The sequence below is a fragment of the Paenibacillus sp. CF095 genome, assembly GCF_900101225.1.
Classification (GTDB): domain Bacteria; phylum Bacillota; class Bacilli; order Paenibacillales; family Paenibacillaceae; genus Paenibacillus.
The window spans coordinates 1-57,671 of the sequence record NZ_FMZN01000010.1 but is presented as its reverse complement, the minus strand read 5'-3'; the positions used below and the strand labels follow the sequence as shown (position 1 = coordinate 57,671).

The 57,671-nt window shown below is 47.1% G+C and carries 57 protein-coding genes, 1 rRNA gene and 1 riboswitch (1 of these 59 running past the window's edge); of the genes, 3 read left to right on the top strand and 55 right to left on the bottom strand.

Going from position 1 to position 57,671, the window contains the following annotated elements; translation table 11 throughout:
• From BLS69_RS30780 to pth, 27 genes are all read right to left on the bottom strand, one after another.
• A protein-coding gene (locus tag BLS69_RS30780) for an anthranilate synthase component I family protein (protein ID WP_091039129.1) crosses the window boundary here: on the bottom strand, positions 1-698 show its 5' portion. Its footprint begins 916 nt before the window's first position; 698 of the gene's 1,614 nt are visible here — the first part of the coding sequence; it begins with the start codon at positions 696-698; its stop codon lies off the left edge, out of view.
• A gap of 140 nt (positions 699-838) precedes the next feature.
• Positions 839-1,777, bottom strand: coding sequence for a cysteine synthase A (gene cysK, locus BLS69_RS30775; RefSeq protein WP_036668448.1), 939 nt, complete (start codon positions 1,775-1,777; stop codon positions 839-841).
• Between the two features lie 345 nt (positions 1,778-2,122).
• A complete protein-coding gene (locus tag BLS69_RS30770; RefSeq protein WP_091039127.1) occupies positions 2,123-3,073 on the bottom strand; it encodes a peptidyl-prolyl cis-trans isomerase in 951 nt (316 codons plus the stop codon).
• Between the two features lie 23 nt (positions 3,074-3,096).
• The gene (gene hslO / locus BLS69_RS30765; RefSeq protein ID WP_091039125.1) at positions 3,097-4,017 is read right to left on the bottom strand and encodes an Hsp33 family molecular chaperone HslO; all 921 of its coding nucleotides are present in this window, start codon (positions 4,015-4,017) and stop codon (positions 3,097-3,099) included.
• A 73-nt stretch (positions 4,018-4,090) separates the two neighbouring features.
• Complete coding sequence (locus tag BLS69_RS30760) at positions 4,091-4,861, bottom strand: type III pantothenate kinase (RefSeq protein WP_026081372.1); 771 nt, start codon at positions 4,859-4,861, stop codon at positions 4,091-4,093.
• A gap of 6 nt (positions 4,862-4,867) precedes the next feature.
• Complete coding sequence (gene nadC / locus BLS69_RS30755; RefSeq protein ID WP_091039124.1) at positions 4,868-5,734, bottom strand: carboxylating nicotinate-nucleotide diphosphorylase; 867 nt, start codon at positions 5,732-5,734, stop codon at positions 4,868-4,870.
• Positions 5,731-7,365: an L-aspartate oxidase gene (gene nadB / locus BLS69_RS30750; protein ID WP_091039122.1), complete on the bottom strand. Its 1,635-nt coding sequence runs from the start codon at positions 7,363-7,365 to the stop codon at positions 5,731-5,733. The genes nadC and nadB overlap by 4 nt, the downstream gene beginning before the upstream one ends.
• Positions 7,366-7,400: 35 nt before the next feature.
• Positions 7,401-8,339, bottom strand: a complete 939-nt coding sequence (nadA, locus tag BLS69_RS30745; protein WP_091039121.1) for a quinolinate synthase NadA — start codon at positions 8,337-8,339, stop codon at positions 7,401-7,403.
• A gap of 299 nt (positions 8,340-8,638) precedes the next feature.
• The gene (gene ftsH / locus BLS69_RS30740; protein WP_091039119.1) at positions 8,639-10,684 is read right to left on the bottom strand and encodes an ATP-dependent zinc metalloprotease FtsH; all 2,046 of its coding nucleotides are present in this window, start codon (positions 10,682-10,684) and stop codon (positions 8,639-8,641) included.
• Positions 10,685-10,784: 100 nt separating this feature from the next.
• Positions 10,785-11,324: a hypoxanthine phosphoribosyltransferase gene (gene hpt, locus BLS69_RS30735; RefSeq protein WP_017691352.1), complete on the bottom strand. Its 540-nt coding sequence runs from the start codon at positions 11,322-11,324 to the stop codon at positions 10,785-10,787.
• A gap of 52 nt (positions 11,325-11,376) precedes the next feature.
• Positions 11,377-12,816 (bottom strand): tRNA lysidine(34) synthetase TilS, encoded by a 1,440-nt coding sequence (gene tilS, locus BLS69_RS30730; RefSeq protein ID WP_091039118.1) that lies wholly within the window; start codon positions 12,814-12,816, stop codon positions 11,377-11,379.
• 44 nt (positions 12,817-12,860) lie between these two features.
• The gene (locus BLS69_RS30725) at positions 12,861-13,808 is read right to left on the bottom strand and encodes a serine/threonine protein kinase (protein WP_091018319.1); all 948 of its coding nucleotides are present in this window, start codon (positions 13,806-13,808) and stop codon (positions 12,861-12,863) included.
• Positions 13,792-14,544: a VWA domain-containing protein gene (locus tag BLS69_RS30720; RefSeq protein ID WP_091039116.1), complete on the bottom strand. Its 753-nt coding sequence runs from the start codon at positions 14,542-14,544 to the stop codon at positions 13,792-13,794. Before BLS69_RS30720 ends, BLS69_RS30725 begins: the two co-directional genes overlap by 17 nt.
• Before the next feature lie 85 nt (positions 14,545-14,629).
• Positions 14,630-17,137: a stage II sporulation protein E gene (gene spoIIE / locus BLS69_RS30715; protein WP_176873190.1), complete on the bottom strand. Its 2,508-nt coding sequence runs from the start codon at positions 17,135-17,137 to the stop codon at positions 14,630-14,632.
• A gap of 473 nt (positions 17,138-17,610) precedes the next feature.
• Positions 17,611-18,141 carry a S1 domain-containing RNA-binding protein gene (locus BLS69_RS30710; protein ID WP_017691357.1) on the bottom strand — a complete coding sequence of 177 codons (531 nt, stop codon included), beginning with the start codon at positions 18,139-18,141 and terminating at the stop codon, positions 17,611-17,613.
• A 198-nt stretch (positions 18,142-18,339) separates the two neighbouring features.
• On the bottom strand, positions 18,340-18,675 hold the full coding sequence (locus BLS69_RS30705; protein ID WP_017691358.1) for an FtsB family cell division protein: 336 nt from the start codon (positions 18,673-18,675) through the stop codon (positions 18,340-18,342).
• Positions 18,676-18,686: 11 nt separating this feature from the next.
• A complete protein-coding gene (yabQ, locus tag BLS69_RS30700) occupies positions 18,687-19,256 on the bottom strand; it encodes a spore cortex biosynthesis protein YabQ (protein WP_091039114.1) in 570 nt (189 codons plus the stop codon).
• A complete protein-coding gene (yabP, locus tag BLS69_RS30695; RefSeq protein ID WP_036606119.1) occupies positions 19,253-19,537 on the bottom strand; it encodes a sporulation protein YabP in 285 nt (94 codons plus the stop codon). The genes yabQ and yabP overlap by 4 nt, the downstream gene beginning before the upstream one ends.
• 173 nt (positions 19,538-19,710) lie before the next feature.
• Complete coding sequence (locus tag BLS69_RS30690; RefSeq protein ID WP_017691361.1) at positions 19,711-19,989, bottom strand: RNA-binding S4 domain-containing protein; 279 nt, start codon at positions 19,987-19,989, stop codon at positions 19,711-19,713.
• A complete protein-coding gene (locus tag BLS69_RS30685; protein ID WP_017691362.1) occupies positions 19,989-20,261 on the bottom strand; it encodes an HU family DNA-binding protein in 273 nt (90 codons plus the stop codon). Before BLS69_RS30685 ends, BLS69_RS30690 begins: the two co-directional genes overlap by 1 nt.
• A gap of 308 nt (positions 20,262-20,569) precedes the next feature.
• On the bottom strand, positions 20,570-22,063 hold the full coding sequence (gene mazG / locus BLS69_RS30680; RefSeq protein WP_091039112.1) for a bifunctional methyltransferase/pyrophosphohydrolase YabN: 1,494 nt from the start codon (positions 22,061-22,063) through the stop codon (positions 20,570-20,572).
• Between the two features lie 150 nt (positions 22,064-22,213).
• Positions 22,214-23,971, bottom strand: coding sequence for a putative polysaccharide biosynthesis protein (locus BLS69_RS30675; RefSeq protein ID WP_091039110.1), 1,758 nt, complete (start codon positions 23,969-23,971; stop codon positions 22,214-22,216).
• A 166-nt stretch (positions 23,972-24,137) separates the two neighbouring features.
• Positions 24,138-24,680, bottom strand: a complete 543-nt coding sequence (gene spoVT / locus BLS69_RS30670; RefSeq protein WP_036606123.1) for a stage V sporulation protein T — start codon at positions 24,678-24,680, stop codon at positions 24,138-24,140.
• Positions 24,681-25,010: 330 nt separating this feature from the next.
• Positions 25,011-26,159, bottom strand: coding sequence for a peptidylprolyl isomerase (locus BLS69_RS30665; protein WP_091039108.1), 1,149 nt, complete (start codon positions 26,157-26,159; stop codon positions 25,011-25,013).
• Positions 26,143-29,670, bottom strand: coding sequence for a transcription-repair coupling factor (mfd, locus tag BLS69_RS30660; protein ID WP_091039106.1), 3,528 nt, complete (start codon positions 29,668-29,670; stop codon positions 26,143-26,145). Before mfd ends, BLS69_RS30665 begins: the two co-directional genes overlap by 17 nt.
• Positions 29,671-29,942: 272 nt before the next feature.
• Complete coding sequence (locus BLS69_RS30655) at positions 29,943-30,173, bottom strand: anti-sigma-F factor Fin (RefSeq protein ID WP_017691368.1); 231 nt, start codon at positions 30,171-30,173, stop codon at positions 29,943-29,945.
• Between the two features lie 98 nt (positions 30,174-30,271).
• Positions 30,272-30,832: an aminoacyl-tRNA hydrolase gene (gene pth, locus BLS69_RS30650; RefSeq protein ID WP_091039104.1), complete on the bottom strand. Its 561-nt coding sequence runs from the start codon at positions 30,830-30,832 to the stop codon at positions 30,272-30,274.
• Positions 30,833-30,971: 139 nt separating this feature from the next.
• On the opposite strand from pth, the gene BLS69_RS30645 reads away from it, so the two are divergent.
• Positions 30,972-31,172 carry a hypothetical protein gene (locus tag BLS69_RS30645; RefSeq protein ID WP_024633712.1) on the top strand — a complete coding sequence of 67 codons (201 nt, stop codon included), beginning with the start codon at positions 30,972-30,974 and terminating at the stop codon, positions 31,170-31,172.
• A 300-nt stretch (positions 31,173-31,472) separates the two neighbouring features.
• Here the strand turns inward: BLS69_RS30645 and BLS69_RS30640 are convergent, their stop codons facing one another.
• The 14 genes from BLS69_RS30640 to BLS69_RS30575 all read right to left on the bottom strand — a co-directional run bounded on the left by BLS69_RS30640 (position 31,473) and on the right by BLS69_RS30575 (position 44,428).
• Entirely contained in the window at positions 31,473-32,426 is a 954-nt protein-coding gene (locus tag BLS69_RS30640) for a ribose-phosphate diphosphokinase (RefSeq protein ID WP_017691370.1), read from the bottom strand.
• Positions 32,427-32,527: 101 nt separating this feature from the next.
• A complete protein-coding gene (gene glmU, locus BLS69_RS30635) occupies positions 32,528-33,919 on the bottom strand; it encodes a bifunctional UDP-N-acetylglucosamine diphosphorylase/glucosamine-1-phosphate N-acetyltransferase GlmU (protein ID WP_371129110.1) in 1,392 nt (463 codons plus the stop codon).
• A 77-nt stretch (positions 33,920-33,996) separates the two neighbouring features.
• A complete protein-coding gene (locus BLS69_RS30630; protein ID WP_133387509.1) occupies positions 33,997-34,191 on the bottom strand; it encodes a hypothetical protein in 195 nt (64 codons plus the stop codon).
• 83 nt (positions 34,192-34,274) lie between these two features.
• The gene (gene spoVG / locus BLS69_RS30625) at positions 34,275-34,559 is read right to left on the bottom strand and encodes a septation regulator SpoVG (RefSeq protein WP_017691372.1); all 285 of its coding nucleotides are present in this window, start codon (positions 34,557-34,559) and stop codon (positions 34,275-34,277) included.
• Between the two features lie 188 nt (positions 34,560-34,747).
• On the bottom strand, positions 34,748-35,575 hold the full coding sequence (gene purR, locus BLS69_RS30620; protein ID WP_017691373.1) for a pur operon repressor: 828 nt from the start codon (positions 35,573-35,575) through the stop codon (positions 34,748-34,750).
• A gap of 97 nt (positions 35,576-35,672) precedes the next feature.
• On the bottom strand, positions 35,673-36,527 hold the full coding sequence (ispE, locus tag BLS69_RS30615; RefSeq protein ID WP_091039149.1) for a 4-(cytidine 5'-diphospho)-2-C-methyl-D-erythritol kinase: 855 nt from the start codon (positions 36,525-36,527) through the stop codon (positions 35,673-35,675).
• 149 nt (positions 36,528-36,676) lie between these two features.
• The gene (locus BLS69_RS30610) at positions 36,677-36,853 is read right to left on the bottom strand and encodes a small, acid-soluble spore protein, alpha/beta type (protein ID WP_017691375.1); all 177 of its coding nucleotides are present in this window, start codon (positions 36,851-36,853) and stop codon (positions 36,677-36,679) included.
• A gap of 248 nt (positions 36,854-37,101) precedes the next feature.
• Positions 37,102-37,377 (bottom strand): biofilm formation stimulator Veg, encoded by a 276-nt coding sequence (gene veg / locus BLS69_RS30605; RefSeq protein WP_017691376.1) that lies wholly within the window; start codon positions 37,375-37,377, stop codon positions 37,102-37,104.
• A gap of 153 nt (positions 37,378-37,530) precedes the next feature.
• Entirely contained in the window at positions 37,531-38,427 is an 897-nt protein-coding gene (gene yabG, locus BLS69_RS30600; RefSeq protein WP_017691377.1) for a sporulation peptidase YabG, read from the bottom strand.
• Positions 38,428-38,486: 59 nt separating this feature from the next.
• Complete coding sequence (gene rsmA / locus BLS69_RS30595; RefSeq protein WP_305367894.1) at positions 38,487-39,389, bottom strand: 16S rRNA (adenine(1518)-N(6)/adenine(1519)-N(6))-dimethyltransferase RsmA; 903 nt, start codon at positions 39,387-39,389, stop codon at positions 38,487-38,489.
• 4 nt (positions 39,390-39,393) lie between these two features.
• Positions 39,394-39,939 (bottom strand): ribonuclease M5, encoded by a 546-nt coding sequence (rnmV, locus tag BLS69_RS30590; RefSeq protein WP_017691379.1) that lies wholly within the window; start codon positions 39,937-39,939, stop codon positions 39,394-39,396.
• Between the two features lie 155 nt (positions 39,940-40,094).
• A complete protein-coding gene (locus BLS69_RS30585) occupies positions 40,095-41,279 on the bottom strand; it encodes a 3D domain-containing protein (RefSeq protein ID WP_091039099.1) in 1,185 nt (394 codons plus the stop codon).
• Positions 41,280-41,552: 273 nt separating this feature from the next.
• Positions 41,553-41,806: riboswitch (cyclic di-AMP (ydaO/yuaA leader) on the bottom strand.
• A 241-nt stretch (positions 41,807-42,047) separates the two neighbouring features.
• Positions 42,048-42,818 (bottom strand): TatD family hydrolase, encoded by a 771-nt coding sequence (locus tag BLS69_RS30580; protein ID WP_174806491.1) that lies wholly within the window; start codon positions 42,816-42,818, stop codon positions 42,048-42,050.
• A gap of 332 nt (positions 42,819-43,150) precedes the next feature.
• Positions 43,151-44,428: an HD domain-containing protein gene (locus BLS69_RS30575; RefSeq protein ID WP_091039097.1), complete on the bottom strand. Its 1,278-nt coding sequence runs from the start codon at positions 44,426-44,428 to the stop codon at positions 43,151-43,153.
• A gap of 317 nt (positions 44,429-44,745) precedes the next feature.
• On the opposite strand from BLS69_RS30575, the gene BLS69_RS30570 reads away from it, so the two are divergent.
• A complete protein-coding gene (locus tag BLS69_RS30570; protein WP_024633700.1) occupies positions 44,746-45,000 on the top strand; it encodes an AbrB/MazE/SpoVT family DNA-binding domain-containing protein in 255 nt (84 codons plus the stop codon).
• A gap of 281 nt (positions 45,001-45,281) precedes the next feature.
• Here the strand turns inward: BLS69_RS30570 and rsmI are convergent, their stop codons facing one another.
• From rsmI to BLS69_RS30510, 12 genes are all read right to left on the bottom strand, one after another.
• Positions 45,282-46,169 (bottom strand): 16S rRNA (cytidine(1402)-2'-O)-methyltransferase, encoded by an 888-nt coding sequence (rsmI, locus tag BLS69_RS30565; RefSeq protein ID WP_091039095.1) that lies wholly within the window; start codon positions 46,167-46,169, stop codon positions 45,282-45,284.
• Positions 46,170-46,949 (bottom strand): tRNA1(Val) (adenine(37)-N6)-methyltransferase, encoded by a 780-nt coding sequence (locus BLS69_RS30560; protein ID WP_091039093.1) that lies wholly within the window; start codon positions 46,947-46,949, stop codon positions 46,170-46,172.
• 95 nt (positions 46,950-47,044) lie between these two features.
• A complete protein-coding gene (gene yabA, locus BLS69_RS30555) occupies positions 47,045-47,413 on the bottom strand; it encodes a DNA replication initiation control protein YabA (RefSeq protein WP_017691386.1) in 369 nt (122 codons plus the stop codon).
• Positions 47,414-47,441: 28 nt separating this feature from the next.
• On the bottom strand, positions 47,442-48,242 hold the full coding sequence (locus BLS69_RS30550) for a PSP1 domain-containing protein (RefSeq protein ID WP_053778939.1): 801 nt from the start codon (positions 48,240-48,242) through the stop codon (positions 47,442-47,444).
• Between the two features lie 117 nt (positions 48,243-48,359).
• Positions 48,360-49,331 (bottom strand): DNA polymerase III subunit delta', encoded by a 972-nt coding sequence (gene holB, locus BLS69_RS30545; RefSeq protein WP_076216771.1) that lies wholly within the window; start codon positions 49,329-49,331, stop codon positions 48,360-48,362.
• Positions 49,332-49,340: 9 nt separating this feature from the next.
• Positions 49,341-49,784 (bottom strand): YaaR family protein, encoded by a 444-nt coding sequence (locus BLS69_RS30540; RefSeq protein WP_017691389.1) that lies wholly within the window; start codon positions 49,782-49,784, stop codon positions 49,341-49,343.
• Between the two features lie 342 nt (positions 49,785-50,126).
• Positions 50,127-50,456: a cyclic-di-AMP receptor gene (locus BLS69_RS30535; RefSeq protein ID WP_017691391.1), complete on the bottom strand. Its 330-nt coding sequence runs from the start codon at positions 50,454-50,456 to the stop codon at positions 50,127-50,129.
• Between the two features lie 61 nt (positions 50,457-50,517).
• On the bottom strand, positions 50,518-51,165 hold the full coding sequence (tmk, locus tag BLS69_RS30530) for a dTMP kinase (RefSeq protein WP_017691392.1): 648 nt from the start codon (positions 51,163-51,165) through the stop codon (positions 50,518-50,520).
• A 217-nt stretch (positions 51,166-51,382) separates the two neighbouring features.
• Positions 51,383-52,075: an LrgB family protein gene (locus BLS69_RS30525; RefSeq protein ID WP_083657392.1), complete on the bottom strand. Its 693-nt coding sequence runs from the start codon at positions 52,073-52,075 to the stop codon at positions 51,383-51,385.
• Positions 52,045-52,473: a CidA/LrgA family protein gene (locus tag BLS69_RS30520; protein WP_091039091.1), complete on the bottom strand. Its 429-nt coding sequence runs from the start codon at positions 52,471-52,473 to the stop codon at positions 52,045-52,047. Before BLS69_RS30520 ends, BLS69_RS30525 begins: the two co-directional genes overlap by 31 nt.
• A 530-nt stretch (positions 52,474-53,003) precedes the next feature.
• Positions 53,004-54,812 (bottom strand): aminotransferase class I/II-fold pyridoxal phosphate-dependent enzyme, encoded by a 1,809-nt coding sequence (locus tag BLS69_RS30515; RefSeq protein WP_091039089.1) that lies wholly within the window; start codon positions 54,810-54,812, stop codon positions 53,004-53,006.
• A gap of 260 nt (positions 54,813-55,072) precedes the next feature.
• Entirely contained in the window at positions 55,073-55,258 is a 186-nt protein-coding gene (locus tag BLS69_RS30510) for a sigma factor G inhibitor Gin (protein WP_017691396.1), read from the bottom strand.
• Between the two features lie 500 nt (positions 55,259-55,758).
• Between BLS69_RS30510 and BLS69_RS30500 the strand changes: the two genes are divergently transcribed.
• Positions 55,759-56,283: a hypothetical protein gene (locus tag BLS69_RS30500; RefSeq protein WP_036606136.1), complete on the top strand. Its 525-nt coding sequence runs from the start codon at positions 55,759-55,761 to the stop codon at positions 56,281-56,283.
• Positions 56,284-56,925: 642 nt separating this feature from the next.
• Here BLS69_RS30500 and BLS69_RS30495 read toward each other — a convergent pair.
• Together BLS69_RS30495 and rrf are read right to left on the bottom strand one after the other, a co-directional pair.
• Entirely contained in the window at positions 56,926-57,366 is a 441-nt protein-coding gene (locus tag BLS69_RS30495; RefSeq protein ID WP_017691399.1) for a hypothetical protein, read from the bottom strand.
• Positions 57,367-57,578: 212 nt separating this feature from the next.
• Positions 57,579-57,671: ribosomal RNA gene (gene rrf, locus BLS69_RS30490) — 5S ribosomal RNA — on the bottom strand; the annotation flags it as partial.

Sequence of the window (57,671 nt, the reverse complement as noted above, 5' to 3'; positions counted from 1 at the left end):
TGCGGGGTACGATTGACCTGCTTGTTGCGGCGTTCCAGTGCCTGTTGTTGTTCCTCAGCCTGTGCAGCCCCCATAATATGAAGCCAACGTTTCTGCATCGCTGTCGCTCGTGCTTCTGCCGCTGAATATAGACTACGGATATCCGTTTCGTTCCGGTTAGGCTCTATAGCCAGATGAACTATGCAGAAAAGTGCCTGCTGCTCATGGTCATACGCCCATATTTCTTCAAAGCGCATCCACCAATAATCCGGCAGAGCCGGGTTATCCTCAGCCAAAGCTGGAAGCTTCTCCAATGATCTTGCTACATCGTAGCTGAGATAACCTGCGTATCCACCCCCAAAGTCTGGAGCCCCAATAACCTTGGGTGCACGATACGGGGCAGTCCATCTCTTCAATACATCAAGCGGCTTGCCGCTGTCCGTCGAGGTGGTTCCTTGCGTCACATCATGAATAACCGCTTCTTGACCCTTGCCGGAAATAACGGATACGGGGTCTAACCCCAGAAATGTATATCTCCCGCCTTTGCCATTCTCCAGCACAATTGCGTAGGGTGACGCCTGCTGCCAGGCTGCCTCCCACGATAACGGTAACCCGCCATGATACGGTCCCTCATCCGACTTCGTGATATAGGGCATCATGGTCCAGCCTTGTTCAGCCCACTCCATCCAGTCGGCGTATGTTGTCATCAGGTGTGTCATTGCGGTGTGCCGCCCTCCATCTGTCGCTAGTTCTATTGTCTGATAGTATACTAAAGCGCCGCCCCTTTTAAAAGCATTACGCCAAAAATCCTCCATACCCGTCATACGGGCAAGGAGGATTGGTTTGGTTATTTGTAGACTTAGCCTTCGAAGTTGTAAAGAGGTGTGCTGAGGTAACGTTCGCCGTTACTTGGCACAATTACGACAACGCGCTTGCCTTCACCCAACTGTTTCGCAACCTGAAGACCTGCACGGATCGCAGCACCGGAAGAAATACCGGACAGAATGCCCTCTTCCTTCGCTACCTGACGAGCCGTCTCGAATGCATCATCATTCTCAATGTGAATGATCTCATCATAGATTTCCTGATCCAGAATCTCAGGGATAAAGTTGGCACCAATCCCCTGGATCTTATGTGGTCCTGGTTTGCCGCCCGCCAGAATTGGCGAAGCTGCTGGCTCAACCGCAACAATTTTAATACCAGCGAAAGCTTCTTTCAGCACTTCGCCTGTACCTGTAATTGTTCCGCCTGTACCAATTCCCGCAACGAAAGCATCCAACGTACCACCCACAGATTGAATTGCTTCAACAATCTCAGGGCCAGTCGTTTCACGGTGGATCTTCACGTTGGCTTTATTTTTAAATTGCTCAGCCATGAAATAAGATGGATTTTCCTTGAGCAGTTCTTCGGCTTTTTTAACAGCACCATTCATACCTTCAGCTCCAGGGGTAAGCACAAGCTCGGCACCATACGCACGAAGCAAGTTACGACGCTCCAAGCTCATCGTCTCAGGCATTACAATAACGGACTTGTAGCCTTTGGCTGCAGCCACCATCGCGAGTCCAATTCCCGTGTTACCACTTGTTGCTTCGATAATGGTATCACCCGGTTTCAGCTTGCCTTCTTTTTCCGCTTCTTCCACAATGCTAATTGCGATACGGTCTTTCACGCTTGAACCTGGATTCTGGTACTCCAGCTTCACGAATACTTCAGCACTGCCTTCTGGTACGATACGGTTCAGACGAACAAGCGGAGTACCTCCGATGAGTTCTGTTACGTTATTAACTACTTTAGCCATATGAATGCCCTCCTTAGTGGATGAATAAAACTTGAGTCCTGTTAACCTATACTGTGCGGCCGGTAGCCTCTAGCTGTTATAGAAGAACTGCGGAAATCCTGTTGATCCTATCCCTTACTGCTAAGATTTCTAGACAGGGCGGAGGTTTCCGAAAGTTTCTTTGTTCATAAGTTAATCATTTATATCCGAGTAAACGAGTAGGTATTTATTATTTTCATCTTATCAACGTTAACCCTTATTGTCAATATGAGTACTCAAAAAAAATACTCTGCCTTTGGCCCTAAGACCGCAGACAGAGTATTTTTATCAAGATGCAGCAGTACGAGACAATCTTCTCCATTGAATTCAGGAGGCAGGAATCTCGGACAGGATTACGGCTTCATACTTGTTACGCAGCATTTGCTCTACCTGCGGCAACGGATCAGCCTGACTCAGAGCCAGTTGCATTCGAATCTCCTCACGGACCTCTTCGGCCGACTGCACCTGGCGTTCTTCTTTATCATTAAGTCTGATAATAACATAGCCTTCTTCCACTCGAACCGGTCCGGCAATATCGCCTACATCCAGCCCGGCAGCAAGTTGAAGGACTTCTTCTGACTGGAATGGATCATTCCGCTCAATCCATCCCAGCCTCCCACCAGCATCACGAGAGAAGCTGTCTGTTGATTGTTTGCGAGCAGCTTCTTCAAAGTCTTCCCCCTTCTCCAACGCATCCAGTAAGGAATCGGCTTCCTCTTCTTCCTCCACTACGATGATGGACAAGTCATATTTCTCGGGGGAGACGTAATCCTCACGGTGTTCAGTCCAGTAATGCTCAATATCTGCATCCTTGATCTGTATGCCAATCGTTGCGATTTTCTCAAGCAGCAGCCTGTAGCCGGCTTCCAATTCAAGTTCCTGTTTGGACAGACCCAACTGGGACTTCATTTCGTCAAAATATGATTTCTCTGAATCGTACCCATCCATCGCGGCCGCTAGTTCTCTTGCAATCTCTTGGGGAGTGACGATCAGCTTGCGTTCAATTGCTTCGGCATATACCGCTTTGCGGTTTAACATCTGGAGTAATAACTCACTGCCATAACGTCTTTTCAGCGCATCGGTCCACTCTTTGTCCGTGATAACTTCTCCGTTGATCGTGGCTACGGTGCTTCCTTCTTCCGTATTGGCATCATGGGATGCATCTGCCTCGTCTTTGCCCTGTCTGAGACCATGCATAGCCATCACTGTACCCATGACCAGCATGCCTAGCGTCAAGACAATTACAGCCGTCCACAACCCTTTTTCCTGTCTTGTCATTCCGCATCCCGTCCCCGCATAGATCAGTTCTTGGCTTGCTCTAGGATGGTCTCAAGTTGTTCTTTGTTAAAGTCATAGGCTTCATTACAGAATTGGCAGACCACTTCAGCTCGGCCCTCTTCTTCAATTAATTGCTCCATCTCCGTTTGGCCCAGGCTGATTAGTGTCTTCTCTACCCGCTCACGTGAACACTCACAGCTAAAATGAATATCCAATCCTTCCATCACTTGTACATCTGGCAACAATCGGCGAAGCAACTCTTCCAATTCAAGCCCCTGCTCCAGCAACGTGGTCACTGGCGGCAACGTACTAATGGCGTTTTCGATCGCCGTGATCTCTGGATCTGTCAATCCCGGCAACAGCTGCATAATGAATCCGCCTGCGACAATAACGGAATTATCCGTGTCAACGAGCACACCAACGCCTACAGCAGAAGGTGTTTGCTCCGATTGAGCAAAGTAGTACGTAAAGTCTTCGCCCAGTTCTCCTGAAATAATAGGCACACTGCCACGATATGGTTCTTTCAGTCCCAGATCCTTCGTTATATTGATGAAACCTTCCGTTCCAACCGCGCCTGCAACGTCCAGTTTTCCCACACTATTGCTTGGCAAATGTACATGCGGATTAGAAACATATCCTCGTACTTCGCCTTTGGCATTGGCATCAGCTACAATCTGTCCAATAGGGCCATCACCGTTGACTTGTACCGTTAACTTCTCTTCACCTTTGAGCATTGCACCCATAATGGCTGCTGTTGTAACCGTACGCCCCATGGCAGCTGTAGCCGTGGGAAACGTATCGTGTCTTCTGCGTAGTTCCTCAACCAGTTCCGTAGTCTGGATAGCAAAGGCTCTTACCTTTCCATTCATTGCTGTACCACGAATTAACCGGTCATGCTTGTTGTTGTTTTCCAAGTCATTCAGCCTCCTTTGGCGTATCGCCATAATAGTAGTAACACAGAAAAAACGGCACAACACTTAAGCTGTAATCTCAGCCCGCTGTATGCCGTCTCTATGCTCACCTTTCCCGGTTCCGCTCATATATAATACGCAGCCCTTCAAGCGTAAGCAGCGGATCAACTTCCTCTATACTACGGGTTTCTTCTGCGATAAGTGTAGCGAGACCACCCGTCGCGATAACTCGGGGCTTCGCTCCCATCTCCTCGCGAATACGTTCTACAATACCATCAACCTGGCCTGCATAGCCAAATATAATACCCGCTTGCATGGCATGAATAGTATTACGGCCAATGACCTTTTTAGGTTTCTCCAACTCTATACGAGGCAACTTGGATGCCCGCTCATAGAGCGCTTCAGTGGCGATCTGAATGCCAGGTACAATAGCGCCCCCCAGGTAGTGGCCTTTCTCGTCAATACAGTCAAAGGTCGTTGCGGTACCAAAATCGACCACGACGAGAGGGCCGCCATACTTCTCAACGGCTGCCACTGCATTAACAATACGATCTGCACCCACTTCACGAGGGTTCTCATATCGCAGGTTCAAGCCAGTTTTGATACCAGGCCCGACAAGCAAAGCTTTTTTGCCTACATACTTCTCACACATCGCTTCGATTACATTCACCAGTGGCGGAACCACAGATGAGATGATGACACCTTCGATGTCACTTGCCCTGATGCCGGACATATGAAATAAATTATAAATCAATACGCCGTATTCATCCACTGTTGACTGACGTGATGTACTCAGACGAAAGTGGTGCAGCAATTCCCGGCCTTGATATACGCCGAGCACCATATTGCTGTTCCCCACGTCTACAACTAGAATCAAAGAGGTTCACCCCTCTTTCTTTTCATTTAAATCCAGACTAATATCCAGGCTCTCAAAGGAATAGGTTAACCTGCCAACCGAAATTACATCCACACCACTCTCTGCAATACCACGAATGGTCTGGAGGGACACGTTACCGGATGCTTCAACCTTCACATGAGGAGCCTGTTCACGAATAAGCTCAACTGCTTCACGCATCCGCTCTGGATGCATGTTATCCAGCATAATGATATCTGCCCCGGCTTGCAAGGCTTCTCTCACCTGCTCTAGATTTTCAGTCTCCACTTCAATCGTCATCGTATGTGGGATAACGGTTCGCGCACGCTGTACCGCCTCGGTGATTCCGCCTGCACCCTTGATGTGGTTATCCTTAATCATAACGGCATCGTACAGTCCAAATCGATGATTCGCTCCGCCACCCACGCGCACTGCATATTTCTCAAGTAATCGGTGGCCAGGCGTTGTCTTACGTGTATCCACAAGCCTGGTCTCAAGACCATCCAGCACATCCACGTAGGCACGCGTACGCGTAGCTATTCCGGACATACGTTGCAGCAAGTTAAGTGCCAATCGTTCCCCCGTAAGCAGAGAATGTGTACTTCCCTCTACCTCGGCCAAAATCGTGCCATGGGTAACCTTGTCTCCGTCTGTTACCTTCGGTGTAAATACAAGATCAGGATCAACGACCTGAAATACAAGTTCAGCTACGGTCATGCCTGCAATAACACCATTGTCTTTGGCGTGTATAATGGCCTTGGATTGGTTGCCTGCTGGGATCGTCACACTTGTTGTAACGTCACCTGCACCAACATCTTCACGAAGCCAGTTTTTGATTGATTCGATAAGCCCTTCATTATATCCATTCAGTATCATGACATCAATTCCTCCACAATCGCTTGTTCTCGCTGCTGCAGACTATGCTTCTGCCACACGATATCATCACGCGCCGGGAAATCCTCACGATAGTGAGCCCCCCGACTCTCCTCGCGGTGTAATGCTCCGCTGGTAACTAACCAGGCACAGGTCAGAAGGTTGGCATACTCCAGCTCTTCCTTATGGGTGAGAGTCTGATCAAAAAATTGCAATTCCTGTTGCAGCTTGTCCATGGCCTTCTGCAGATCCTCACCATTCCGGCGCAAGCCTACCTGACGAACCATCATTTTCTGTAGTCGTAAACGTCTTTCGGATACCGGCTTTTGCTCTTCCGTGATCTTATTGATCTTGTTATTCATCTCTACAGATGAAGGCGCAGCCCCTCTTACTTGTAATAAACCAAGCGGAGGAAGAGATTGAATACGATCAACAATTCTCCGCCCAAATACAATCGCTTCTGATAAAGAGTTACTTGCCAGGCGATTAGCTCCGTGCACTCCTGTAGAAGACACCTCACCACAAGCAAATAACCGGGAGATGCTGCTCTCTCCACTAAGATCCGTTTTCACTCCACCCATCATGTAATGGGCAGCAGGTGCAACGGGAATCCAGTCCGTTGTCATGTCCAATCCATAACGCATACAAGTCTCATATATGGTAGGGAACCGATGCTTGATCATCTCTGGTTGTTCATGCGTAATGTCCAAGTACACAAAGGTACTGTTGGTGGACTCCATCTCACTAACAATCGCTCGTGCCACGATATCGCGTGGGGCCAGTTCAAGCTGGGCATGATAACGATCCATAAAGCGCTCGCCCTTCACATTGCGCAAATATGCCCCTTCGCCGCGTACGGCTTCTGACACAAGGAAACGCGGGGCCCCCGGGTAACAAAGAGAGGTGGGGTGGAATTGGATAAATTCCATGTCACGAACAATAGCCCCAGCCCGATAGGCCATGGCTACACCATCGGCAGTAGCTACATCCGGATTCGTCGTGTATCGGTACAGTTGTCCTGCCCCACCAGAGCAGAGCACAGTGGCCTGTGCCTTCACGAACACTTGCGATCCGTCATCCTTCTGAACCAGAGCGCCAATGCATTCCCCTCGATCTGTAATCAGGTCAATAACAAAATGCTCATCCCATACTTCAATTCCGGGATGTTCATTCACTTCGACCGCAAGCGCACGTACAATCTCATATCCTGTTGCATCTCCGTTGGCATGCAAAATACGGCGGTGGCTATGCGCACCTTCCTGCGTCAACGCCAACTCGCCGTTCTCCAGATCAAATAAAGTACCCAAACGAATCAGTTCCTTCACTCCGTCCGGACCCTCATTCACCAATGCCTCTACCGCTTCGGAGCGGCATAAGCCCGCTCCTGCTACAAGTGTATCCTGCAAGTGGTAAGCAGGTGAATCATCCTCAGCAATAACCGCAGCGATGCCCCCCTGCGCATATCTGGTGTTACTTTCAAGTAATGACTTCTTCGTGATCATTAACACACGTTGTTGTTCACTTGCCTTAATGGCAGTAAACAAACCAGCAATCCCTGAGCCTATAACCAGTACATCCGTCTCTACCATGGGTAGCGCAGACAGATCAAAATCAACTAAATATTGCGGTATCATGTTATTCACCTGTCTTGGAGCAAGAGTAGCGCATCCTACTTTACCAACAACATGCGCTCTAGTGATTCTCTGGCTTTGTCGGCAACGGCCGGTGGCACGTAGATTTGCGGCTTCATCGTTTCCAGGCATTTCACCAGTTTCTTCAAGTTGTTCACCTTCATGTTGGGACATACGAGGAACTTGGTAGCAAAGTGAAACTGTTTATCCGGACTATCCAGACGAAGCTGATATCCTGTACCATCTTCGGTACCTACGATAAATTCCTTCGCTGATGAATTTTTGCAATACTCCAGAATAGCTGTTGTGCTGCCTACAAAATCACCCATTTCTACAACCTCAGGGCGACACTCTGGATGGACAACAAACTCTGCATTCGGATGCTTGGCTCTCATCTCCACCACATCTTTGACTGTAAGCATATCGTGAGTGTTGCAATAACCTTCCCAGATAATCATTTTCTTGTCTGTATGCTGCTGCACATAATGTCCCAGGTTTTTATCCGGTACCCAGATAATTTCGTCGGAATCCACCGATTGAATAACCCGGACTGCGTTCGCCGATGTACAACAGATGTCAGTCTCTGCTTTGATCTCAGCCGAGGAATTGATATACGTAACCACCTTGGCATTAGGATGTTGTGCTTTCAATTTGCGTAGTCCATCCACATTCACCATATCTGCCATTGGGCAGCCCGCACGTTCGTCCGGGATAATAACTGTTTTATTTGGCGCAAGAATTTTAGCGCTTTCACCCATAAAATGAACACCACAGAAAACAATCACATCCGCATCTGTTTGTGCTGCCTTCTGGGCTAAAAGAAACGAATCTCCACGGAAGTCAGCAACCTCCTGTACTTCGTCACGTTGATAATAATGGGCAAGAATAATGGCATTACGTTCCTTCTTCAACTCCATAAGCCGCGCACGCAACTCGCGGTTCATCTCAGCCTTGCGCTCTAAAGCCAGAGCTTCCACCTGTGATCCTCTCCTTTATCGGGACAGCGTCATGCGCTGTTTCGTGGGCTAACCTAAGTCGTTATCTTCGCTTGAGAAACGAATCACAAGCGGTTTAACAACTAATTTACACAACGTTCACGACTCTGTCAATAAATGAAAAAGGCCCGGAACAGTGCTGTAACCACCTGTTTGCTAACTGGTTCGCCATCTAACTCCCGTTTATCTTTATCTATCCTCTTTTAAAATAATGGATAAAAAAAGAGAGCCCCGAGGGCTCTCTTGATTTTACCTGCTATCCTAGCCAGATGTATTATGCATTAAGACGTTGGCTTAGTTCCGCCATCATCCGGGTTATTGTTATTACCCTTTTCCAGATTCGGAGCTTCGTTTGGAATATCTCCGGCTGGTGGCTCAGGCGTTTCATCTTTACCTTGAATACGGACACGCACATCTCCGATGTTGTCGATGATTGGCTCTCCGCCTTCAGTTGGTGTGCCTTCACCATCATTGTCATTCTCTGCTTTTGGAGTCAAAGAACCTGTTTCGATCAATTGCTTGATCTGATCCATTTCCAAAGTCTCTACCTCAAGCAAAGTTTGAGCGATCAGGTGCATCTCTTTTGAATGTTTAACAAGCAAGTCTTTACACTTCTCATAACAGTCATTGATAAAGCGTTGCATTTCCTGATCAATCTCGTAAGCAATGGAATCCGAGTAATTCTGTTCATGACCGATATCCCGACCAAGGAATACCTGTCCTTGTGAACTTCCGAATTGCATAGGTCCCAATTTCTCACTCATACCGTATTCCATAACCATGCTGCGAACAATACCTGTCGCTTGCTGGAAGTCACTGTATGCACCAGTACCAATTTCTCCGATGAACAATTCTTCAGCTACACGACCCCCGAGAAGTCCGGTTACTTTATCCAGCAATTCCTGCTTGGTAACCAGCATACGGTCTTCTTTTGGCAACATGATTACATATCCACCCGCACGTCCGCGCGGAATAATGGTCACTTTATGTACCATATCAGCATGTTCGAGGAAGTATCCTACAATGGTATGACCTGCTTCGTGATAAGCAACGATTCGTTTCTCGCGATCACTGATGACACGGCTTTTCTTCTCCGTACCAACGATAACACGGTCAATCGCTTCGTCAACTTCCTTCATGGAAATATCTTTACGATTACGACGCGCTGCAAGCAATGCCGCTTCGTTCAAGAGATTCTCCAAATCCGCACCAGAGAAACCTGTTGTACGCTTCGCGATAATATCCATCTTCACATCTTTGGTCAGTGGTTTATTACGGGAATGTACTTTCAGGACAGCTTCACGACCTCTTACATCAGGGCGGTCAACCGTAATTTGACGGTCAAAACGTCCTGGACGCAGCAAGGCAGGGTCCAAAATATCTGCACGGTTCGTTGCAGCTACGATGATAATACCTTCGTTAGCTCCGAAACCGTCCATTTCAACGAGCAACTGGTTGAGTGTTTGCTCACGCTCATCGTGACCACCACCAAGACCAGCACCACGCTGACGTCCTACAGCATCAATCTCATCGATAAAGATGATACATGGCGCATTTTTCTTCGCATTTTCAAACAAATCACGTACACGTGATGCACCGACACCGACAAACATCTCAACGAAGTCGGAACCTGAAATACTGAAGAATGGTACACCCGCTTCACCGGCTACGGCACGAGCGAGCAACGTTTTACCGGTACCTGGAGGACCTACGAGCAATACGCCCTTAGGAATCCGTGCACCTACTGCTGCGAATTTACGAGGGTCCTTGAGGAAGTCTACAACCTCAACAAGTTCCTGTTTCTCTTCGTCAGCACCCGCAACATCTTCAAATGTAACCCGCTTCTTCTCTTCATTGTAGAGACGAGCACGGCTTTTACCAAAGTTCATTACTTTACCGCCGCCGCCTTGAGCCTGATTAAACAGGAAGAAGAACAGCAGGAACATAATGATCAAAGGAATAAAGGAAGTCAGCAACGTCAACCAGATGCTGTCACCTTTCATTGGCTCCTGATGATATTGGAAATTGTTAGTTTCACTTGCAGCTACAAGCTCACTAATTGCCTCATCCGTAGGAGGAATATACGTTGAGAAATTTTCTGATTTGGCGCCATCAGGTGCCTTCTTGTATTGACCGGTCACGAGATACGTTTGACCGTTGAATTGAACCGTCAATTCAGAGACATTGTTGGCTTTGATCGCTGCACGCAACTGATCATATCTAGGATTATCGGTGGCTTCGCCGCCATTGCTGACGAACTGGACTATCCCCACCACAACTAAAAAAAGAATCAAATAAAAACCAGAATTCCGGATGAACCGATTCATCCCCTACCTCCTCTCGAGACACTTTAATTATTTTAACATAGCCCGACATGGCTTCTCAACAGAAGCCAAGAACAGCTCAAGGCTTGGGTCGGGCAGGATATTAGCTACTATAGACTTCCGGCTTCAAAATCCCGATATAGGGCAGGTTCCGGTACTTCTCCGCAAAATCCAAACCGTAACCAACGATGAACGCGTCAGGAATGTCAAAGCCTGTGTAATGAGCTTCCAACTCAACTTTACGACCTGAAGGCTTGTCGAACAGCGTAACCACACGCACCGACTCGGCACCGCGGTTTTCTAGCAGTTCAATCAGATAGCTGAGTGTAAGTCCGCTGTCGATAATATCTTCGACAATCAGAACTTCCCGTCCTTCAACGGATACATCCAGATCCTTAATGATTTTGACAACACCTGATGACTTGGTGGAAGCGCCGTAACTGGATACCGCCATAAAATCCATTTCAACAGGTACCGTTATGTTTTTAACCAAATCAGCCATAAATATAAACGCACCCTTGAGCACACAAATGACCAAAGGATTGCGATTTGCATATTCGGCACTTAGTGTTGCGCCTAATTCCTTGACTTTACTCTGAATTTCTTCTTCACTGATCAATACTTCCTGAATGTCGTTCTGCAACTGTGCGAACCTCCTAAGTTATACTATGAAAGCCTTACCTGAACCATAACCACTACCCCTGAATCGCTGAATCGCCTACAGTCATGTACAGGATTGCGGAAGTGCCCTCCCTGACAGGAGCCACATTGGACCGTCGAACACCCGGTAACCAGATGATATGACCTGCTCCATCACATACCACAGGAATACGTGGACGGACAGATGGGGGGATTTTCTCATCGATGAAAATATTTTTCACCTTTTTGCTTCCGTTTAATCCCATCACTTTCATGGTATCTCCAGGTAACCGTGAACGCACAACCAGCGGCATAAGCAGTTGATCCGCATCAAACGCGGCTTGATCCGCCGATTCCGGTACATGATAGTCCTCGGGACTCACCGTCATCAACCGAATATGCCGGTTAATTGGGGTGAGTGAAAGCTCATAAGTTCCACTCCATTGCGCAAGACGATACTCGTAAGATTGATCCTGTACGTCCGTCCGTATGCCAAAAGAAATCAGATTATACTCCCGAGTGCAGGCGAGTGTCTGTCCTATATCCAGGCTCCAGGTCGTCACATGGGTCTCCATGACCTTGCGTCGAATGGTTTCTATACGGGTAAAGTCGACAAAATCACTGTCCAAAGGCAGATAATTCAATATTAGTTTAATCAACCTTCGTTGTAAAGCGACATGTAACTTCAAGAAGGAAGGCACCTCAAAGGTTTGCCTTCCGCCGTTCACCTGCACTAGACACCTGTATGTGTCATATGCACTCTGCTCCATGAAATCGTCTTCATCACCCACAATTTCGGCAAGCCGATTCAATGACGGCGTGAGTTGTCCATTATACTGCCCCAAAAAAGGAAGCACATCCAAGCGAATGGCATTACGCCGATATTTACGCAGGGCGTTGCTCTCATCATTGAAATACATAAAACCCTGGGTATTACAAGCTTCTACAAGGTCTGTCTTGTTTATACGAAGGCATGGACGAATAAGTTCCACATTTTTTTCTCGTCTTTTAAACTTCATCCCTGAGAGTCCCGACAAGCCGGTTCCACGAAGCAAATGAAGCATGACCGTCTCCGCCTGATCATCCGCATGATGTGCCAAAGCGATGCTTGCCGCATTATATTTGGAAGCCACTTCGTGCAAAAAGGCATATCGCTTGTTGCGAGCTGCTTCCTGCGGTCCTTGACCCGTCAGCTCCATATATGAAGGTACATCGGCCTTGGTCCATTCAAATGTAATACCAAGCTGCTGTGCCAGTTCCATCATTTTCTCCGCTTCGTCATCAGATTCGGTCCGGAAACCATGATGTACATGGGCACAGATTAATTCAAGCGGGACATGCCGCATGCTGATCTCGTGCATGATATGCAAAAAAGCTACCGAGTCCGGCCCGCCCGATACTGCGACGACAATCCGATCCCCGGGAACCCATAACTGATGCTCTTCCGCTGCATCCAGCACGTTCTTCACCAGCATGTTCCAGCGTAAAGCCTCCATACCTGTTCCTCATTCCTTGCGTTATGTATATGCACTCTCACAGATCAAAAAAGTAGTGCATAGATGAGCACTCCAATAAGTAATATCACAGATACAGCAAATGCGTTCTTGAGCCAGCGCGGTGTTGTACTTTTGGAACGACGGCGGAGAGGCGTGGGGCGTGCCATCATTTCCTTCCACCCTTGTGCCGCATGACCTGCATCACGAAACTGACCTCGTAAAGCCTGATTCGTCCAATTGCGAAAAGGACCCAGTCGTTCACTGCGCTCCACCAGCGCTACGAGCTGATTCACACTTCGCAGTTGCGGTAATCCTTCGGCTGCCAGTGCCTTGAGCGCGTCTGCTTCAAGTACATGAATCAACAATAATGCAAATGCAAATACATCATAGGTACCATCTGCCGTACGGCTGCCTGCATTCCAGAAGCCCCGATCATACCATTCAGTGAACTGTTTGACGCTTCGACCAATAGACGTAACTCCGCCGTAGTCGATCAATTCCACCTGCCCATAGTCGGATACCAACACATTCTGAGGTTTGAGATCACCAAACACCCATCCCGCCTGATGTAATTGTGCCAGCTTCTGCAAGAGTCTAAGTCCCACCAGAAGTGTCCAGTCTGTCCCCTGACGCCGAATGAAGTGATGAAGTGCCTCACCTCTAACGTAACGCATCACATAAAAGGGAATATCCCGGCCACGAACGGCATAATCATCCACATCTTTAAGATAGGAAGGAATGCCGCTCTGCCGAAGGGCCTCATGATTACGCTGTAGTTGAAAAGATTTGAGCACATTGACTTCCGATTGCAGATCAACCGGATCAAATCCCATTTTTAGCGCGTAGTGTTTGCCATTTTCACCCCGTTGGACAAGAAAAACGATGCCATTAGCTCCTTTGCCCAGTAGCTTCCGAATCGTGTAACGACTGCGATTCCATTTCCCTGTAACCACTGTTCCTGGCGGGAAAGAGGCGTCAGACAACGTTGTCACCGAGCATCCCTTCTCTTTCAATGCGATAGTTCCCTTCTATTTCCTGCTGTTTCTCCAGTGTACCATAACGGTAAAAATCAATCACCTTCTGAATTGCAGGACCTGTCGGCGTTGCACCCTTCATCTGCAACCTTCCAAACAAGGACCGGACACGGCCCAGATCCGTTGTCCAGTCAATATCCATTACCGCATCTTCTCCACTGTGTCGTCCCGGAAAATGAAATACGGAAAGCTTGCTCTGACCTATACGCGCCTGCAAACTCAACATTAAATCACGAATGCCTTCTTCTACCGCAGCCAGTTTGGGCTTCATGCTGGCACTGACGTCTATTAGCAATATAACCTGTAAGGCTGTAGTTTCAGCCATATCATCCATCACTTCCACGACCCGGGCGCGTTGTGCAGGCTCCAGATCGGTTACCGTTTTGGGCTCCTTCTCTCCCAAAATTTGTGTTAACTCTCTATTAACCGCCTGCTGAATAGTCTGAACCACCGTTTTCCTTGTCATCATCTGCATGGTATGGGCAAGCTGCCGTGTACCTACAATTTGGCTGATTCCACCTCCGGCTCTGGCAATATCCTCAATCTCCCGACTACCCAACTCACCAATGGTTCCATAATCAATCACGCCAACCACATTTACCGTAATCCCCTCTTCCTGTGCTTCGGCCGCTGCCAGCACCGGACTTGGTCCTACATTGGAACAACCGTCGGTGATCAATAAGATTTGCTTCATCCGATATCCCTCCGTTATTCGTTACTCTCCAACTCTATGACTAGCATTGCCAGAATGAAGAGACTTCAAACAGAAGAATATGCAATTAGCTGACGGTCCGTGGACGCTCCATCCGGTTAATGCCAGGCACACGCAGTGTGGCCCATTCAGGGCGGAAATGCTCTACTTTTCCAACAACGACGGTCATATCATCCAAAATTTCATGCTGCTGATATCTTATGACACTTTCAAGCAGGCAATCGGCCAAATCTTGCGGGTCATCTGTATCAATCTCTTGAATGAGCCGTTTCATCCATAACTCTTTGTTCACAGCATACCCCGGTGCATCATAGATGCCATCTGTCATCATAATGAGGATATCACCCGGCTGAAGCTGTACCGTCACCAGATCCACTTCAATATCCTTAATAATACCGATTGGCAAATTGCTGGCTGAAACCTGAATAACCTCCTGTCCTCTTTTGATAAAACTTGGCGTTGAGCCAATTTTCATAAACGTTGTCTCTGCCGTATATTCATCAATCAGCGCCATATCTACTGTGGCATACATCTCTTCAGGGGAGCGCAGCATCAGAACGGAGTTCACAGATTTGATCGCCAGTTTCTCGTCCATGCCGGACTGTAGCAACTGTTCCAATATGTTCAGCGCCGCGCTGCTCTCCATCCGTGCCCGTTCTCCATTGCCCATTCCATCACTGAGCGCCACCGCGAATGTGCCGTTGCCTAACTCAACCGTACTGAAGCTGTCGCCTGACATCACATCTCCCCCTTTTGCGGCGGCAGCAACACCCGTGGTCACCTCGAAAGTTTTGGCCGAACCAAACGTGACGGTTGCCAGTCCCTGACGAGGATCGGTCATGGTCTCATGCAAGACGGCAATATGCTCGTCCAGTACATCCGAGATCAGCGGAGCTATCATTTTTCGGCACTCATCGAATCCACGTGTATATGCATGTACAATCTCAATCTCTACGTTGCCCGCTTCCAGATTGATGATCTCAATGGAGTGAATGGACAAGCCCAGTGACTCCAATGCGTCCCGAATCTGCTCCTCCTGCTGTACCATCTCCTCACTTTCCCGCTGAATTTCTTTGGCCAGGTCCTCCATGACCTGAGATACACCGGACAATTGCTCTGCAACCAGCTGCCGGCTATCGATAATTTGGCGCTTCCATTGCATGTTATGTTGATGCAGTCCATACTGGGCACGCATGACTTCAAGGACCTCTTCCGGTTTCGCACACACCCTGTTCCAGTCCACTGGAATCTGCTTGCCTGAGATCTCCGGGTTTCCCTCAATCGTACTCATCACGTCCGTCATATATTTGTAGGTTTGAATAAACTTCGCATCCCAGCATTGTGTACGCTTGAAGCAGCTGGCACATGTGCCCTCGGCAACCGCATTCATGAAATGGTCCATTCCACCTTCTTTCTGTACCTGCTCCCCTGCACCGGACATCTGATCAAAGCTGCGTGACAATTGACGGAATACCTGCGAGAACCGGGTTACCCGTTCTGCCGTGATATCCCGTATTCGTTTGGCATACTCATGCTGGGATTTCGTATGATCCTGCGTACCCGGTACATATTTGGATATGGCCGTCATCAGGCTTTTAGGTGTCAACATGAACAGTACGATAGCTGCACACGTCTCCCATAATGAGTTCATAACATCGCCCGGTCCGCCCAGATATATGGATAGAATGGACGAACCCAGCAGCATGCCCAGTGCAACCGCCGCACGTTTGCCCTCTCGAAGCATACCCGCCAGCATCCCGGCAAAAGCAAGCAGGCTCATCTGATACACCGCTGACATGTCAGCCAGACTCAGAATCAAGCCGGTAATGACCCCAACTGAGGCTCCGAGGGGGGCTCCGCCCACCAGCGCAAAGATTAATATGAGATAACGGGAGAGCATATGCTCGACGGATAAGGACTGAATGGTCCACCCTACGGCTCCCGTCATAACGGAAGCGAGCAATATGATCAGGCAGAGGATCTCCTCGTTCTTTAGGCTGAACTTTTTTTTGCGGTAAGTGAAGATTGGTATGGCTTGTATAAAAACAAGGGTGAGCACGAAACTTAATACGGAATCCATCGTGAGCATCAGCATGGCGTACCAGCTGAAGGATGGCCCGATCACAACCGCGAATAATTTCACCATAAATGTAGTGGTAAACACCATCGTTGGCGCATAAGATAATTCAGCACGATCATATGACTCCAGTCCACGGAAGAGCAGATAAAAGATGGCGATTTCCGATGCAACAATAAGGGGTACCGGAAACGGTGCAAAGAGACTACCTGCGAGTAGAGCAGCACCTACCGGAATGATGTAATCCCTGCGCATGAAAGCAATTACGGCGAAGTAAGCAATGGCAAAGGGAGATAACTCATTCAGGATCATTGCCTTTCCGAGCAAAAACCCCATAAACGTGAGCAGCAGTACCCATTTGCGGGAAGCAACCATTTGGACAGCCTTGCGGGAGCCAAGCCATTGTTTCAGACGTACCGACAGCTCCTCCCGAGCTTCCGTACTTCCTTTACCTGCTTTCATTCCCGGAAATTGAATGACATTCCACTTTTCCATCATCCTCAAGGCACCCCATTCGATTAATTTGAATTTTCGTGTTTCGTTCTCGATGGTTCTGATTATAGATAGAATAGAAGACGTAGTTTGTCAGAATAGGTGGGCAGGGTCCAAAAAGTTTACGACAAAAGAAACAAGCCTGGCGCGGTGGAGCGAAACCCCCGGCCTTATTGTGGTTTCATTCATTCTCCTACTTGATTCCGACAATCGGAATGTCTGATTTTGAACCGGAGATGGTTTGGTCTCGCCATCATTTGAGCAGGATAACTGTGGAATGCCACGGAAACCTGTCGGTAAAAAATGGTAGACGACAAATGTTCTTATGGTTCCATTTTGCCGTGCAGAAAAACTGGGGATATGGAGCTTCACCTTACAAAAAAAGCTATTCAACTACTTATCTGTGATAGAAACGCAAAAAAACCGTTAGCCCATAGGCTAACGGTTTTACTTATATGTTTAGATCAGGTTGTGACAGATTACACACGCTTGGCTCCACGGCCTCCGCGTTTGCCTTCTGTGTTCTTCTTAAGCGAAGAGATCCGCTCTTCACTATCTTTCAGGAAGCGTGACATTTTATCCTCAAATGAAGGTTTGCCTGCTGCGGGCTTGAAAGAACGGCCTCCGCGGTCACCACGGTTAAATCCACCGCCGCCACCACCACGACCTTGGCCACCACTTGGGCCTCCGCCGCTGAATCGTTCGCGATCTCCTCCACTGCGTTCCGGTCTAGGAGCTCTCGGGGGTCTAGATTGGGTTTGTTGCTCAACCGGTTTGTCAACAGCTTGCTTAATGGAAAGTCCGATCTTGCCATCCTTGTCAACGTTGATAACCTTCACTGTAACGAGGTCATTCAGCTTCAGGTGGTCGTTGACATCTTTGACGTAATTGTCGGCGATTTCCGAGATGTGAACGAGACCCGTGACACCTCCTGACAGATCCACAAATGCTCCAAAATGCGTGATTCCTGTCACCTTGCCCTCTAACTTGGTGCCCACTTCAATTGCCATAGAATAAAATGATCCTCCCTTAAAAATATACAACCCGATTTTTTGAATGCCAAAATCAATGCTGCGCTAATGTAATTATACCTTATGCCGTAAACCAAGGTCAACTGAACACTACCCCATCAGAGAGCCTATTTTTTCCGGTTTAACGGCTTCAGACACACGGATAACAAACCTAGCTCGGTAATAGACCGAATTCCATCAGTTCCCTGACTCTTCAACCTGGATCGGCGTTTCCTCAGGAAGATAATATCCTTTTTTCCGTGCCAGCTGTCCTATGTATTCAGGGTCATTCAACCGGCTGACTTCGTACTTCAACTGTTCCAGCTTCTTCAACGTATCTTCCTTTGAAGCTTGCTGAGTGGCCAGATGAGAACTCTTGTCCGAAATTTGTGCAGTCTGCACAAGGAATGTATATCCTGCCCATATTACAAATACAATCATAAACGTCATCCAAAGCATGAGGCGCCTTTTTGCACCGGCAGATTTTCCTTGGTTAGTTGGAGCCTTTGATCTGCCCACAGGTGTTTTACCCATTACGGACCTCCTTAAAACCAGCGTTTCCACATCGCTGCAATTCTTGTACCCACACGGATCATGAAGCGTGGCGTTACCCAATGTTTCAGGAGCGGCCTAAACATCCAGCGGAACAACTTGCCGAAAGGTACCAAACACTGCAGCACCAGCCTGCCCAGGAATAATAGTATCGCAATTACAAAACCGAATAATACGCGAATTAACTTATAAATTCCTTTAACCGGCATAACGATCAGGATGTTAAGGATATGTCCACACCAATGAATCAGCGTTCTTGCGAGTTTAATTAACATTACCACAAAACGCTGGGTTGTAACACTTAAAAGCCAAAAATAGAAGCAAACCCCTATAATCAGCCCCAAAAAGACATAAAACCGCAACTGTCCGTGGTTTCCGGCGTATAGCATCCGAAAAACGAACAGCGCGGAAGCAACCCAGTACAACAGATCGAGCGTGTGTATACTCCATCTCGGAAACCGCAGCTGTCCGGACAGTACCCGGTAACTGTCGTAGGCCATTCCCATCACGACCCCCGAGGTAAGCATCCACATCAATGTGATCCATTGAGTATCCGGACTCATCGGAACATCTTGCCAAACAGGCCTTTACCATTTTTGGACTGGGAACCGGGGTCCAGATATTGGAGCGAACTGACTGTGCCTTCAATGGATAACAGACCTTCCTCCAGGCTCAGGTTTTTGATATGTAAATTGTGCCCCCGGATGGTCAGATGCCCAAGTTCAGTCTGCAGCAAAAATTCCTCACTGTCGAAGCTCTCCACGTTGGAGACACCCGTCAGATCCAGCAGTTTCCGATTCTGCATACTCAGATGATGCTGTTTGGCCTTACCGTGCTCAACCATGGCATGTACCCCTCCTTCTTACACCTAGCTTATGGATGAGGAGGTTGGAATAGAACCAGCGTTGTTGAACAAATAACCCGCCATCCAGTAAAAAACAAAAACGCCCTTCCCTGTTACAGGAGGACGTTTCGATTCAACTTGCATTGAATGAATATTTAATACCAGATGTACTGTTACCAGTTCATCCCGTTATCCTTGGCGATCGGCTCTTCCTTCACCAAGGTGTAGAGGCTGCTCGCCTCATCCTTCTTGGTACTCTCAGCAATTCGTTCCACCCTCACGGTGACCAGTTTCTGACCGAACTGAACCGTCAGCTCATCGCCCACTTTGACAGCGGCGCTGGGCTTTGCTTCACGTCCGTTCACCAGAACACGTCCCTGTTCAGAGACGTCCTTGGCCACAGTACGGCGTTTGATTAGCCGGGAGACCTTCAGGAATTTATCAAGACGCATTATTTTACGGCTTCTTTAAGTTTGTTGCCTGCTTTGAATGCAGGAACAGTGGACTCAGGAATCACGATCTCATTCCCTGTTTGTGGGTTACGTCCGGTACGACCGGAACGTTTGCGGGTCTCAAAAGTGCCAAAGCCGATCAATTGTACTTTGTCTCCGCTGGCAAGTGCATCTGTAATTTCTCCCAAAAAGCCGTTCAATACGGACTCAACGTCTTTTTTAGTCAAACCACTTTTGGTTGAAATGTTGTTAATCAGATCTGTTTTGTTCATTTTTAAAAGCCTCCCAAATTGAAAAAAAGTATCTGCGATTCCTGACAATACATCGATTGCCGCTGATTCGCGTTAGGTCACTACACATGTATTCTGGCTTGGTATCTGAAATCCTGCCTTGGTCCGCGACTTTTTTTAGCTTTTTGTCGATGGTCCGCAGGCAACAGTCTAAGACCAGTACCCGAAACCATTCGTCGCTAAACACCAACTCCAGTTTACACAGATGAACACATGTTCGTATTATCATAACACACTGCATAGCATGAATGGAATAAAGTTATCTGGCTTTTCCCAGAAAATTGAACCCTTTATAATCCTGCCTTCTTCGCATCCTGCCAGAATTGCTCCATCTCTTCTACATTGCTATCTGCTGGTGTTCTTCCCAGTTCACGCAAACGCTCCTCGATATACTGGAACCGCCCAACGAACTTCCGGTTGGTCGCAGCGAGTGCCTCTTCCGGGTCCGTATCGATGAATCTTGCAACGTTCGCGGCTGCGAATAATAAATCCCCCAGTTCAAGCTTCCGTTCTTCCGCAGACTGGCCTTGTTGCACCGCTTCTTTCAACTCCGCCAATTCTTCCTCGATCTTGGCAAACACACCTTCAACATCATCCCAGTCAAAGCCCACCTTGGCTGCTTTCTTCTGTAGCTTGTATCCCTTCATCAATGCAGGCAAGTCACGCGGTATACCATCCAGCACGGAAACTTTCTCCTGATCCTGGCCTTTGCGCTTCTTCTCCTCTGCTTTCATCTGTTCCCAGTTCTGAAGAGCTTCATTCGCATCTTCTGCTTGATTATCGCCAAACACATGTGGATGGCGGAAGATCAGCTTATCATTCAAACCTTCGATGACATCATACACATTAAATGTGCCCACTTCTTCTTCCATCTGGGAGTGCAATAAAATCTGCAGCAGCAGATCACCCAGCTCTTCTTTCATATGGTCGGGGTCATCCTCATCGATTGTCTCAATGACCTCATAGGTCTCTTCAATCAGGTTTTTGCGAATGGATTGATGCGTCTGCTCCTGATCCCATGGACAGCCGCCAGGACTGCGAAGAATATTGACGATCTCATGCAAACGCGCAAAGGATCGACGACGCAAGGCATCATCGGTGTTCTTCGGTACATAGATTAGTGACAGATTGCCATACCCTTCGATCCGGTCCAGTTCGTGCAATGGAATCTTGTGAATGACCTCCTGGCCCTGTACACCCAACGCGTGACCAACAAATACCGGATAATCATCCGGGTAAACCTCCATCAGGCATAGCTTCACATCCGAAGCAGTGAACACATCGTAGACTTGTCCGATCAACGTATGTAACTGTGGTTGTACCAGTTCCGTGTTCAGGCTGCTGGCATCCAGGAGTTGAAACCCTTCGATTGGATCGAATCCAAGTCGTATAAAAGCTTCATCCAGGAAGCTCTCCCCGCCCATGACACGCAATGAGATACCCATCTGCGGACAACGTTCTTTGAGCAGGCGTACACTTGCTTCTGCCACCATGGGATGACCGGGTACGGCATACACAATCTCCGTTCCGGCCTCACCCTTGCGAGCGGCCTCTATCAGTTGATTCGCGATCTCATCATACACCTCGGGGAAGGAGGACTTCGCCTCATAGATGCCATCAAATGATGTCATCTCTAGTCCCTCTTGCTTCAGATCATTCAATACGGGATGATCCAGGGTGCGTACATACAGCGTAGCTGCATGTTTCATTTTTTTGATAATACCTACGGTCAGTTGGTCTGCATCTCCAGATCCAAGACCCACTACGGTTAAAGCTGCACTCATTACGTAAACCTCCATCCGGACTATCCTGTTGCAAGCTCACTGATTCATCGTGCCTGAACAGGACTAATTACACGTATTATACCAGAATCATTCGATATCCTATAATTGCATATTAGTGGTGCTGGATGCAGAAGCAACGTGAGCATGAAGCTAGCGCAGCACACGCAGTCTGCGCAGCAGCTTGGCAAGGCGAGGCCCCACCTTGGGCACAGCCGCCAGCTCCGCGGCGGTCAGTAGCCCTGTCCGGGCCGCCGCCAGCAAGAACACGGCCGAGCCTGCGGCAATGCCCAGCAGGCTCACGCCCATCGCGGCCAGCCGGCGGTCGGCCGCGATACCCATGCCGCCGAGTACCGCTTCGACGGCCCAGGCCGTGCCTACCGCCGCCAGACTCATGGCGGCAATCACCAGCGCCGGCTTCGCCAGGACGGCGCCAGGGGCAGGGCGCAGGGCGACAAGTCGCGCCAGCAGCGCCACATTCAGGCCAGCCGCCAGCATGTAGGCGACTGCGCCTGCCAGGGCCGCGCCGCTGATGCCCAGCGCCGGCACAAGCATGACGTTCAGCAGCGCCTTGACGCCTGCGGCGGCCAGCATGCTGAACGCGGGTGCGCGCACGGCGCCGAGGCCTTGCAGCAGCGCCGCCCCAATTATGCTGACGGTGCTGCCAGCAGCCGTCAGCGCCATGTACCGCAGTGCTTCGGTGCCTGCGGCATCTCCGTACAGCATGCGGTTAATCGGCTCCGCCAGCACCGCGAGACCCGCGGATGCCGCCAGGCCGATCAACCAGAACCAGCGCAGCGCGAGGCCTGCTTGCAGCCGGACGGCTTCTGGCCCGCCCTTTAACCGGGCTTCCGCCATCGCCGGAATAAACAGCACAGATAGTGACGTGGCCAGCATCGTCACCAGTTGAACCAGCGGCAATCCACGGTTGTAGATGCCGAAGGAAACCATCGACTGAAGCTCATCCAGTCCTTCTCCACGCAGCAATCGGGGCACGGTGAAGGTATCCACCAGATTCATCAGTGGTACGGCCAGTGACCCGAGACAAACGGGAATGGCATACATGAGCAGCATCTTGATCCATTCACCATTGGATCGTGATCGTTCTGCCATAGCGGGGTTAACAGCACTCACCGTTTTCTTCTGTGGCGTAACCGGCCTATGCTCCCGATGCTCTTGACGCTCCTGACGTTCTGATCCAACCTCCCCGCCTTTACTGCTCCATTCCGAATCCAATTGCCCGGTTCGCTCTTCCTTGCCTTTCCGCCGATGACGGACCATGTACCCTAACATGGTAAGCAGCCCAACCATTCCGCCGGCAACGGAACCCATCATGGCACCAGCGGCAATAGTCTCAAGCGAAGCGTCCCGTCTCATCAACCACAGAAGCAGAACAATCATGACGGTGACACGTATCGTCTGCTCCACCACTTGTGATACCGCTGTTGGAACCATCTGCTGTAATCCCTGAAAATATCCACGCAGCCCTGTCATCACCGGAACGAACAACAAAGCCCATGAAGCTGCACGAATCGATGGAGCCACATGGCGGTTGCCAATCATGTCAGCGATCAGCGGCGCACCTGCATACATCAAGAGCGCCATTATCATTCCAATTCCCCCGAGCAGTAGGGAAGATAGTCGAATAATTCTTCTGCTCTCGTCTGGTCTTCCGAGTGCGTTCTGTTCTGCTACGAATTTGGATACGGCCAGAGGCAGTCCTGCAGCAGCAAGCGTGATAATGAGCATATATAACGGATACACCGTATTGTAAATGCCAAATACACCGTCTCCCCCCAGATTCTGCAGCGGAATCTTCTGAAAAGCACCAATAATTTTAGAGATAATGGCAGCAAGCCCAAGTACAAATGCACCCTGTAGCAGCCTTGAGCCTGTAGACGGCTGTTTCATAAGTCCCTCCCGCGTAATCCTTTTAAGCATACCTTGCTATTATAACTGCCTGAAGGCACACAGACTAACCCTCCCCCATCACAATCTTCCGGATTAACTTCGTTGTCCTTTAAAATGCAAAAACTCCCGTATGCCCAAGACAGGGCACCAGGAGTTGATCTGCGGTCTATTGTTCCATTTGCTTGCCAAGGAAACCAGCAGCTGTCTCGGACATTTTCACTTCCATCTGAGACATCTTCACGGATTCATCCTTATTGAACAGAATAACCGTTCCGATGGGGTCACCACCTGAAATAATCGGCGCAATAACAAAAGAGGATAACGTCTCGTCATGATCTTTGCTAAGCTCATAAGAACCATTGTTTGTTTCCAAAATGGTCTTTCTGTTTTCCATACATCCCTCTAACAGTTGACCAACCTGCTTGTCCAAATACTCTTTTTTCGAACCACCTGCCACCGTGATAATGGTATCCCGGTCAGAAATCATCGTTACATGTCCTGTACTCTCATACAGGGATTCTGCATATTCTTTGGCAAAATCACCAAGTTCGCCAATTGGCGAATATTTTTTAAGGATAACTTCTCCATCACGATCCACGAAAATTTCCAGTGGATCACCTTCACGAATACGTAACGTACGGCGGATTTCTTTTGGAATGACCACACGACCAAGGTCATCTATACGGCGGACAATACCAGTAGCTTTCATTTCACATGTTGCCCCACTTTCTCGAGAAGATTTTTCAACTACTGTTCCTTAATGGGTAGAGGAAAGTCCCAGAACGTTTAGTGTGATATCTTGACCATAGTATTCATCTGTTCCCATTTCCTTATACATGCTTCGGAGAATATAGTTGTGTAACTTTCGAAGAAGGCGACCATGTACCCATACGACTTGAATATATAAAAGAAGAAGCAAGAAGGAGGTCCTAAGTCCTCCCCTTGCTTCTCTGTATGGTTGTCCATATTTACGTAGTACAAGGCATTCATTCGGGCGAATTTAACCCTAAACGTATGCTAACACAGCAATTTTACCAACTTACTTGCTGCTTGTACCTTCATCTGTAGTTGCATCTTTGTCTGTTCCAGTCGTACCTTGGTCAGTCTTGGTATCCGTACCTGTGGAGTCATCCGTTTTTGGTTCGGTTGTTTTCTCTCCTTCAGTTCCTGTACCCGTAGTACCTTCAGTTGTACCTTCTTCAGCTTTTTCTGTTTTTGGCAGTTTAACTTCTTTTACGATTTTATCCAATTCATTTTGCATGAACGTATCGATTTCAGCTGCAGCCAATTGGCTCTTCAGACTTTCTTTTTGTTCAGCCGTCAATTTGGCAAAGTCAGCTTCTGTACGAGCTTCCACTTTCATGACGTGGTAACCGTACTCTGTCTCTACTGGATCACTGATTTTGTTCAGTGGCAACGTTTTTGCAGCTTCCTTAAATGCCTCTACCCAGCTACCTACAGGTGTATTTTCATACAGTCCACCCTTTTCAGCAGAACCTGGATCTTCGGAATATTTTTTTGCAATTTCAGCAAAATCAGCTCCGCCATCCAACTTGGTTTTTACTTCTTTTGCAATTTTAAGTGCATCTTCTTTTTTACGCTCTTTTTGCGTTTTTGGATCTGTGAAGTTAATCAGCACGTGACGAACGGAAGCCGTTGTGAACTGATCTTTGTTTTTCTCAAACTCAGCCTTGATTGCATCGTCCGTAACGCCTGTTTCTTTATCTTTGATTACTGTCATGATCCGAGTCATGTAGTTTTTAATGTTATCGTCTGTCAGGTTCTGAGCTTTGAGCATTTCTGTCCATTGATCTGCCTGAACAGAAGCTTTCATTTTATCGAATTGCTCAGTTGCCGCTTTTGTACCGGCTGTTTTGGCATCTTCGCTTGCTTTGCCACTCAGATATTCATAAGCAACTTCCTGTTTCACCAGATACTCTTTGAAATCGTCCATATCCATCATTTGTGCATACTCCGGATAGAGGAATTTCATGACACGTTGCTCCATGTCGAATTCATTGGCTGTAATAGTACCACCATCATACGTAGCCACTACAGCACTTGTATCCGTCGATTCCGGTGTTTTTGCCTCTTCCTTCTTGCCACATGCAGCAAGCAGTGATAAGGATAGTACTGCGACCATGCTCACAGACAGTACTTTTCCTACTTTTTTATACTTTGGTAACATCCTTTAGTTCCCCCTTTGATTTAAAAGCAGTTTTCATGGACTCCAGAATTTTCTCTACCAGCTCCATCAGTTGCTTATCCCCAAGCCCCTTGCCTTTAGCGTGAATCAGCATATGGGGTCCTTGTTCAAATTGTACACGTCTTTCGAACTGATTTCCAATGTGCGCGATTTTCGAGAGTTCAAAGGCATGTTCACGCCCTTCATAGAACTTCACGGTAATGTCTTCACCACGTTGGGAAATGGACTCAATACCGTAGATTTTGCCGTATACTTTCATCCGCGCAACAGCCAGCAAGTTAATGACGGCTTCCGGAAGATCACCGAACCGGTCAACCAATTCGTCTTCCAACTCCATCGCATCGTCGAAGGATGCAATGACCGCCACTTTTTTGTAGATCTCAATCTTCTGAATACTGTCATAGATATAATCGGACGGCAAGTAGGCATCGATACTGAGATCCAGCGTTGTGTTCCACTGGTCGGAAGGTACCGGCTCCTCGCCAAGCATCGTAACTTTGCGTTTGTTGATCTCCTCCGCGAGCATCTGGGAATACAGATCAAACCCGACGGAAGCGATGAAACCATGCTGCTCCGCTCCTAGCAGATTTCCCGCACCACGAATCGACAAGTCACGCATGGCGATTTTGAATCCTGAACCCAGTTCGGTGAATTCTTTGATTGATTGCAGACGTTTCTCAGCAACTTCAGTAAGCACTTTATCCCGTTGGTACGTAAAATAGGCATACGCAATACGGTTGGAACGACCCACACGTCCGCGCAGCTGATACAGCTGGGAGAGTCCCATTTTATCCGCATCATGTACGATAAGTGTATTTACGTTCGGAATATCTACCCCGGTCTCGATGATACTTGTGCTCACAAGCACGTCATATTCACCATCCAGAAAGTCCAGAATCGTTTTCTCCAGCTCTGTTTCCGACATCTGACCATGTCCCACACCAACTTTGGCTTCAGGCACAAGCTCAGAAATTTCGGCAGCCATCTCCTGAATTCCCTGAACACGGTTGTAGAGGTAATACACTTGCCCACCACGGGCAAGCTCACGCTCAATCGCTTCACGAACAAGCGCTTGGCTGTGTTCAACCACATAGGTCTGCACCGGGAAACGGTTCTCTGGTGGAGTCTCGATAACGGACAGATCACGCACACCCAGCATGGACATATGAAGCGTACGTGGAATCGGCGTTGCCGTCAGTGTCAGCACGTCCACATTGGTTTTCAACTTCTTCAGTTTTTCCTTATGGGTTACACCGAAGCGCTGTTCTTCATCAACAATGAGCAGTCCCAGGTCCTTGAACACCAGATCCTGCGACAGCAATCGATGCGTCCCGATGACAATATCCACTGTGCCTGCCTTGATGCCTTTGGCTGTTTCATTCTGCTCTTTACGGGAGCGGAACCGGCTAAGCACATGAATGTTGAACGGATAACCGGAGAAGCGCTCACGGAACGTCTCAAAATGCTGCTGTGCCAAAATGGTTGTTGGCACGAGTACAGCCACCTGTTTGCCTTCAATAGCTGCTTTAAATGCAGCCCGAATAGCCACCTCGGTTTTGCCGTAACCAACATCCCCACACAATAAACGATCCATTGGACGGTTTTGTTCCATGTCCTTCTTGATTTCTTCGATCGCACGCACCTGATCACGTGTCTCATCATAAGGGAACATGTCCTCAAACTCTTGCTGCTCCGCAGAATCCTTGTCGAATCCAAACCCTTTGGAGGTCTGACGCTCTGCATACAGCTTAATCAGATCATCAGCAATATCCTGTACGGATGTGCGGACTTTATTTTTAACCCGTGTCCACTCATTGCCGCCCAGCTTGTATATTTTCGGTTCTTTTTCTTCGGAACCAACATATTTCTGAATCAGATCGATCTGCTCAATAGGTACAGACAGTTTGTCTCCACCCGCATAGAGAATATGCATGTAGTCCTTATGAATACCGCCAACCTCGAGGGTGCCAATTCCCAGGTACTTACCAATCCCGTGGTTCTGGTGAACGACATAATCGCCCACTTTTAGCTCGCTATAGGATTTGATCCGTTCAGCATTGTCTACATTCCGAATCGGTTTGCGTACTTTACGCTGTTTTTGCGAGAACATCTCGCCCTCGGTCACGACAGCCAAATGAATGGACGGCATTTCAAATCCCGTTTGCAAGTTACCAATCATCATCTCTGGCTCTGGAATATCATAGTCCATCAGTACCCGGCGCATCCGCTCGAGTCGCTCCTCACCGTTCGCCAGCATGAGCACTTGAACTCCGGCCTTCTGCCAGCGCTCCATCTCTGCCTTCAGAACATTCATCTGTCCATGGAAATCCTGCATGCCACGACTGATGAAGTTCAGAATGTTCTGTGGTTGGGTATGTGGAACCTGACGCAAAAAGATCGACATAAACAGCGTCTGGAATGGACGCTCATACAACAGTTCATCACCGTCTGCGGATAATGGAAGGTCCGGGAGTGTTTTTCCGTTTTGCATCAGATGCAGATTCCACTCCGATTCATCACGGTCGAGCTGTTTTGATGTCTCCGATAGTCTGGCAGGTTCATCTAGGACCAGCAGGGTATCTTCTGGCATATAGTCGTAAATCGTTTTATTTTCCGGATAGAGCGGAGAGATATATTTATACATTTCGGAGAAATACACGTGCTCCCGCAAAAGCTCAATCTCCCGGTGAATTTCTTCACGAAGACGTAGCTTCGCCTGCCGGTCCGTCATTTTCTCCAGCTGTTGTTCGAGCAAAAGAGCAGCCGCATCGGCAGCCTTTTCCATCCGCTCACGATCTGCAATTAATTCCTTGCATGGCAAAACCGTAATCTCTTCAATCCGTTCAATTGAACGCTGATCGGCCGGGTCAAATGTCCGAATGGAATCGATTTCGTCATCAAATAACTCCACTCGATATGCGATCGATGAAGTAACCGGATAGAAATCGATGATACCTCCGCGTACACTCATCTCACCACGAGATTCTACGCGCTCCACACGCTCATATCCGAGCTTTACCATCTCCAGCAGGAAGGAGTCCAGTTGAAGTGTGTTGCCCTGTTTAATCAAAATTCGAGCATTGGCCATCACTTCCGGAAGCGGAACATAACGTCTTACCCCGGAAAAAGGAATAACAACAACGCCCCTGAATCCCTGGGCGCAGCGGACCAACACATCAATACGCTGACCCAATGTTTCCGGGCTGGAAACAGCAGCTTCAGCAGCGACAAGCTCGTTGGCAGGATAGATCAACACCTGATCAGGTGAAAGCGCTTCCTGTAAATCTTCTGCAATTTTTTGAGCTGAAAACATATTATGTGTTACTACGAGCAATGGTCGGTTCATTTCCTGATGCAGAGCAGCCAGCATAATCTGACGCGCCGAGCCGGATAGACCCGAAACCAATTGTTCCTTCATGCCGGACTTGATTCCGGCTGTAATGGACCCGAAGTCCGGATCTTTGGAAAAAGCCTGTATAAGTGCTTGTAACAAAAGGGGCACCTCTCTTATAACTTACTTGATTATCTCACGCATACGCGTAGCATCACTATTAAAATGGATACAAATTCCTTTTTGTCCTGTTTCATCATATCGGATTACTCGCAACATTGCCACATCTGTTGATGCGGCTGAGCCTGATTTCGAGATAGTCATGGCTTTCATGCCAACTGAAAAGAAGCCTCAGCAGGCTGCCAAGGCTATAAAAGGTGGAGCGTTATTACGCAACCGCCCTCAACTGTCATTCGATCCTGTACGGGCGATGTCTACTGAAGCGGACTCGCGAGCAGGCTAAGCTCCGGATTGTGCTCCAGGGCTTCCTTACAGTAATCACATGTAATCCGAACGGTAATGTCACCACCGGAATTATACGCTATTATATCCCTCCGCTCGTCGGGGGTCAAGAAATGAAAGCCAAGCTCTACTTCCGTTATCCGGGCAGAATCGATTCGTCCAATAAAGGTACGGCAATGCCTACATACGTAATTCACTGACATGTTTATGCCTCCTGAACATGGTTTATACATCCAGTATGTCCAGTATGGCTGAATCGAACCCGTCTTTTATGATCATTTTACCAGTATGTCTTACAAAATTAACCGTTAAACTTCGCCATTGTTTGTTCAAACGTATGAGTCAAGCTATGCTCCAGAGCATCACATGTTTGCTCAATGGTCTGATCCAGGGCTTCCTTTTCTTTCTTCATGAATGTCGACAGTACATAATCAACAATGGCATGTCCTGGTTCAGGCCGGGATATTCCCATGCGTACCCGGTTAAACTGCTGTGTACCGGTATGCTGAATAATGGACTTGATCCCATTATGTCCGCCTGCACTACCTTGGTAACGCAATCTGACTTTGCCAATCTCTGTATCCATGTCGTCGTACACAACAATCAGATCTTCAAGACTAACTTTATAAAAATCCATATATGCTCGAACCGATTCACCAGACAAGTTCATATAGGTCATTGGTTTGATCAGTACGGTTTTCACACCGCCAATATTACCTTCTCCAATCAGCGCCTTACATTTACTCTGTGTGATGGAGATATTATGACGATCAGCCAACCGATCCAGTGCCATAAAACCGATATTATGACGGGTTTTGGCATAGTTCGAGCCTGGATTTCCAAGTCCGACAATCCACTTCATCTTGTTCCCTCCTTCGGATTAGCCTGAGGTGAGGCATAGACTTCGAATCTTATATTTCATATAATATCAGGAAAGTAAAGATCGATTTACTGTAGTATTTACAGTTCATATTTTATCGACCCAGGAAGGTGAGCGGGTTTTGCGCGAAGACAATGGACAACTGACTCAACATAGCGATTTTATCTATCATCTCGAATATCACGTACCTGTACAGGTATACGACCGCGACACCCATATTGAGATTGGTCTAATCACACGTTTCGATAATCAATTCGTCGAAATTGCCGACACGCTTTTTCATCGGCGTCGTTTCCGATTTATCTCCCGCCCCGGGTATTAACCATATAAGATGAACGAACCATTTTACACTGGATCACTGCGCGTGCAGAAACATCTTCCGATCGCTGTTATCCCCAGATTTTTTTGATTCCCTTTTCAAAGGGAAAATCCGGTGATAAAGGCGAACGCTTCACTTCTTCAGATCTTTTCTGCCCTCTCCGTTATTGTGTAAAGTAGTAGTTCAAATTATATGGACTGACCAGCGTCTGTTTCACTATTAATAAAAACGGCACGCCGACAGGGGTTACATTTTCCATTGAACCGGAAAACGTAACCCCTCTACTACTTTATGCAGACATCCTTATTCAATTTCAAACAGCTTGCTGATTGACAATTCCTCATGAACCCGGATAATCGCTTCTCCGAGCAAAGGCGCTACAGACAACACTTTGAGTTTGCTTGTCGGATTAGCATGCGTAATTGGAATGGTATCCGTTACGATAACTTCCTTCAATGGTGCATTCTCCAAACGTTCCATCGCAGGTCCGGACAATACCGGGTGAGTACAGCACGCGTATACTTCTTTTACGCCGCCTTCCATCAGAGCATTCGCTCCCAGTACAATCGTTCCCGCCGTGTCAATAATGTCATCGATCAGGATGGCTGTTTTACCCTCGATGTTACCGATAATGTTCATCACTTCGCTCACATTTGGCTCAGGACGACGTTTATCGATAATCGCCAGGGGTGCATTCAGGAAATCAGCCAATTTACGTGCACGCACTACGCCACCGTGGTCAGGCGACACGACAACTGGATTTTCGATCTGTTTCGACCGGAAATATTGAGCCAGAATTGGCACGCCGAGCAAATGGTCAACCGGAATGTCGAAGAATCCCTGAATTTGCATTGCATGCAAGTCCATCGCGATGACACGGGTTGCACCCGCTTTTTCAATAAGGTTAGCAACCAGTTTCGCTGTAATCGGGTCACGTGAACGTGCCTTGCGATCCTGTCTTGCATAGCCATAGTAAGGAATAACGACGTTAATCGTCTTGGCAGATGCCCGTTTGAGTGCATCAATCATAACGAGCATTTCCATCAGGTTATCATTAACCGGCAAGCAAGTGGACTGCACGATATAAACGTGACAACCCCGAACACTCTCGGAGAGTTTCACTTGAATCTCGCCATCACTAAAGCTGGTTGTATGAGATTCACCCATAGGGATCCCGATATAATCAGCAATTTGATGGGCAAGCTTGGGGTTAGAATTGCAAGTAAATATTTTTAATTTCGAATCAAAATAAGTCATAAAATAAAAACCCTCCGTGCTGGTTCATTGGAATCAATAAGCGTCTGCGACATGTCGGCACCTCCCCGATCTTCGGGAGGCAATCTTGTTATCAAAACCCCTTATTGGGGTTTGGCATTTTGTTTCTTGGCTTTGGCACGTCCGCGAATCTTCTCCGCATAACCAGGTTTATTCTCCTGACGTGGACGAGCAATGGCCAGATCATTCTCGGGAACGGAATGGGTAACGGTGGAGCCAGCAACCACATAAGCGCCTTTTCCTACCGTAATCGGTGCAATCAGATTGACGTTGCTGCCTACAAAAGCATCATCTTCAATCGTTGTCACAGCTTTATTATAACCATCATAATTGACAGTTATTGCCCCGCATCCAACATTTACGTTTTTCCCTACTTTGGCATCTCCGATATAGCTGAGATGAGATACTTTGGAACCTTCATCAATTGTAGCATTTTTCACTTCAACAAAGTCACCAATTTTTACGTTGCGACCCAGTTTAGTCCCTGGACGCAAATTAGCAAATGGACCTACCGTTGCATCAGAACCAACCTCGGCATTGGATACTACCGAATGTTTAATCGTAACTCCGTCCTGAATAATGCTGTCTTCCACATCTGCCTGAGGACCAATATGACATGCTTCACCGATGGAAGTTGTGCCTTTGAGAATCGTCCCCGGATACAAAACTGTATCTGATCCAATCGTAACATCCGCTCCGATATATGTCGATGACGGATCAATGATTGTAACACCGTTCAACATATGGCGTACGGCAAGACGTTCACGCATGAAGGCTTCGGCTTGCGAAAGTGCAAGTCGGTCATTAACCCCGATGGATTCTGCGATGTCATCCGACATGTAAGCTTCAACCACTTCTCCATCATTGCGGAAAATGCCAACTACGTCTGTGAGATAATACTCTCCCTGAGCGTTCTGGTTCGTCACTTTTTCCAAGGCAGCGAACAATTTTGCATTATCAAAACAGTATGTGCCTGTGTTAATCTCATTCACAGCATCTTCCTGCTCTGTGCAATCCTTTTGTTCCACAATCCGTTGTACAGATCCATCTTCTCCGCGAATGACGCGGCCATAACCTTTGGGATTGTCCAACTGAGCCGTAAGAACTGTGGCTGCTGCTCCGCTGCTCTCATGCAGCTTCATCAGACCTTCCAACGTCTCACTGGTCACAAGCGGTGTATCTCCACAGACCACAATTGTAGAACCTGTCTCGCCGCCAAGCAAAGATTTAACCTGCTTCACTGCATGACCTGTACCCAGTTGTTCTGCCTGGAGTGCATACTCTGCTCTGGAACCCAAAAATGACTGCACCGCTTCGGCACCATGACCGACTACAACTACACTGCGTTCAACGCCTGCGCTGAGTGCTGCATCCAGCACATGTCCAACCATAGGTTTACCGCATACGGGATGCAGTACTTTGTACAATTTTGATTTCATTCGTTTTCCTTGCCCTGCGGCAAGAACGATTGCCATTCGTTTCAAAATTAACAACCTCCTGTTCTGAAAATCCCATTGAAATGCATTGCTGATCTATATCCAATGAGTATCGTTCAGCCGGCTTCAAGCCGGTCCTGTTCATCGCCTGCTGTCTCTGTAATCACACGTAACAACGCGGACACCAACGAATCGTGACCTATATGTATACGCCGTGTACCTGCGAGCTTAACCGAATCCCGATGATTCCTAAGATGCCGCCCTGCCACCAAGCGCACGATGCGCTTTTTGTTCTCTGCTAATAAACTCAATACTGAATATATCTTATTCCGGTCAAAAAGAAAAGAGAGCCATAAGACATGGCTCTCTTTTCCTTCGAACCCCAATAATGTTCTCAGGCACCTTCTTCAATGACTTCTTCCTCAGTTGCCGCACGATCGTATTCAGTCAAAACTGCTGCCTGAATCTTCTCACGCGTACCGGAAGAGATCGGGTGGGCGATATCACGGAACTCTCCATCAGGAGTACGTTTGCTCGGCATAGCAACAAACATTCCGTTGTTACCATCAATGACACGAATGTCATGAACGACGAATTCGTTATCGATGGTAATGGATGCGATAGCCTTCATTCTCCCCTCCGAGTTAACACGGCGGAGTCTGACATCCGTAATTTGCATGTGTGTGTTCACCACCTTTTTCCATCAGAACTTGGTGTATAATTCCACACAGCATATACGAACTCCTTCTTTTTATAACCACAAAAATTTCCTAATTTCAGGAATTTTTTTATTTAATACACAATTCGACAACGTTAGTGCCAGGTCGATGGAAAAGACCTTTTAACGACATAACATTCGTCATCTTTCTACAGGTCAAAATAGTTGCCAGGCTTGACGGAAATCTGTCTGCTCTTGGCATCAACCGCTGTCAGTTTCGCCAGAGATACGTAATCTGTTAACAGACGTTCTTCTGAATCTACAGAACCAGATTCCACCAGTACCCCTACCCCGGCAACTGTAGCATTAAACTCGGCCAAAAGATCGATCATTCCTTGCACCGTACCCCCGGCCTTCATGAAGTCATCCACAATAAGTACTCTGGAATGCTCACGCATCGCCCTACGAGAGAGGGACATGGTATGCAGACTTTTATGGGACCCGGATACATAATTGATACTTACGGCCGATCCTTCTGTAGCCTGATGGTCCCTGCGTACGAGCACGACAGGCAGGTTGAGCTGGGCTCCGGTCGCATAAGCCAGTGGAATTCCTTTGGTTTCTACCGTCATAACCACATCAATATTCATATTGCCAAAGGCCGTTGCAAAAATCTTGCCGGCTTCATTCATCAATGCGGGCTGACCAAGCAAGTCGGACATGTACAGGTATTCTCCAGGCAAGATCCGATCAGGTTGCGCGAGCTGGGTCGAGAGCCGCTCCGCAAATGCCAGTGCCAGTTCTCGGGATACCTTCGGAATCCATCTTACTCCCCCGGCTGCTCCAGCCAGTGTATGCAGTTCTCCTGACCCACCTTCTTCGAACACTTCCTTGATAATCGCCAAATCTTCACTAATTGAAGACTTTGCGGCTCCATAACGTTCGGCAAATGTGGTCAACGGAATAACCGTATGCGGTCTGGACAATAAGTATTGCGTCATTTCAACCAGCCTTGCGCTTCGTTTTAACTTCTTCACAGAGATCCATCCTCACGATCACGGAAACATCCAAATCCGAATAATTATTTAAAAATATACCACCTTTATACGTGTTTGTACATTATAAAAGCGAATTTTACGTCAACATACGTACAGCGTACACTTCTTTACAGAAACCACGCAGACCATTATATACCCGGGCAACCTTCGATTCTTTGGAGACCAGCCCAAATACCGTTGGACCGCTACCGGACATTAACACGCCGTCTGCACCCAATCGAATCATGGCATCCTTTAGATGCTGAACTTCCGGATACAGTTTCAACGTTACATCTTCAAGTACATTGCCCATCTGGTTACATACTTCCGTAAATGATTGGTTACGAATAGCCTGCTCCATTTTAGCCGCACTCGGATGACGAACAATCTTGTCACTGCGGAAACGTCCGTACACATCGGCTGTAGACACATTGATCGGAGGCTTGGCCAGAATCACCCAGCATTGCGGCGGATTAGGAATGGGTGTTAACTTCTCACCACGACCCGTAGCGAGTGCAGTCCCTCCTGTGATACAGAATGGAACATCCGACCCGAGTTCAGCTCCAAGCTCCTGCAGTTCGTGATCCGGTATATTCAACCGCCACAGACGGTTCAATCCACGCAGCGCTGCTGCTGCATCACTGCTGCCCCCGGCAAGTCCGGCTGCAACTGGAATCTTTTTATCCAGATGAATATGGACGCCCGTACGCACGTTATAACGCTCCTTAATGAGTCTGGCTGCCTGGAAAGCCAGATTCTTCTCGTCCAGCGGAATATAACCCGCCTGACTGGAGATGAAAATAGTATCTCGCGGCAGCTCCGACATTTCCAGTCGATCAGCCAGATCGACCATGGTCATGATCATTTCAACTTCATGGAATCCATCGCTTCTTTTATGTAAAACGTCCAGCATCAAATTAATTTTAGCAGGCGCTTTTTCGTAAATTTTCAAGGCGTTCACCCGTCCTCACCTTTTCCCTAAGACAACTTAACATATTATATCAAAATGGGGCTGTCAAGTCATTTCTATTCCGCATCTAAGGGGAAAAAGCGGGGTTGTTCCTGACGGATTTCCCCGCTTTTCAGTCTGCTTGAACCGGATTAAGATTTGCGGGCAGCCTGCTCAGCAAGTTGAATGGCTCTTTTCACCATGTTTCCTGCATCCTTGGCTTTGATTCCACCCCAACCTTCCTGTTGGACCGTATCATAGAAGCCCAGGTCTTTCGCAAGCTCATTCTTCAGATCCTCTGACATGACACTTCTTCTTCTGCGACTCATGAACCATCCTCCTCCAATGTATCCTTCATAATGTGATGAGTTCGTTCACGTTTTGGACATCTTGCCATCAGGTTATATTCAGTTTCCTGCATTGCTTAAGAAACTGTCCCTTCACCTGTCCATGTAGTATGCCGCGACCGTTCCTCGCTCATTCCTGAGTATGTATGGGTTACGTTAAGGGCGAATTGGTGTTTAAAAAAACAAAAAAGCGATCCGCCTTGTGGGGCGAATCGCCTGTAAATCGATACTTACGTCTCCATATAGGAGCTATGCGTCTGGCTGCCCGGGTCATAAACCATGACTTCCACCGACTCCGTAAGTATATCCGCATAACTATAAGATACTCGCTTGAAGGTTTCTTGCTCCTCATCAAGCTTAACAATAAAAACAGAAGGGTACGTTTCTTCCAATACACCCGTACGCTCAATGGTCTTACGGCGGCCACCATTAGCCCGCAACATAATTTTCTGACCAATATGTGCATCGAGATTGCGTTTGATATCCAACAGCGTGTTTTTAGCCATTGTCGACGACCACCTCTTTTCTTGTCCATTATACCGGATTTTACAGTCATTGTCAAATCAAAACTAATTATTATATCAGCATCAAAAAGTTGTTGTCAATGAATTTTTTTGCAAACAAAAAAAGCCCCAAATTGGGACTTTAAATGGCCTACATCAGACTGCCGACGGGTTCACTTTTAGCGTAGATAAATCATTCAGCCCAGGCAGACCTACCCGGTAACTCCCCCGTGTCTCGACACCACCCACACCCTGGCTACCACTGATGGTATTGTGCAGAACATCACTCATATTGACCGTATCCCGCACAGAGGTGAAGGAGGCCTTGGCTGCCACATAGACCGGGTCAAGTGCATGAATGAGAATTCTGCCTGGAGAACTGGCAAAGTTCGCTCCAGCGCGCAGCAGTGCCTCAAAATGGGACTGACAGGCCCCTGCCACAATAGTGAGGGCGTCCAGATGGCGTTCATATTGTCTGGCCACCTGAATGGCCGACACAAAATTTTGCGAGTTCTTATAGCTACCAAGACTATATAAGTCATAGGGCTGACGTGTCTTTAGCACCCCATCATGACCCGTAATGACCACGATATCCGGACGTACTTTGGGTAATAAACGGTATAAGGTATCTGCCATTGCCGATTCATGGACATATTGTCCCTCTGCGGGCACACGAAGTTGCTCATAGAGATCCATACTTTTTTTCAAATAGTTCGGATCTCCATCCAGATGAAGCACCTTTCCAGGCATTTCAAAATAAGCCGGTTCCTGCTGAGCAGACCAATCTTGTACCAGACCTTCCCGATTCCGCTCAGCCTGTTCCATACGATTCTGCTGCAGACGGGACAGGGTCTGATGTGCTTTAATATGCGCCTGTCTGGTCTTGGCGCTTTGTGGTTCGTAGGGAACCTGTATCAAATCGTCCACCGGGGAATCGGCAATCAGCCGGAACTCAGTCCCTTTAATGACCGCAGCATCCAACTGGAGGCCTTCCACCCGAAAAGTCACATCGCCGCCGTATGACTTCCGAACGACCAAGTCTCCGATATTCATCAACGTAATCACCTCTACCCCATCGTATGGGCAAAGACCCGGTTTGGTTCATTCAAATTTTACAGCGCTGCACGTACCCCTGCTTCCCACATTACGGTGCTGAGTGTAGCATACTCTTGCAGACTCACCGTCTCTCCACGTCGGGACGGTTGAATACCTGCCCGCTCCAGCAGAATATCTGCCTGTTCCCGGTTCTCTTTTGTGAAGAAGCGTGCCTTCAGGTTGTTTGAGATTGTTTTTCTCCGCTGGGCAAAAGAAGCCTGTACCACTTCGAAGTAGTGTGCTTCATCCGGAATCTCCACTGGTGGTTGCTCACGCACTTTTAGCTTAATGACAGCTGATTCCACATTAGGTTGCGGAATGAAGACCGTAGGAGGCACAATGCACACAAGCTCCGGCATACTGTAGTACTGAACTGCGATACTCAGACTGCCGTAGTCTTTTGATCCCGGTGCAGCAGCCATCCGTTCAGCCACTTCTTTTTGGATCATGACAACAATGCTGTCTAACGGCAGCTTCTCTTCCAGCAGTTTCATCATGATTGGCGTCGTTACATAATAAGGCAGGTTAGCCACAACACTGACTTTGTCCACGGATGCAAAATCCGTATTAAACAACTCAGCCAGATCAAGCTTCAGCACATCCCCATGATGAACACGTACATTCGAATAAGGCTGCATCACTTCTCCTAGGATTGGGATCAAGCGCTGATCAATCTCTACGGCTGTGACAGGACCGGCTACCCGAGCCAGTCGCTCCGTAAGGGCTCCAATACCCGGCCCGATCTCTAACGCGCCCTTGGACTCGTCCAAATCGGCTGCATTAACAATTTTGTTCAGTATATTTTGATCGATCAGAAAGTTCTGACCCAGACTTTTCTTAAATGAGAATCCGTGTCTTTGAATAATCTCTTTGGTTCGCTTGGGCGTTGCAATTTCTATCGTCTCTTCCATATCCTTCATATGCTCACAATCCTTCACGTTCAATTTGCGCTAATGCTGTAGAGAACTCTTCCCGTGTAATCTGAAATACACTGAGACGTTTGTGGAACTGCTTCCCGTTACAATAACCGATGCCCAGCAGATTGCCCATCTCCATGCGACGTGCAGCAGCCTGCGGATGCACAATAAGTCCTGCCGCGATCAGGTCCTCCCAATCGATCAGGCTCGGAGCACCTTCGTATGAAGTATGTACACGCGCCAGAGCATGACGGATCGCCTCCGGTGAGGCATTCTCCACCCCAATGTCACCTTTGCGTGTTGCATCGGCCTCCGGAATGAAGGCATGTTTACAGCCAGGGACCTTATTCGCAATAATTTTACGAATGCGTTCGCCAGCATGATCCGGATCTGTCAGTACAATGACTCCCCGTCTCTCCTGAGCAAGCGCAATCCGCTTCAGAATGCGTTGGTTGATGGCTGATCCACCTGTTTCTATTGTATCGGCTTCAACGGCCCGACGGATAGCTACCGTATCGTCACGGCCTTCCACCACAATGACTTCTTTTATCATGTTCCATTTCTTCCTTTCTAACGCAAAAAGAAGAGGAATATCCTCTTCTCTGCCAAACGGCGGGGGAGACTGAATTCAGACTCCTCCGCCGCATATTCCGCATGAATCATTCATGCAACTATTTTATAGCATTCCCATTTCAAAGTAAAACGATTTTAGTTCGCTTCCGGCTTCACCGGACCGATCACGTAGACCGTCTTGCCTTTTTTACGTCCAAAATTCAGGGCATGCTTCACACTGTCATAATATACATCAATTTTATTGCCTTTGATGGCACCGCCTGTATCTTCCGCACGACGGAATCCCAGACCTTCGATATATACCCACCAGCCAATTGGAATGACTTTGGGATCAACCGCAATGGTGCGCCCTTCCGTTACACGAGTACCGGAAGCTGTTTTAGTACCAATGCCCGGCTCTTCGGAAGAGTAGGCAGTCATGGATACATTTTTAAGTACTTTAGAGTATTTAAAAGAAGTCCCGGATACGGTAATCACTTTGCTGCCCGAGGCAGATGTTTTCTTCGAGTTCGTTGTTGTAGCCTTTTTGGTTGTTGAAGTTTGAGCCGATACGGTCTGAATCTCAGGTTCTTTCACGACCGGTTTTGCTTTGGTGCCGACAGCGATCACTTTATCTACACGATTATTCGCGACAGATTTGCCGACCATTTTTTTGGAGACCAATTCTCCATCCTGAAATACCTTTTCGATATGCTGCACAATTGTGCCTTCTTTGCCGTTCACAACGACACGGTTATCCCCTTTGTACAAGCTAGGGTCAGCCGTTTTAATGACTTTGTAAGCGATCGGTTGCTCTACATCCACTGTACGCTTTGTTACGCGCACTACACGGATCTTCATCTCCGCTTTGATGGCAGTTCCAAGCGCCGGATACACTTTATCATTACTTTCAACTTGAATACCTGATTTTTGGATTGCATCTTCTACCGATGAATCGGTTGTATACAGAGTCTTGGTGTCTCCGTCTGCCGTAATGTTAACTGGAACGGCCCGCTCAATAACGATTCGGTCTCCATCTGTAATCGCCCCATTCATGGACATGGATACCTTATCGTGAGGGCTGACTGTGATCGACTGCTCCTCCAGCATTTCCTGAAGCATTCCTGTACGAGTCTCTACCACCTGAGCCTTGCCATCAATAACCAGTGAAATTTGTTTCCCGGCCTGACCGTAAACGACTAACAAGATCATGATTGTAAGCGCAATTGAGAAAATCGCGATCAATGCCATTTGACGCATGTTCTCATGCTTCCACCGCAACGCGAAAGACTTACTGGATGATCGTGACTCATGGGTCTCTTCTGGTTGGAATGTGCCCACTTCTCCGTCCTCCTTCATAGCCTCGCCGTCTAAAGTAATGCATGATGTCTTTGACGTGACTATACCAAATTTTCTACAGAACACAGATCGGACCAACATAATCCGGTTCTGCACCATGAATCAATCTTCGCAACATGATGTCATCCTCCTGAATACCTACCGTATGATGACAATATTTCTTTTATTCAAAAACAAAAAAGCCAAAGAAAGAGTGTAAGAGGAACTCTTTCGTGGCTTCCGAATGATTTTGAATATCGGAAATTCATGCACGAGGTTGCCTCTCTTTTTCCGCTTGCGAGGTTAGCTGTCGGGTTCGGGCGAAAGAGAGCCGCCCTATCTTGGGTCACCCGCTCATGGCGGACGCCCTTGAATTCACCCCGAGACCCAAAGAAGAAATCAAATACGGCTTCGCAGTTCCCTTCGCTGCTTTTGGGTCAGCGAACGTTGCGCATCGGCCAAATACACCGATGTTTAAGCCCTATTGGTTCCCCCGCTCTCCGTTAACGGAGACTCAGCGAGACTGATTCATGAAAGTAATGTTGTTTCATCGGAAAGTGTCCCTTTGTTCATCCCCCGAACATCTGTCCAATTTTCCGCACAACAATTCACTGAAAAGATGATATCCTGTTTTGATGCATGTTGTAAAGCGTTGATCAAGTACGTTTTTCTGAATATTTGGTTAAAATATTGTAATATTCTTGATTTATTTGAATCAAAGGGCAAATTAACTCCGCTTACCTGCCTTTTTCACCTCATTTGCTCGTTTTTTTAACGAATTCCAAATCGTTCCATGGCATTTTTGGTTGTTATTGCTGCAATTTCCTCCACCGAAATGCCTTTAATTTCCGCAGCTGCCTCTGCAACCAGACGTACATGCGCTGTCTCATTTCGTTTCCCACGATAAGGGTGAGGTGTCAAATATGGAGCATCTGTTTCAATGAAAAACCGGTCCATAGGAACCTTCTCCAGTACCTCTTTGGGCTGCTTTGCATTTTTGAATGTGATCGGTCCTCCGAAGGAGAGATGGAAGCCCATATCGAGACAACTTTTCGCTGTTTCCCAGCTGCCCGAGAACGAGTGCATCACACCACCAACTTCACTCGCTTTCTCTTCACGCAAAATTCTTATGATATCCTCATGTGCATCCCGATTATGAATGACAATTGGCATGTTCACTTCACGCGCCAAAGCAATTTGTTGTCGTAATACGCGATGCTGTATTTCCTTCGGTGAAGTATCCCAGTGATAATCCAATCCAATCTCACCGATCGCAACCACTTTTTCATGCTTGCATAAAGATGCAATCCACTCCAAATCACCCTCCTGCATTGTGATCGCATCTACTGGATGCCACCCTACAGCTGCATAGATAAAGTCATATGTTTCAGCGAGTTTCATTGTAGTTGGAATCGTCTCCCGGTTAAAGCCAATGTTGATCATGCGACCAACTCCTGCATCCACAGCACGCTGAATCATGTCCTCGCGGTCCTCGTCGAATTGTGGTGCATCCAGATGTGTATGTGTGTCGAACAGCATCATGTTTGTATCTCCCTTCATGTCGAAATTACGACTATCTTCTTTTTCAAAATTCAATTTGTAAAATTCAATAATTCAATGACTCATACATAAAACATTTTGGGTATCTGTGTATTACATCATTACGTTTGTTTCTTCACAACTACAATATATAGAAGATATACGGATATTCTGATCTATATATTGCTGATTGTACCCATTCTACCTGCTTGCATTTACAAAATTATGTCGATCTACATATACTCCCCATTAAAGCAGATTACTGTATCATGAAAAATAGCTCTTTTAGAAAGTGTTTTGATATCGAAATTCTTCATCGGATTATACCCACACGATTACAAGAAATAGGGGCGTATATGTGACGGTAATTCGTGAATAATCGCATCCACCTTGTTTTGCGGGTAATACAAATGATGTTTCCCTCGGTGAAGCCCACTGATGGAACGGACAATGTCAGATACTTCTGACAACTCACGTAAATTGTCCTGTCGATCCAGAAGAAGAATCTGCTTATCTGTGGATTCATCCGGACGAAACACATCATACGGATTATCCGAAGGAAAATCAATTTCAAGATCATATTCGGGATCGAGACCAGCCTGTACAAAAGCTTCCCGAATCTCTTCCATCATTGTCAAGTCGACCTGTTCAAGCTCTACATACTTATATAACTTGCGATCCATAAAACGTTCGCATAACTCACTCAGAACAGTATCGTCCTCCTTGCGCCACTGCGTAAATGCCGTCTGAATTAATGCTTCATCCAACTGCAAATATTCATCTACGGATAATTCTCCTTCAAATAGTTGAGGGAGTGGATCAATCATGAAGCGGAATTGAAAACCATGCTGTATGAGTGTTTTCGCTCGCTTGAATATTTGCCGCAATATAATTTCAGAACTACGAGTCACCGGATGGAAGTAAATCTGCCAATACATCTGATACCGAGACATTAGGTAATCCTCCACAGCATGCATGCCTGACTCCTTGACTACAATCCGCCCATGATAAGGACGCAGCATCCGAAGGATACGATCAAGGTCAATCGTGCCGTAATTTACACCTGTAAAATAGGCATCCCTGAGCAAATAATCCATTCGGTCTGCATCAAGCGGACTGGTCACCAAGTTCACCACAATCGGCTTTTCATACGTTTTTTGAATGACAGACGCTACTTTGTCAGGAAAATCAGGAGCATACCGTCTTAAGATCGCCCCTACTTCGGTATCACCTGTAATAATGCGACAAGTCCAATCTTCGTGATTCATGTCAAAAGCTTCCTCAATGGAATGAGAGAATGGCCCATGCCCGAGATCATGAAGTAGAGCTGCACAAAGAGCTACAATCTTTTCTTCCTTCGGCCAATCCGAATAATGACTTCTTTCAAATTGAGAGATGATCTTGCGTGTGATCTCATAAACACCTAGTGAATGTGAGAACCGACTATGCTCTGCTCCGTGAAATGTAAGGTAAGAAGTACCCAGCTGACGAATCCGGCGTAAACGCTGAAATTCCGGGGTGTTAATTAACTGCCATATAACCGGATCTTGCACGTGGATATAATTATGTACCGGATCTTTGAATACTTTCTCTTCCGTTAAACGTTGTTCCATGTCGACTCACTCCTTTAATTTCTTTTATATTAACGCTTTGAACTCTACGATTCACCTAAGATTCGACACGTTATGACGAACTTTGTCGAATGAAGTAGTTTTGTCGTTTTCCAAATCGACAAAGCTGACATTGAGGTTTAAATGCGAAAAACAGCTTCCAATCCCTTACCACCAGTAACCTTGTGAAAAACAGCCTTAATTTTAAGCTAATTTTAAGGTTGACTGATTTGGGAATCGTTGGTATGATGAGTATCATAAAACATAAAATAATGTCGAATAATGACAATGATAGTTAGCTGAGAGGAGCACTGATTATAATGATGAAATCAACAGGTATTGTAAGAAAAGTGGACGAACTGGGACGGGTAGTTATTCCAATTGAATTGCGCCGTACGCTCGGTATTGGTGAAAAAGATGCTCTGGAAATCTATGTTGACGGCGAGCGCATCATGTTGAAAAAATATGAGCCTGCTTGTATCTTCTGTGGTAATGCAGAGAACGTTACTTACTTCAAAGGTAAAATTGTTTGTAACGAATGTATTTCCGAAATCCCTGCACCTGTGACAAAATAAGAAAAACCAGGTATACTGGACTTATCTAAATTGTTATTTCTAACCTTTTTAATATTCCTTAATGACCTTCCCGGTGTGAACCCCACCGCGGAAGGTATTTTTTTGCCTTGTTATGGGTTCCATTACCCAAAATAATTCTGTCACACGCGAACCGCGGAAGAGAACGATAAAATTTGTTTGGAATTTTTTTGAGCCACTCTGCTCTTTTTAATATTCCACTAAGGTTGGATATAAGCTTCTTTTCAAGTTATGTTCCCCACAACAGAAGATATTGGGTTAGATTACTGCTCGATTAATGCATTATATACATCACGCTTCGTCAGGCCGCGATCGGTAGCCGTTTTTTTCATTGCATCTTTGCGGTTATGTCCTTCACCCTCATAATGGCTGACATGATCGGCGAGTGACATGAGCTGCCACCATGCTTCGCGCTCAGCCTTACGCTCCTCTTCCTTAATGCCTTCTACCAGCAAACAGTACTCGCCAAGAGGCGGATGTTCTTCAAGCCAATCTATACATTCCTTCACAGTGCCCCTTGCGAATTCCTCATGACGCTTGGTTAGTTCACGAGCCAGGACAATCGAGCGATCACCCAGAATTTCTTCGAGGTGGACTAATGTTTTCCGAATACGGTGAGGCGATTCATAAAATAACAAAGTCCCGTTGGATTCGTCAAAAGCCTCCAGCACTTTTCGCATGTCCTTTTTCTCCCGCGGCAAAAAACCGCCGAATGTAAAACGCTCCGTCGGTAATCCGGACACGATCAGAGCAGACAACGCAGCGTTTGGTCCAGGGATGGGAATGACCGTTATTCCTGCCTCCAGTGCAAGCTGTACAAGGTCAGAACCAGGGTCCGAAATGGCTGGCAAACCAGCATCGCTGACAAGTGCCAAATTTTTTCCTTCTATTATATAGCGTATCAGTTCAGGTCCACTCGCCCCCTTATTATGCTCATGATAACTAAACAGCATCGAAGGTGTAATTTCAAAATGGGTCAGCAGTTTTCGGGTCTGGCGTGTATCTTCTGCTGCAATGATGTCACAACTCTGCAATGTCTTGATGGCTCGGAAGGTCATATCCTCCAGATTACCAATGGGTGTTCCAACCAGATATAGCTTGCCTGACCCTTCAGGTTGCTCCGCATAGCTTTTCTGAATATGCAAAGTCATCTAAAGCCCTCCTTTCGTAGTACGTTCAGCATGTTGCTGACCATAGTAAATATCCATAATCTCTTCGCAGTATTTCCCCTCTTCATTGTAGACAATGAGTGGAGGAAGCATCCTTACTTCTGGTTTACCATCTTTCATTCCTTCAATTAATACCATGTTGGCTTCCAGATGAGCACGGGGATGTACCATCCGAATCCGCTTTGGCTCCAGCTTATACTCGCGCATGAGCGAGATAATCTCTGCAAGTCGCTGCGGACGATGAACCATCGATACTTTTCCGCCATTACGTACAAGTCGACTGCAAGCCTGTATCACTTCTTCCAGGGTACATCCGATCTCATGACGTGCCATTGCCTGATGTGTGTTCATCTTGAGATCACTGCCATTCAGGGGCATGTATGGAGGATTAACCGTTATTGCATCGTAAACAGCATGTCCTGTTTCTTTTACCAGTTCTCGCAAATCACCTTCACGAACCATAATCGACTCATTCAATGCATTTAATTGCACACTGCGACGTGCCATATCAGCCAAACGTGGCTGAATCTCGATCCCTTCCAGACTAGCCTGCGTACGCGTTGTAAGCAGAATGGGAACCACCCCGTTACCCGTACACAAATCAAGTACACGACCCCGTTTAGGTACGGAAGCAAACCGGGCTAATAATACGGCATCCATCGAAAAACTAAACACTTCATCACTTTGAATGATTCTCAGATCATGAGAGAGCAGATCATCAATCCGCTCTGACTCATGTAACACAACTTCATTTGCTTTCATATGTTACGCTCATCCTCCGGTACTCTATATCTCATGTTCGTTTAGTTTAGGTTTATAACCTTGAAAAAAAACCGTAGGGGATCCCTACGGTCACTTCATTTATTCAAAAAAGACAGGCAGAACAGACAATCGCCTTCCGTCCGCAGATGTCCATAATAGACGTTGCAGATATGGAAGCCTTCGTGATACAACCGGGCCAGATTATCATACCCTTCACCCACAACATCTTCACCTGTAGCCGGACCTGCTGGTCTTGCTACGGGAGCGAGTGCTGAGGAGATCGGCAGATCTGCCGGAGCCTCACGTTTGAGCAGTTTGCGTAACTGCTCATTCTCGATGGTAAGCCGCTGATTATCCTCAAGCAGCTCCTTCACAATCATTTTTAACTCTCCTAAATCACCGTGCAACTGACCCAGTTGGGTTTCCATTTCATGAATGTGCGTAAACAGATTTTTCTTTTCCAAGTTTCCACCCCGAAGCAACCTTTATGGTTTACTTGATAACGACGTCATCCAGCGGAAGTTCTTTGACTTTACTGATGTCGAACAGTTGAACATGGACTGTGCGGCTACCGGCATTAATTCCGACAACTTTTCCTTCACCCAATGAGGTGACGACCAATTTGCCTACAGCTGGCAGTTCTTCTCTCACACTTTCATAGTTATCATGCTCAAATTTCAGACAGCACATGAGTCTTCCGCACAACCCTGAAATTTTCGTCGGATTCAGTGACAGGCTCTGATCTTTAGCCATCTTGATTGATACCGGCTCAAAGTCTCCCAGCCAGGAAGAACAACACAACACACGGCCGCAAGGTCCGATTCCGCCAAGCATCTTCGCTTCATCACGTACACCAATCTGTCTCAGCTCGATTCGTGTCCGGAATATGCTTGCCAGATCCTTGACCAGCTCCCGGAAATCAACTCTTCCTTCAGCTGTAAAATAAAATATAATTTTATTGCGATCAAACGTAAATTCCACATCGACCAGCTTCATTTTGAGGCCATGGTCTTTGATTTTATTTAAACAAGTACCGAATGCTTCCTTCGCTGCACGCTTGTTCTCATCAACCACACGGGCATCTGTCTCGCCCGCAACGCGGATGACTTTCTTCAGCGGCAACACCACATCGGACTCGCCCACTTCCTTCTTACCAACAACAACCTTACCGTACTCTACCCCCCGCGCTGTCTCCACGATAACGCAGTTTTCTTTCTCAATGGGAAGGTCCAGGGGATCGAAGTAATAAATTTTGCCCGCTTTTTTGAAACGGACACCCACTACACTGTACAAAAAATTAACCCCCTTGTAAGCCAACCCCACTTCGTCTGAAGCCCCGTCTTCTTAGGGAACCGGCCGAAGTTATAACCGTTTGCATATGATTGGAGCTAACTCTGCCCTCTCCCAGTCTTATGCCAAACCGATCAAAAATTGCTCCAGACAAAGCTGGCCATTGACGTTGAAACGCAATTTTTTTCTGCATGCTGCGGCCATATCCATATAGGAGACCCACTGCTCTGTGCTGCGGGTATGTGCCAACTGAGATAACATGTCTAACTGATCTATAAAAACGATATGTTCATGCCTATCGTACTGAACATACAGCATGTCCCTAAACCATAGATGGAACAAACTAAGCAACATGTCCAGATGTTCAGAGAGTCCGGTTTTAAAAAGCTTCTGCTGTGCAGAGATCAATGATGTACTTCCTCTACCCAGGGACTCCTTCCCTAATTGTAACATTACGTTTCTAATTTCTGCAAACCAATTCTGCTGGAGAATTTCTCTACATGCTTCCAATCCTGACGCTAAATGGACGGCAGAGCGAGCCAGATTGGCAGGGTGCCCTTCCTCGATCAGAGATTGCAGCATCTCTTCCGGATTCAGTGCGCTGAACGGCACCAATTGGGAGCGTGAGCGGATCGTTGGCAACATGGCCTGTCCATTATCTGTAATTAGGATGCCGACTGCTGGTACCTGCGGTTCCTCCAGAAATTTGAGCAAACTGTTTGCTGCCTGAACCGTCATTTTCTCGGCTTGTTCTATAATATATACTTTGGGATGACCTGCCTCTGATCGATATGAAAAGATACGCTGCAGATCCCGGATTTGATCTATTTTAATGTTGTTTCCATCTGGTGCAAGCATGGTTAGATCCGGATGGTTACCATGATCCACCTTACGGCATTCAAGACACTGCCCACAAGCGTCATCTTCAAGCTCTGTGCAGAATATTGCCTTGGCAAAGGTAATTGCCGTCTTCCGTTGCCCACTACCAGCTGGACCGCTAAACAAATACGCATGGCTTATTGCATGACGTCTCAAACTGCTTTGTAACATTTGCTTGGCCGCTTGTTGACCCATAATCTGTTGAAAGGACATACTTCCTCCTCAGAAGCTTAAATTAATAAGCATCCCCCGAATTTCGCCTACTTGTTGTAATAGAGAGATTTTTCCTTCTTCTGTATCCAGCAGTTCATCAGCCATGGATAACAGAGCGGAGTCGATTTCATCAATCAGCTTATAACGCTTGCCTCTGCCACGACGATCCCAACCCCTTGTCTCTTTCATGGATACACCGCGACGAACGGTCTCTTCCAGGAACCTTTTAACAAGTTGCTTATACGCCTTCAGTTCACGAATCGTCATGGAACGTGCCAAGCGATCTCCCTGAAGCTGGATTTCACTAAACCGGCGATTCAGTTCAGCTTGTGAGGCCCGTTCCCCCTGGTGATTCATCATATCAGAGAAATTTTTGGATTGGACCGGTTTGGAACCTGAATCAGTAGAACTGATCCCGCTCTGAATCGGTCTGAATCCAGGATTGATTTTCATGGATACGCCCGCTTTCTATCATAGATAGCCAATCGCCCATCAGCACAGTGCGCGTTGCGCCTGTGCGTGAGAATGAGGCTTTTATATATGCTGATCACACTATATATAATGGTAGATACACATCTACCATCAAGGATTTTTTCTTTGTAGTCAACCTCTTTCCGAAAGGAACCATTCCCCAGCTGGGAAATGCTCATCCGGAAAGAGTATGCTGATTCTTCTCGTCAAGAAAGGCGTTCCGTAAGTGGCACGCACGAACTCTGTTAACTCTTCTTGCATCCATCGTTTCCAACATGCTATCGATCATGAAGGACCCTCATGGGATCCATGCAATAGGTTTAATTAGAAATGTTCGAAGCGATCTACCGGGAGAACAAATACAGTAGCTCCACCTACTTGAACTTCAACAGGTAGCGGCAGGTAAGAGTCGGTTGTTCCACTCATCGGTGTGACCGGAGTCACGAGCTGTTCACGAACCTTACAGCTGCTGCGAATGACGTTCATTACGGATTCGACTTGACCATCATCGACACCGATCATAAACGTCGTGTTGCCTGCCTTCAAAAATCCGCCCGTACTGGCAAGCTTCGTTGCCCGAAAGTTTGCTTTGACCAATGCGCTGGATAATCGGTTGCTGTCTTTATCCTGTATAATCGCAACAATCAGTTTCATCCTGCATAACCTCCTTTAGAATAAGCACCTTTATCAAATGCCCTGTCTATATATTAGACAATTACTCGTCAAAATCCTTCAAAATCCCTGTCTCCAGCGACAAAATCATTGCTGCCAAGACATCCTCCTGCTTCATGGAAGCATCGATAACTCTGATCCGTTCCGGGAACTGCTCTTTTAATAGGAAGTAACCCTCTCGCACTTTACGGTGAAACTCCAGATTTTCCAGATCCAGACGGTTCACTTCCCGGCCATCATGAGCATCAATCCGGGCAAGCCCAACTTCAGGCTCAATGTCCAGATATAAGGTCACATCCGGCATGAGATCACCAATCGCAAAACGATTAATGGCCCATACATTCTCTATCCCGAGTCCACGGGCGTATCCTTGATAGACCAGACTGCTATCGACAAATCGGTCACAGATGACTGCTTTTCCAGCTCTCAGAGCAGGCTCTACTTTCTCCGCCAGATGCTGGCTGCGTGCAGCTGCATACAATAGCGCTTCGGTTCGAGCATCCATTGCCGTATGAAGAGGGTCCAGAATAATTGAACGTATTTTCTCCGCAATCTCAATTCCGCCAGGCTCTCGCGTAACTACGTAAGGTATACCCCGTTCTTCAAAATAAGAACCTATTCTACCGATCATCGTTGTTTTACCGGAACCCTCTCCCCCTTCCAGCGTAATGAATTTACCTCTGCCCTGCATATGCTTCCCTGCTTTCTATGTCGATAATTGCATCTATTGCTGCTGTAATTGAATATGCTTAGACCCTCTTGCTACAAGATATGATATCCCCCGCCCAGAGGTGTATAGCTACAGCTATATCGGTACGTATTAATAACACCAAGATCATACAAGCTTGTTTCTTTCTATCATACTATAGGTCAGCGGTTACTCCAACATGAACAACAAAGTAAAGCGTTCAACCGTAGATAATCCATACCCATAATGGAAGCATAATTGATCCGGCAATGGCACTGACAATCATGGAAACTGAACTGAGGGCCACCGCATTCTCTCCATATTCAAAAGACCTTGCCATACCGAGGGCATGAGATGCTGAGCCCAGTCCAATTCCATAGGCATGTTTACTGCGGACTTTGGCCCATTTCAACAGCATCGGCCCTAGTAATATCCCTGAGAAACCTGCAATCATCACAAACAGCGATGTGAATGAGGCATTCCCTCCAACCTGATTAGCGAGTTGAATAGCCACAGGAGTTGTCACTGATTTTGGCAATAAAGCGATGACCATCTCTTGAGGATAGCCAAGCAGAATGGCGATTAAAGCACCTGTGGAGACACCTGTAATACTGCCTCCGATCGTTCCACCCACAATTGGAATGATATTTTGCTTCAGCACATGCAGATGTCTGGACAAGGGAAAAGCGAGAGATACAACTGCTGGTCCCAAGAGCTCCTGTATCCATTTGCCACCCAGCATGTACGTATCCAGCTTTATACCGGAAATCACCAAGATCAGGATCAGTATGGCAGTTGTTGTGAGTACAGGCATAAGTATTGGCCATCTCAGCCTTTTATATAGACGAGTGGCTGGAATATATACAGCGATGGTTAGCGCGATCATTCCAATTCCGAGGATGAATGCTGACAAGTGATCGCCTCCTTTTTGCCTGAATGAGACGATCTCCATGTCATGAGCCACTCACTTAATTTGGCAGATATCAGACATGTGATTAAGGTGCTCACGATTAAACCAAGAACTAATAACAATGTGTTGGCTCTAAAAAAATCAAAATGATTAATGATGCCCACAGTTGGCGGAATAAACAACAATTGCAGATGAGATTGAAGCCACGTTGACCCTTCTTCTCCCCAGCTCATTTTGATCCATCCCAGTTGAATGCTGACAAACAATACTAACATGCCCACAATACTACCTGTTAACGGCAGATGTAATACAGCTTGAATCAAGTTTCCAATCCAATAAAAACCGTACATCAGCAAAACTTGCAGGACTATTCCTGTATATTTTTTTAGCGGAATACCCAAAGTGTTCCCTTCTTTCTTATGTCTATCTGTATAGGTTGAACTAGAGCGTGTCTTCAAACCTGCCGAAAGCCGGAACGTAACTGAACGCGTCTGGAGCAGAGCACGGAGCGGGAGCGCTAACGACCCTGTGACGTCTTATTCAGCGATTTGAAACGCCCGCAGCAATCTAAGGAATCTGAAACACGTTATATTGGAATAATCAGCCGTTTATAGCGTGTTTGTTAGATGATTTTGATTAATAACGTGTCTCAGGTTCCTTACAAAATAAAAGGAGAACTTAAAGGCTAGATAAGACGTCCTCGGTTCCTTAGAAAATCGTCTGGACAATTCGCCAGGCTCAGCAATCCTTGACTTCCAGATGTTGGACCCTGACATCCTTCAACGTATTGCATGCCTGAGTTTGAAGACACACCCTAGCAACTAAATTAATGACCAAGAGACCCTCACATATGTAGGGTCCAGTATCGCTATCCGTATTGGTCATATAGACTACCTATTGGTGAATGCAATTCAGTTTTTCATGTGTATCGTCAATTCTTCATGACCTTCAATACCTGTAGAGATGCATCGGATACCCCGTGAAACTTTGCTCCTTCATCGCGCAGGAGTTGTATACGTGCCACCATCGATGGACTTAGTCGTTCACCCGGATATACAAGCGGAATCCCTGGAGGATACGGGACTACCATCTCAGCTGATCGACAACCCACGCTTTCTTCTATCGGAACATTGACCGTATCCGTATCCACAATCGGTTGCAGCGTGAAGGAGATCGGTTCCGAGTAGCGAGTGTTTTCTTGTAAATTGTTCCACGTGGAAATATAATGCGCCGAACCTTTCGCAAGCTGATGAGATGACTCTGTATTAGATTGGACCTGCTCATGCCCATCGGCAGAGCTGATATGGTGTAAAGCCTGCAACAAGTGCTGAGCATCTTGCACCGTTGAGCCCAGGCTGAAGAGCAAGACGACGTACCGTTCGTCGCTCATCTCGGGCACACAGCCGCATGCTTCCAGCTGCTGCTGTAGCCCATAACCGCTCAGCACCCCTGCGCCGTCATAAATGACGGCCTTGAATGGGTCCTGAGCGGTATACCCCGCGGCAGATGGCTTCGCCGCCGCGGTCAGGCCCTCCCGTGTCTGCTGCGCAGCGGACACGGACATGCCAGCCGGCTTCGCTATTCCGGCTGGCGGTTCTTGCTGCAGCAACTGAAAGCGCGGCAGCTCCGCGAGGCCGCGCTTAAAAGCATTCACGGCGGCGAGTCCCGCCGTGAATGTGTTCGCGCCCTGCACGTGCAGCAGGCGGCGCGCCAGATCAAGCGAAGCCATCACCGGGTATGATGGGCTTGAGCTTTGCACCATAGCCAGGCGCTGCCTTAACAGGGACCGGTTTAAACGTGGTCCCTGAATGTGCAGCATGGCACCCATGGTGAAAGCCGTCAGCATCTTATGTGTCGACTGCACAACACCGTCTGCTCCGCATGACAGTGCAGAGGCAGGCAACTCCGGATGCTGCCCATAATGCGCGCCATGCGCTTCATCCACGAGCAGTGGCATGCCAGCGGCGTGGCATACCTCGGCTATGGGCGTTAAATCTGCGCCCATGCCGTAATAATTGGGCAAAGTGACTAATACACCCTTAGCCTCAGGGTAGGACTGGACAGCAGCCTGCACCGTCTCCACCGACGGCATGACCGCAAGTCCAGACACAGGATCGACCCACGGCTCCAGAAATACAGCCCTTGCGCCTGCCAGCATCAACCCGTGAATAACGGATTTGTGCACATTCCGTTGCACCAGTACAATACTGTCCGGCTCATCACACACGGTGAGCAGTAAGGACAGATTACCTGCAGTACTGCCTCCCACAAGGAAGAAACTCTCCTCAGCACCAAAACAATCTGCCGCAAGCTCCTGTGCTTCCTGGATCACACCTTCCGGATGATGCAAATCGTCGGTGCCCGTAATCTCCGTAACATCCATCTCCATCATCTCCAGGAATGAACGATCCGGTACCAGTTCTAATTCCGAGTGAGCCCCTTCAACGCTGAGTCGTTCCACACTCTCCAGATCAGCCCCATGTTCATCCACCGAACTGAAACGCTCTAACTTCTGGTTAACATTCTTTCCTCCATCATTCTGAATCTCACCGTTGTGCTGGTGTTCCTCATTAACGATATCCTTAACTGGAGGTTGCCCTGCTTCTGCTTGTTCTACCAAATGTCGATAAGCTTGTCCATTCTTATGCCCAGGCACATGAAAAGAACGCTGCTTCGAATCACGATACGCAAGCAACGCTTCATATAGAGGGGCACTACTTGATTTATTTTTATGATCCATGAAATAACCATCCTGTACATATATAATGTGCGCCCTATGCGCTTCAAAATGCTTCCTAATCCAAGGAACGCACTTCTTCCCCATCTCCTCCACACGCTCTACCGCAAATGATCTATACCATTATATCAGCATACGCCTTCCCAAGATGGCAAACAAGACAATCTCTCCTCTTAAAAACAGAAAAAGGCCCATTGGGCCTCTATGCACATCAGCATCGTTACAATGTGATGTTTCGCTTCTACTTCTATGAGCAACATTCATTATGCGTTTTTTTGTACCCAAATTTGCTTCATTTGATGAATAAAATAATTGTACTTGGCATCCTGCGCGTCGGTATGAACCATTTCTGCTTCACAAGTGTCACATATGAATTCAGATACAATAAAAATGCCTTCTCTTTTTCTTTGCTCGCAGATAATACATGTGTGTTCGGCATGTTCTTCCATGAACCATCCCACCTTGTTTTACGTTTACTATCAGTATTGCACAGTTTCTATTATTTTAAACATTTTCATAGTGCTTTCTTTCTATAAAATATATATATTCGCCCACCCCCTCTTGGGTGTCTGTACCGAAAAATACATTCATTCTCCCTACAAGAACATTCACTTGCTTATGTAATACAGTTATCCTACATTCCACCGCATTTACCTCTACATCACGCATCCCTTGGCCTGACTCAAACTTATATTCAATTTCCTTAAAAAAACTTGGAATCTCAGCCGATATATAATACATGATAACGATATCAAAGCCTGACAGTCCGTGTATTCGGGAGTATACTGAGATAAGCTCCGTCGAATCTCAATATCTTGTACAATCGTCATGGCGTGAGATACAAGGTTCATATATACATACATGCATGGTTCATTCCCTTTTACTCGTGTAAGAAAAATGAATACCCACTCCCACACAAACGTGAATCCGAAGGAGGATATATAATCGTATGATCGCCGAACCGGAGAATAAAGCAACATTTTATCAATACCGGCTTCTGAAAAAAAAGGCTATCGCCCGCAGTGTCATTTACAGCTATCTGTGTCTGCCGGTCATCATGCTCTTATTCAATCTACTTGCATTCTCCTGGACTGGCCTCTTCTTTTTTGTACTGGCAGGTCCAATCACCATTTGGATTCATTATGTCATCGCCAGAACGATATTACTGCTGGTCCGTACCTCTTACGCCAAACGCTGGCGCTGGAATATGCGTATGCCCTGGTTAGGTTATATCCCTGATCAGCATTTCAGCTTCCGTATGTTTGTCCGGGTACACCTTAACATGAGCTGGATTGGATTATGTATCATTACAGTATGTTTGATATGGTCGCCGTTATCCTTCACCCTCTCGCTGATCTTCTGGCATTTGTGGTTGCTGGGTCCTCGCTTGTATGTTGTAATGGTACTCTCCCGTGAGCGCAAAGATGGACTCATCAAATTGAATGAACAAGATGTTTCATACTATCTGCAATAACACTCCCTCGTTTATGCAATACTGAATGTACCTCAATTACCTGTAATACATAATCGCTGAGCCCTTCGAATAATCTGGTGCAAAATCATGATCGTGTATCGTTCAGTTGACTCAGCCTCACATGCTCAAATAAAGGTTATCCACAGTGGATAACCTTTATTTGTCGTCCCCTTCTTATCCCTTATCCACAGTATGGGTATAGTAAAATAAGTTATCCCCACTCGAGACTCCGTTCTTCTCCTCTTTGCCTGCGGCTGCTCGATATCCTCATAGCCCCAGATATCTCGTAGATCGTACATCTTTGAGCAATCTCTTGCTCAGTCTCAGCTCTATCTGCCTTCTAGCTGATTTCCATCAGCCGTTCATTACTTCAATACCTTTATACAACTTATATCACTCTCCTTCTATTTTTAACGCTCTACACTCCCCTATGCTTCAAGCACACACACCACCTATACATGTACGAAAGAAACTATTCCATTCCTTATGACCTCTGATCCACCATACGTCATAGGTTCTCCCATCTTACTAAACTACTTTGCTAAATAACAAAAAGCCCCCGATCAAGTACACGGGAGCTTTACTATATTATAAGGAACATCACAACGTTAATTAATCATATACAACCTTACCCGCAACAGCTCAATCGTCTTCAGCCAATGATTTAACTGTCGTTTGAGTAGCATCATTTCTAGGAACCATTAGTGTAAAGGAACCATCATGTACTGCTAAATGCACAGTATGTCCTTCCTTTGCAAATACACGCAAGGTACTGGATTCATTGGATGTACCCTTGGCTTGCCTCTCTGTCCAACCCCAGCTTTTAATCTCGTCTAGATATACCTCAGGCAAGCTAGTACTCTCACTAATACCAGACAGCGTATATCGAACATAATCCATATCCGAATTATTTTCAGACTGGTCAGATTTATTCGCTACTTTAGGCACCGGAAAACTCTTCTCGTTCACCGCACCTTCATATGAAGTCCATACAGATCCTGATGCTTCACCGCATCCTGCCAGAACAACGGTCAAACAAAGCAACAGAAATGATTGTAGTCCAAGTCTCCGCCAACTTAACACACACACCCTCCTTTTCACAGCTGCACATTCCAGCTCTGTGGTCAGGTACTTTTAGCATATTTAACATAGTCCTATTATACTGGTTTTGCCGCTGTTATCCGTAACAAAAATGTTACCTTCCAGTATCGATCATGTCAGAGCTTCCGCTCATCGTATCTAATCCTTATAAACAAATAAAAACCACCACCGAATAACATCGGCAGTGGTTCTTTGCTTGGCGGCGTCCTACTCTCCCAGGACCCTGCGGTCCAAGTACCATCGGCGCTAGAGGGCTTAACGGTCGTGTTCGGGATGGGTACGTGTGG

Bases quoted from the DNA above. Each gene is read 5' to 3' on its own strand.
- cysK (WP_036668448.1), bottom strand. From the start codon at position 1,777: ATGGCTAAAGTAGTTAATAACGTAACAGAACTCATCGGAGGTACTCCG.
- BLS69_RS30770 (WP_091039127.1), bottom strand. From the start codon at position 3,073: ATGACAAGACAGGAAAAAGGGTTGTGGACGGCTGTAATTGTCTTGACG.
- hslO (WP_091039125.1), bottom strand. From the start codon at position 4,017: ATGGCGATACGCCAAAGGAGGCTGAATGACTTGGAAAACAACAACAAG.
- nadC (WP_091039124.1), bottom strand. From the start codon at position 5,734: ATGATACTGAATGGATATAATGAAGGGCTTATCGAATCAATCAAAAAC.
- nadB (WP_091039122.1), bottom strand. From the start codon at position 7,365: ATGATACCGCAATATTTAGTTGATTTTGATCTGTCTGCGCTACCCATG.
- ftsH (WP_091039119.1), bottom strand. From the start codon at position 10,684: ATGAATCGGTTCATCCGGAATTCTGGTTTTTATTTGATTCTTTTTTTA.
- tilS (WP_091039118.1), bottom strand. From the start codon at position 12,816: ATGGAGGCTTTACGCTGGAACATGCTGGTGAAGAACGTGCTGGATGCA.
- BLS69_RS30720 (WP_091039116.1), bottom strand. From the start codon at position 14,544: ATGAAGCAAATCTTATTGATCACCGACGGTTGTTCCAATGTAGGACCA.
- spoIIE (WP_176873190.1), bottom strand. From the start codon at position 17,137: ATGATGGAAAAGTGGAATGTCATTCAATTTCCGGGAATGAAAGCAGGT.
- BLS69_RS30710 (WP_017691357.1), bottom strand. From the start codon at position 18,141: ATGGCAATTGAAGTGGGCACCAAGTTAGAGGGCAAGGTGACAGGAATC.
- BLS69_RS30705 (WP_017691358.1), bottom strand. From the start codon at position 18,675: ATGGGTAAAACACCTGTGGGCAGATCAAAGGCTCCAACTAACCAAGGA.
- yabQ (WP_091039114.1), bottom strand. From the start codon at position 19,256: ATGAGTCCGGATACTCAATGGATCACATTGATGTGGATGCTTACCTCG.
- yabP (WP_036606119.1), bottom strand. From the start codon at position 19,537: ATGGTTGAGCACGGTAAGGCCAAACAGCATCATCTGAGTATGCAGAAT.
- BLS69_RS30690 (WP_017691361.1), bottom strand. From the start codon at position 19,989: ATGCGTCTTGATAAATTCCTGAAGGTCTCCCGGCTAATCAAACGCCGT.
- BLS69_RS30685 (WP_017691362.1), bottom strand. From the start codon at position 20,261: ATGAACAAAACAGATCTGATTAACAACATTTCAACCAAAAGTGGTTTG.
- mazG (WP_091039112.1), bottom strand. From the start codon at position 22,063: ATGAGTGCAGCTTTAACCGTAGTGGGTCTTGGATCTGGAGATGCAGAC.
- BLS69_RS30675 (WP_091039110.1), bottom strand. From the start codon at position 23,971: ATGAAACAGCCGTCTACAGGCTCAAGGCTGCTACAGGGTGCATTTGTA.
- spoVT (WP_036606123.1), bottom strand. From the start codon at position 24,680: ATGAAAGCTACTGGTATTGTCCGCCGTATAGATGACCTTGGTCGTGTG.
- BLS69_RS30665 (WP_091039108.1), bottom strand. From the start codon at position 26,159: ATGTTACCAAAGTATAAAAAAGTAGGAAAAGTACTGTCTGTGAGCATG.
- BLS69_RS30655 (WP_017691368.1), bottom strand. From the start codon at position 30,173: ATGTCAGTGAATTACGTATGTAGGCATTGCCGTACCTTTATTGGACGA.
- pth (WP_091039104.1), bottom strand. From the start codon at position 30,832: ATGAAGTGGATTGTCGGACTTGGAAATCCAGGCTCGAACTATGCCAAA.
- BLS69_RS30640 (WP_017691370.1), bottom strand. From the start codon at position 32,426: ATGACTTATTTTGATTCGAAATTAAAAATATTTACTTGCAATTCTAAC.
- glmU (WP_371129110.1), bottom strand. From the start codon at position 33,919: ATGGCAATCGTTCTTGCCGCAGGGCAAGGAAAACGAATGAAATCAAAA.
- spoVG (WP_017691372.1), bottom strand. From the start codon at position 34,559: ATGCAAATTACGGATGTCAGACTCCGCCGTGTTAACTCGGAGGGGAGA.
- BLS69_RS30610 (WP_017691375.1), bottom strand. From the start codon at position 36,853: ATGAGTCGCAGAAGAAGAAGTGTCATGTCAGAGGATCTGAAGAATGAG.
- veg (WP_017691376.1), bottom strand. From the start codon at position 37,377: ATGGCTAAAAACACGCTGTTGGATATCAAACGCAATCTCGATGCACAT.
- yabG (WP_017691377.1), bottom strand. From the start codon at position 38,427: ATGAATATCGGAGACTTGGTCGTTCGGAAGTCATACGGCGGCGATGTG.
- rsmA (WP_305367894.1), bottom strand. From the start codon at position 39,389: ATGAAGGATATGGAAGAGACGATAGAAATTGCAACGCCCAAGCGAACC.
- rnmV (WP_017691379.1), bottom strand. From the start codon at position 39,939: ATGATAAAAGAAGTCATTGTGGTGGAAGGCCGTGACGATACGGTAGCT.
- BLS69_RS30580 (WP_174806491.1), bottom strand. From the start codon at position 42,818: ATGATGCTGTTCGACACACATACACATCTGGATGCACCACAATTCGAC.
- BLS69_RS30575 (WP_091039097.1), bottom strand. From the start codon at position 44,428: ATGGAACAACGTTTAACGGAAGAGAAAGTATTCAAAGATCCGGTACAT.
- BLS69_RS30570 (WP_024633700.1), top strand. From the start codon at position 44,746: ATGATGAAATCAACAGGTATTGTAAGAAAAGTGGACGAACTGGGACGG.
- rsmI (WP_091039095.1), bottom strand. From the start codon at position 46,169: ATGACTTTGCATATTCAGAAAAGCTATGCGGAGCAACCTGAAGGGTCA.
- BLS69_RS30560 (WP_091039093.1), bottom strand. From the start codon at position 46,949: ATGAAAGCAAATGAAGTTGTGTTACATGAGTCAGAGCGGATTGATGAT.
- holB (WP_076216771.1), bottom strand. From the start codon at position 49,331: ATGTCCTTTCAACAGATTATGGGTCAACAAGCGGCCAAGCAAATGTTA.
- BLS69_RS30540 (WP_017691389.1), bottom strand. From the start codon at position 49,784: ATGAAAATCAATCCTGGATTCAGACCGATTCAGAGCGGGATCAGTTCT.
- BLS69_RS30535 (WP_017691391.1), bottom strand. From the start codon at position 50,456: ATGAAACTGATTGTTGCGATTATACAGGATAAAGACAGCAACCGATTA.
- tmk (WP_017691392.1), bottom strand. From the start codon at position 51,165: ATGCAGGGCAGAGGTAAATTCATTACGCTGGAAGGGGGAGAGGGTTCC.
- BLS69_RS30515 (WP_091039089.1), bottom strand. From the start codon at position 54,812: ATGGATCATAAAAATAAATCAAGTAGTGCCCCTCTATATGAAGCGTTG.
- BLS69_RS30510 (WP_017691396.1), bottom strand. From the start codon at position 55,258: ATGGAAGAACATGCCGAACACACATGTATTATCTGCGAGCAAAGAAAA.
- BLS69_RS30500 (WP_036606136.1), top strand. From the start codon at position 55,759: ATGATCGCCGAACCGGAGAATAAAGCAACATTTTATCAATACCGGCTT.